Origin of the sequence: Pseudomonas sp. B21-035 (assembly GCF_024748945.1) — a bacterium.
GTDB lineage: Bacteria > Pseudomonadota > Gammaproteobacteria > Pseudomonadales > Pseudomonadaceae > Aquipseudomonas.
On the sequence record NZ_CP087179.1, the window covers coordinates 808,893 to 862,440 of the forward strand.

Consider the following 53,548-nt stretch of genomic DNA (forward strand, 5'->3'; position numbering starts at 1 on the left):
GGTATTCCCACAGGTCGCGGTTTTCCAGGCTACGGTACTCGGAGAGTTTCTCTTGGTAGGGCACCAGGGCGAACAGGCCCGGGTAGCCGCCCATCAGGCCCTTCCAGGCATAGAGGATGCTGTTGTCGCTGCCTTCGATATAGGCGCCGAAGTTGATCGCGTAGCTGAGCAGGGCGGTTTCGTTGCTCTGCACGTCGGCCTGGTCGATGCGTAGCAGGGTATGGCCGAACATCGACGAGGGGCTGTTGAGGTAGGCGGCCGGGAAGATCATCACCGCACTGTGCGGCGAGACGTCCTTGAACCACTGGGTGTAGTCCTTGCAGTCCGGGCTCGGCAGGTCGTCCAGTTGCAACTGCTCGCGCAGCCAGCGGGTACGTGCCGGGAACACGCACTGGGCATGTTTGTCGCCCAGGCTCGCCGGTGCGTACAGCGCCTTGACGGTGGCGCGCAGCTCCTGGTCGGGGTGATGGGCACCGTCCTGGGCAAGAAAGAAGCGTTGGTCATCGACGTAACTGCGCCAGCCGCCCAGCTTGGCCGTCTCGTAATGGCCGAGGGCGATCCAGTAGCGGTCGGCCGCCAGTTGTTTAAGGCGTGCTTCATCGAATGAAGGGGCAGCATGCAGCGGGGCGCAGGCACAGAGCGCCAGGTAGGCAAGGCGTTTGAGCATGTCGGGCAACTAAGTCTGAATGATGCCGATAGAGGCGGACAACAACCCGCCCCGGTGAAGGGGCGGGTGGGCCGAGCTTAAGCCTGGGTGACGTACTTGGCCAGACGTGGATCGCTTTTCAGTACCGCGAGGGTGTTGCTGTGTACATCTTCAGCCGTGACATCGGCGGTTTTGAAGATGTCCTGGAAGTGTTGATGGGTAACCGCGGCGAAGTGCGCGCGATCTTCCGGTGCGACACCGAGCACCACGGCATAGGTGGTCAGTGCTTCACCTTGACCCTTGGCCATGTCTTCGGAGAGTTCGTTCATCATGCCGTTCATGGCGAACCATGATTTACCGCCATAGGTCAGCGCAGCGTTGGTCGAGCAGCCGTTGGTGCCCGAGGTCATGCCGAAAGTGGCGTTGCCGGAGGTGCCGTTGGTGGTGGATGCAAGGAAGTGGGCCGGTGTGCCGCGTTGGCCCTCGAACAGCATGTTGCCCCAGCCGCAATCCGGTCCGCCAGGGGCCTGGGCCATGGCATTGAGGGAGACCGCGGTGAACAGAGTACCCAGAAGAATCCGTTTCATAGCATTGTTCTCTTTCTAGAATTACATACCAAAGGTCAGGGTTGTCTGGCATATCTGTAGGACCAGTTGCCAGGGCGGGTCGGTTATTTACCCAGCCGCGCAGTTTGGAGTTTAGGCACGATCTAAGGGTTCCGTGATTTATTGCGAAAGATTGCCTGAAAATATTGACGTAGATCGGCTTTTCGCCCCTGCGACAATTAGCAGCGATGAGCCTTGCAACGTGCACGCGCACGGCGCCAGAATGCTGACATCCGCCCCGCCGAAGTAAGGAAGCCCGATGCCCGATCCTGTCGCTGCGAGCCTGCGTCTTGCGCCCGAAGCCCTGACCCGGCCGTTTTCCGCTGAACAGTTCGCTTTTTCCACCACCAATGATCTGGAGCCTTTTCGCGGTGTGCTTGGCCAGGAGCGTGCAGTCGAAGCCTTGCAGTTCGGCGTCGCCATGCCGCGTCCCGGGTATAACGTCTTCGTCATGGGCGAGCCCGGCACTGGCCGTTTCTCGTTCGTCAAACGCTACCTCAAGGCCGAAGGCAAGCGCCTGCAAACGCCGTCGGACTGGGTCTATGTCAACAACTACGACGAGCCACGCGAGCCGCGCGCGCTGGAGTTGCCACCGGGCAGCGCCGGGGCGTTCATCAGCGACATCGGTGGCCTGATCGACAACCTGCTGGCAACCTTTCCGGCAGTGTTCGAGCACCCGTCCTACCAGCAGAAGAAAAGCGCCATCGACCGCGCCTTCAACCAGCGATACGACCGTGCCCTGGATGTGATCGAGCGCGCCTCGCTGGAAAAGGACGTGGCCCTGTACCGCGACAGCAGCAACGTTGCCTTCACCCCGATGGCCGACGGCAAGGCGCTGGACGAAGCGGAATTTGCGCAGCTGCCGGAAGCCGAGCGCGAGCGTTTCCACGACGATATCGCCGCGCTGGAAGAACGCCTCAACGAAGAACTGGCGAGCCTGCCGCAATGGAAGCGTGAATCGAGCAACCAGCTGCGTCAGCTCAACGAAGAAACCATCACCCTGGCCTTGCAGCCATTGCTGGCGCCGCTGTCTGAGAAGTACGCCGAGAACGCCGCCGTCTGTGCCTACCTGCAAGCCATGCAGGTCTACCTGCTGCGCACCGTGGTCGAGCAACTGGTTGATGACAGCAAGACCGACGCCCAGGCGCGCAAGCTGCTCGAAGAGCAGTACGCACCGAGCCTGGTGGTCGGCCATCACGCCAGCGGCGGGGCGCCGGTGGTGTTCGAGCCACACCCGACCTACGACAACCTGTTCGGCCGTATCGAATACAGCACCGACCAGGGCGCGTTGTACACCACCTATCGGCAACTGCGCCCGGGGGCCCTGCACCGGGCCAACGGCGGCTTCCTGATTCTGGAAGCCGAGAAGATGCTCAGCGAGCCGTTTGTCTGGGACGCGCTCAAGCGCGCCCTGCAGTCGCGCAAGCTGAAGATGGAATCGCCGTTGGGCGAGTTCGGCCGCCTGGCCACCGTGACCCTCAACCCGCAGATGATCCCGCTGAACATCAAGGTGGTGATCATCGGTGCGCGCCAGCTGTACTACGCCCTGCAGGATCACGATCCGGACTTCCAGGAGATGTTCCGGGTGCTGGTCGACTTCGACGAAGACATCCCCATGGTCGACGAGAGCCTGGAGCAGTTCGCCCAGTTGCTCAAGACCCGCACCAGCGAGGAGGGCATGGCGCCGCTGAGCGCCGACGCGGTGGCGCGCCTGGCGACCTACAGCGCGCGCCTGGCCGAGCACCAGGGGCGTTTGTCGGCGCGTATTGGTGATTTGTTCCAGCTGGTCAGCGAAGCGGACTTCATCCGCCACCTGGCCAATGACGAAATGACCGACGCCGGGCACATCGAACGTGCGCTCAAGGCCAAGGCCACGCGCACCGGCCGGGTGTCGGCGCGGATTCTCGACGACATGCTGGCCGGCATCATCCTCATCGATACCGACGGCGCCGCGGTGGGCAAGTGCAACGGCCTGACCGTACTGGAAGTCGGCGACTCGGCCTTCGGTGTGCCGGCGCGGATCTCCGCCACGGTCTACCCCGGCGGCAGCGGTATCGTCGACATCGAGCGCGAGGTCAACCTCGGCCAGCCGATCCACTCCAAGGGGGTGATGATCCTCACCGGTTACCTGGGCAGCCGTTATGCCCAGGAATTCCCCCTGGCGATCTCCGCGAGTATCGCCCTGGAGCAGTCCTACGGTTATGTCGACGGCGACAGCGCCTCGCTGGGCGAGGCCTGCACGCTGATCTCGGCCTTGTCGAAAACCCCGCTCAAGCAGTGCTTCGCCATCACCGGCTCGATCAACCAGTTCGGTGAAGTGCAGGCGGTCGGTGGGGTCAACGAGAAGATCGAGGGCTTCTTCCGCCTTTGTGAAGCCCGTGGCCTGACTGGCGAGCAGGGCGCGATCATCCCGCGTGCCAACGTTGCCACGCTGATGCTCGACGAGCGGGTGCTGCAGGCGGTACGCGCCGGCATGTTCCACGTCTACGCCGTAAGCCAGGCCGACGAGGCCCTGAGCCTTTTGGTCGGTGAACCTGCCGGTGAGCCGGACGAAGAAGGCCAGTTCCCGGAAGGCAGTGTCAACGCCCGGGTCGTCGAGCGCTTGCGGGTGATTGCCGAGATGATCAGCGAAGAGGACCTCAAGGAGGCAGAAAAGGAGCACGCCGAGCAGGCCCTGGCCCAGGTCAAACCGTCCTGACCTGAGTGGTACGAGTCAAAAAAACGGCGCTAAATGGAACATGACCATTCGGCGCCGGTTTTTCCACGCATGGGCGGAATTCTTCTATTCTTCAGTTCAGGGACAGTGGTAGGTACAGGAAGAGACAGCCTTCACCTGAAGGCTGAACAAGGGTTTACCGAGGACCTCCGCCATGCCGCGCAGCCTCAGCCTCACCCGTCAATGCCTGGGCCTGGTGACCCGCATTGAATGCAGCATCCGCCCATTGGCCGGTGACAACGGCATGTGGACCCTGCTGTTTGCCGCCGGCATGGCTGGCGAGCAGCCCTCTGCGATCAAGGCCCAGGGGCCGTTTCACGGGCCATTCGTGGCCGAATCGGTGCTCAACGCCATTGTCGACAGCCTGACCCTGCACGGTTACCAACTGGCTGACGATCCGCAGATCTGGTGCGTGCACCTGCAAGCGCAACTGCGCCGGATCAACGGCGAACGCGTGCATCACGTCGGCGACTTCCAGTTCCATCCGGAAACCTGAGACGCCTGCGCCGCGCCTGTGGCAGCGTGCCACGGGCTTTTTCTGTCATGGGTGGCTGTTATACTCGCGCTCGCTTTTTTGCCAACCTGACGAGTTTTCAATGGAACGTATTATCGAAAATGCGATGTATGCCTCGCGCTGGCTGCTCGCGCCCATCTACTTTGGTCTGTCGTTGGGCCTGTTGGCGCTGGCACTGAAGTTCTTCCAGGAGATCTTCCACGTCCTGCCCAACGTCTTCGCCCTGGCTGAAGCCGACCTGATCCTGGTGCTGCTGTCGCTGATCGACATGGCCCTGGTCGGCGGCCTGCTGGTGATGGTGATGATTTCCGGTTACGAGAACTTCGTCTCGCAGCTGGATATCGACGAAGACAAGGAAAAACTCAGCTGGCTGGGCAAGATGGACTCGTCTTCGCTGAAGATGAAAGTCGCAGCCTCGATCGTGGCGATTTCCTCGATCCACCTGCTGCGGGTGTTCATGGACGCGCGCAACATCGAACCCCAGTACCTGATGTGGTACGTGATCATTCACATGACCTTCGTGGTCTCGGCCTTTGCCATGGGTTACCTGGACAAGGTCACCAAGCACTGATCAGGCGTTGTGCCAGTCAAATACCGCCCGTCCGTTGCAAAACGGACGGGCGGTTGCGTTTTTGCCTTGTGCTTTGCCTGCCGCTGTACAAAAAATGAACGGTCACTCGAAGTTCCAGTAACGAGGTATCGCAATGAACCTTCAACAACTGAACACCGAGGCCAGGGCCGGTCATGTCGATGAGTTCAACCTGATTGCCCTCGAAGGCGGTGAGTTCGTTATCGAGGCCCGGGTAAGAGGCCATGCCCATCCGCTGGTTGATAAGCACGGCAAGCGTGTGCAAGTGCATTCGGTGGTCGACGCGCAGCGCCTGCTCGACGGTTTGCCCGCTGTGCCGCTGCACCTGGTGCACTGGTCGATGGACGACGAGATGTGCGGTGGCGCCGACGCCGGTGATGGCGACCTGAAAATCCCGATGCCACGACGTTCGGCCTGGTAGCTGATCTGCGCAAGCGCAGTGTGCTAGGCTGCTCGCCCTTTTCATAAAGGGCGCGGCTGTCGTGCGCCCTGCAGCGGAGCAAGCAAATGTCCGAACTCAACCTGTCTACCGACGAAACTCGCGTCAGCTACGGCATCGGCCGTCAGCTGGGTGGCCAACTGCGTGACAACCCGCCACCAGGTGTGAACCTGGACGCCATCCTGGCCGGCCTGACCGACGCCTTCAACGGCCAGGACAGCCGCGTCAGCGAAGCCGACCTGTCGGCCAGCTTCAAGGTTATCCGCGAAATCATGCAAGCCGAAGCTGCGGCCAAGGCCGAAGCTGCCGCTGGCGAAGGCAAGGCTTTCCTGGCTGAAAACGCCAAGCGTGACGGCATCACCACCCTGGCTTCGGGCCTGCAGTTCGAAGTACTGACTGCTGGCGAAGGCGCCAAGCCAAGCCGCGACGACAGCGTGCGTACCCACTACCACGGCACCCTGATCGACGGCACCGTGTTCGACAGCTCCTACGAGCGCGGCCAGCCAGCAGAGTTCCCGGTCAGCGGTGTGATCGCCGGCTGGACCGAAGCCCTGCAACTGATGAACGCCGGCAGCAAATGGCGCCTGTACGTGCCGAGCGAGCTGGCTTACGGCGCTCAGGGCGTTGGCAGCATCCCGCCGCACAGCGTGCTGGTGTTCGACGTCGAGCTGCTGGACGTTCTGTAAGACCTATCGCGGGGCAAGCCCGCTCCTACACAATTCGGGTAGGAGCGGGCTTGCCCCGCGATGCTGTTCAGTTCCAATCGGTTCCACCGCCAGGGCGCAACGCCCGGGCATAGCAAAACAGGAACAGGTTCCTCACCAGCTCCTTGAGCACACTTGGCTCACTTGAATTCAAACCATTGAGATCCAGGTCGCCCTGGTCGCGCAGTTCGTCCAGTGCTTCTTCTTCAAGCACGGCACACACCTCGCCGGTTTCCCGGTGCAGGATGCGCAGGTAAGGATGGGGGCGGTCAAGCCAGGCGTCTATCAGATAAGTCATGGCTATTCTCCTTGAAAGCGTTCAATGAGAATAATTCTTATTATCAAAATAGCAAGTGCCTATTGGCGGTTTTTTCCCGCCGGTGGGTTGTCGAGGCCGCAGCGCGACCCCGAAACCCGGCAGAATCAGACCTTGCGGACGAATTCCGATTTCAGCTTCATCGGGCCGATGCCGTCGATCTTGCAGTCGATGTCGTGGTCGCCATCGCACAGGCGGATGTTCTTGACCTTGGTGCCGACCTTGACCACCAGCGAGGTGCCCTTGACCTTGAGGTCCTTGATCACGGTGATGGTGTCGCCGTCCTGCAGGACGTTGCCCACTGCATCCTTTTTCACCGCTTCGTCGCTGGCCGCTTCGGCTTCACCGGCAGCCGACCACTCGTGGGCGCACTCGGGGCAGATCAGCTGGGCGCCGTCTTCGTAGGTGTATTCGGAGTTGCATTTGGGGCAGGGTGGCAAAGTGCTCACTAAGGTTCCTCAAGACGTACAGGTACAAAACCTACATTGTATAGGGTTTTGTTGTCGTGGGGCGAATGCAATCGCGGGGCAAGTCGAGGCGTCGCACGGCCGCTCCCACCGTGTGGGAGCGGGCTTGCCCCGCGACTAGGGAGGTGGCGAATCAGTGTGTGCGGGCGACGGCGAATTCGCTGAGTTCGACCAGTGCATCGCGGTATTCGCTGGCCGGCAGCACGTCCAGGCAGGCGATGGCGCGGGCCACGTAGTCGCGGGCCAGCTTGGCGGTGTAGTCCAGCGAGCCCGAGGCTTCAACGGCCGCGCGGATGCTCTCGAGGTCTTCGATGCCGCCTTTCTGGATGGCCTGGCGGACCAGCGCAGCCTGTTCGGCGGTGCCTTCGCGCATGGTGTAGATCAGCGGCAGGGTCGGCTTGCCTTCGGCCAGGTCGTCACCGACGTTCTTGCCCAGGGTTTGCGCATCGCCCTTGTAGTCGAGCAGGTCGTCGACCAGCTGGAAGGCCACGCCCAGGTGGTCGCCGAAGGTGCGCAGGGCTTCGCTCTGCTCCTCGGTGGCCTGGGCCAGGGCTGCGGCGCTGTGGGTCGAGGCCTCGAACAGCATCGCGGTCTTGCCGCGGATGACGTCCATGTAGACTTCTTCGGTGGTGCTGGCGTCGCGCACTTTGGACAACTGCAGGACTTCGCCTTCGGCAATGACCCGGGTGGCCTTGGAGAGGATCTGCATGACCGGCATCGAGCCCAGTTCGACCATCATCTCGAACGAGCGCGAGTACAGGAAGTCACCGACCAGCACGCTCGGCGCGTTGCCCCACAGGGCGTTGGCGGTGGAGCGGCCACGGCGCATGCCGGACATGTCGACGACGTCGTCATGCAGCAGGGTGGCGGTGTGCAGGAACTCGATGGTGGCGGCCAGCAGGCGCAGGTCGTCGCCTTCGCGGCCCAGGGCCTTGCCGCACAGCAGCACCAGCAGCGGGCGCAGGCGCTTGCCGCCGGCCGAGGTAATGTAGTCGCCGATTTTCGATACCAGCGGTACACGCGAAGTCAGCTGTTTCTTGATAATCTCGTCAACGGCGCTGAAGTCGTCCGCTACCGCACGGTAGAAAGCTTGGGGTTGCATCGGCCACAGGTGCTCCATAAAGGTTGCGCGGCATGCTAGGTCGCGGGTCCCGGCGTGTCAAGGCGCGCTGCCCGCGGGCCGGGGGTGGGACTTGCAAGCAAAGCGGGGCTTGCGTACAATCGCGCACCCTGAACTTCCTGGGCAGCACCTGCCTTACGCAATTGCACTGGGCCGTTCCAGCCCTATGCAGCCATGCCAGCCAATACTCTTCCTATAAAGAGCTGGGTGAGCAGGATTATCGGAGAAATACCCATGTACGCAGTAATTGTTACCGGTGGCAAGCAGTACAAAGTCGCCGAAGGTGAATACCTGAAAATCGAAAAACTGGAAATCGCCACTGGCGAATCCGTGACTTTCGACCGCGTTCTGTTGGTTGCCAATGGCGACGACGTGAACATCGGCGCTCCAGTCGTTGCTGGTGCCAAGGTTGTTGCTGAAGTGATCTCCCAAGGTCGTCACGACAAAGTGCGCATCATCAAGTTCCGCCGCCGTAAGCACCACATGAAGCGTATGGGCCACCGCCAGTGGTTCACCGAAATCAAGATCACCGGTATTTCGGCTTAATCGCCTGAATCCATTTCTGGAGAATTTGAACCATGGCACACAAAAAAGCTGGTGGTAGTACCCGTAACGGTCGCGACTCAGAAGCCAAACGCCTTGGCGTGAAGATGTATGGCGGCCAGGCTATCATCCCTGGCAACATCATCGTGCGTCAGCGCGGCACCCAATTCCACGCTGGCTACGGCGTTGGCATGGGTAAAGATCACACCCTGTTCGCCAAGATCGCGGGTAAGATCAAGTTCGAAGTTAAAGGCGCCTTCGGTCGTCGTTACGTGAGCGTTGTCGCCGAGTAATCGCGCGAACGCTGGAAAAGCCCTGTCTCGCGACGGGGCTTTTTCGTTTGTGGGGTGAGTCTCTTGCAAAGCTGTTTGTATGGGCTGCCGGCGTGGGTTGTTACTGTCGTGACGGGGCCGCCGCGCTCACTTTTGCAAGAGCCTTATGTCTTTGTGTCACTCAGCTCGTCCAGCTGACGAGAGGCGGTTTTTATGAAGTTTGTTGACGAAGTATCGATCCGGGTCAAAGCCGGTGACGGCGGTAACGGTTGCATGAGCTTCCGCCGCGAAAAATTCATCGAGAACGGTGGTCCCAACGGCGGTGACGGTGGCGACGGCGGCTCGGTATACATGGTTGCCGACGATAACCTCAACACCCTGGTCGACTACCGTTACACCCGTCACTTCGAAGCCCAGCGCGGCTCCAACGGCGGCAGCACCGACTGCACCGGCAAGAAGGGCGACGACCTGATCCTGCGCGTGCCGGTCGGCACCACGGTGATCGACTCGGCCACCCAGGAAGTCATCGGCGACCTGGTCAAGCCAGGCCAGAAGCTGATGGTGGTCCAGGGCGGCTGGCACGGCCTGGGCAACACCCGTTTCAAATCCAGTACCAACCGAGCGCCACGCCAGACCACTCCGGGCAAGCCGGGTGAGCAGCGTGACCTGAAACTGGAAATGAAAGTACTGGCCGACGTCGGCCTGCTGGGCCTGCCGAACGCCGGCAAGAGTACCTTCATCCGCTCGGTATCGGCCGCCAAGCCGAAAGTCGCCGACTACCCGTTCACCACCCTGGTGCCGAACCTGGGCGTGGTCAGCGTCGACCGCTGGAAGAGCTTTGTCATCGCCGACATCCCCGGTCTGATCGAAGGTGCCTCCGACGGTGCCGGCCTGGGTATCCGCTTCCTCAAGCACCTGGCGCGTACCCGCCTGCTGCTGCACCTCGTTGACCTCGCGCCGCTGGATGAAAGCAGCAGCGCCGATGCCGCCGAAGTCATCGTCAACGAGCTGACCCGCTTCAGCCCGTCGCTGGCCGAGCGTGATCGCTGGCTGGTGCTGAACAAGACCGACATGCTGATGGACGACGAGCGTGACGAGCGGGTCAAGGAAGTGGTCGAGCGCCTGCAGTGGGAAGGCCCGGTCTATGTGATCTCGGCCATCTCCAAGCAGGGCACCGAGCAGCTCAGCCGCGACATCATGCGCTACCTCGAAGACCGCGCCGACCGTCTGGCCAACGACCCGGCCTACGCCGAAGAGCTGACCGAGCTCGACCAGCGCATCGAAGACGAAGCCCGTGCCCAGTTGCAGGCCCTGGACGACGCTCGCGCCCTGCGCCGCAGCGGGGTCAAGAGCGTGCACGACATCGGCGACGACGATGACGATGATTGGGACGAGGACGACGAAGACGGCCCGGAAATCATTTACGTGCGCGACTGATTCGTTGCAGTACACTAAACGCCGCTCTCAGGAGCGGCGTTTTGGTATCTAAAGATCTGAATAGGTTGGAAGAAGATGCGGAGCAAGGTGACGGGTGCGCAGCGCTGGGTCGTGAAAATCGGCAGTGCCCTGCTGACAGCAGATGGCAAGGGCCTGGATCGCGCGGCCATGGGTGTCTGGGTCGAGCAGATGGTGGCTTTGCATGAGGCAGGTGTCGAGTTGGTGCTGGTGTCGTCCGGGGCGGTTGCCGCCGGGATGAGCCGATTGGGCTGGGCCAAGCGACCGAGTGCGATGAACGAGCTGCAGGCGGCGGCCTCGATCGGCCAGATGGGCCTGGTGCAGGCCTGGGAGTCGAGCTTTGCCGAGCATGGCCGGCATACCGCGCAGATCCTCCTGACCCACGACGACCTGTCGGACCGCAAGCGTTACCTCAATGCCCGCAGCACCCTGCGCACCCTGGTGGAGCTGGGCGTGGTGCCGGTGATCAACGAAAACGACACCGTGGTCACCGACGAGATCCGCTTCGGCGACAACGACACCCTGGCGGCGCTGGTGGCCAACCTGGTCGAAGCCGACCTGCTGGTGATCCTCACCGACCGCGACGGCATGTTCGACGCCGACCCGCGCAACAACCCTGATGCGCAGCTGATTTACGAAGCCCGTGCCGACGATCCGAGCCTCGACGCCGTGGCCGGCGGCACCGGCGGCGCCCTGGGCCGTGGCGGCATGCAGACCAAGCTGCGTGCCGCGCGCCTGGCGGCGCGTTCCGGTGCCCACACGATCATCGTCGGTGGGCGCCTTGAGCGCGTGCTCGACCGCCTCAAGGCGGGCGAGCGCCTGGGCACCTTGCTGTCGCCTGAGCGCGGCATGCTCGCCGCGCGCAAGCAGTGGCTGGCCGGGCACCTGCAGACTCGCGGCACCCTGGTGCTCGACGAGGGCGCGGCGAAGGCTTTGCGCAAGGACAACAAGAGCCTGCTGCCGGTCGGTGTGAAGACCGTGCAGGGCAGCTTCCGCCGTGGCGAGATGGTGGTTTGCGTCGGCCCGGATGGCCTTGAGGTCGCCCGCGGCCTGGCCAACTACAGCGCCCTGGAAGCACAGAAAATCATTGGCCAGCCGTCTGACGCGATCGAGGGCCTGCTGGGCTACATCGCCGAGCCGGAGCTGGTGCACCGCGACAACCTGATTCTGGTCTGAGGAACTACCTGTGTTCAAAGGGATGATTGCAGCGGCGCTGCTGGCGTTGCCGGTAATGGCATCGGCCGAGGAGATTGGCCAGGTATCGACGGTGTTCAAGATCGTCGGGCCGAATGACCGCATCGTTGTCGAGGCGTTTGATGACCCCAAGGTCGAGGGCGTGACCTGCTATCTGTCACGGGCCAAGACTGGCGGACTGAAAGGTGGCCTGGGCCTGGCTGAAGACCGCGCCGAAGCGTCGATCGCCTGCCGTCAGGTCGGGCCGATTCGCTTCAAGGAGCAGCTCAAGGACGGTGACGAGGTGTTCAAGGAGCGCACCTCGCTGGTGTTCAAGACCATGCAGGTGGTGCGTTTCCTCGACAAGAAGCGCAATACCCTGGTCTACCTGGTGTACTCCGACCGGATCATCGAAGGCAGCCCGCAGAATGCGGTGACGGCGATTCCGATCCTGCCGTGGGCCCAGCAGTAACACCGGGTTGAGTTCATCGCGGGGCAAGTCGGGTCGCCGCACCGCCGCTCCCACTGGACCGGTGGGAGCGGCGGTGCGGCGACCCGACTTGCCCCGCGATTAGTTTCAGGCTGAAGCTTCTTCCTCTTCTTCTTTGCGCACTACCGCCTTCTCCACATCCCGGCGGCTGATGTACTTCCAGTCTGCCTCGTCGATATAGATGCCGTTCGGCCCGCTGCCGCCTTCCAGGTCGATGGCGACATGCGCCGAAACCTGCGGCTTGACGCTCGCCAGAATCGGTACGAAGCCCAGCTGCAAGCTGGTTTCCAGCAGCGCTGCCTGGTTGCGTTCGTCGATGTCGGCCGCTTCGTCCAGGTAGTACGGCAGGCGCACGCGACCGGCCAGGTCGCGGTCCATCAGGTGCAGCAACAAGTACATGTTGGTCAGCGCCTTGATGGTCATGGTGGTGCCGTTGGACGCCGCACCGTCGATGTCGGTGTGGATCACCGGCTGGCCACCGACCTTGGTGATCTCGAAGGCCAGTTCGAACAGGTCCTTGAGGCCCAGCTGGTTGTGGTTGGCCGCGACCAGGCGCGCCAGGTATTCCTTGGCCTCTTCGTTCTTGTTGTCCTGCTCGGCGCTGGCGCTGAGGTCGAACACCGACAGGGTCTCGCCTTCCTCGTACTGGCCGGCGCTGTGGATGATCTGGTCGATGTGCTTGAGCGCTTCCTTGTTTGGTGCCAAAACGATGCGGAAGCTCTGCAGGTTGGAGACCTGGCGCTTGTTGATCTCGCGGTTGAACAGCGCCAGCTGGTGCTCGAGGCTGTCGTAGTCGCTGCGGATGTTGCGCAGGGTCCGGGCGATGTCGGTGACTGCAGCGCGGCGCGCCTTGCCCAGGGTCAGGGCTTCTTCGGTGCGGTGCGAGTAGGCGTTGATCAGCAGTTGCAGGCGGCGCTCCATGTCGTCTTCGCTGTCGAACTTGGCTACGCCCTTGAGGCGGACTTGGGCGTACAGCGCCTCGATCTGGCCATCGACCCGCAGCAGGCCCTGCCAGCTGTCCTGGTAGTCGTTGAGCAGCGGCAGCAAGTTGTCCATGCTGTCGTCGACCGGTTCCATGAACGGCGTGCCGAACGGCAGGTCGGCGGGTAGCAGCTGGCGGCGACGCAGGGCGTCGTCGAGGGTGCGCTGCTTGGCTTCCATGTCGGCGATCTGCCGGCCGACCAGTTGCAGCTTGGCCGACAGCTGCTGGACGCGTTCGGTGAAGGCGTCGCTGGAGCGCTTGAGCTCGTCCTGGGCCGCTTCCATCTGCGCCAGTTGCTCGAGCTTGTCGCCTTCCTCGGCGGACAGTGTCTCGCTGCGGCGGAAGTCTTCCAGGGCCTTTTGTGCATCCAGCACCTGTTGGTACAGGGCTTCGGTCTGGGTCTTGCTCGCGGCGCGGTCGGCGGCTACCGCCTGCTGGGTCTTGAGCTGCTTGAGTTCTTTTTCCAGGCGTTCTTTCTGGTCGCGCAGGGCGGCGCGGTCGGCCAGGGCCTGCAGGGCAGGCGGCTCGATGTGCGAGAGGTCGATGGACAGCCCCGGGGCTTCGAAGCGTTCGCCCTTGAAGCCGTCGAGTACCGCTTCCAGGGATTTGACCCAGACATCGCTGTCGTCCAGCTCGATGCCGCGCTCGCCCAGCGGCAGGCTGAACAGCGCACCATTGAACAGGCGCATCAGGCGCTCGACGTCCTGCTGCGAGAACTCTTCGCGCAGGCGCGCGTAGCTGTTGTTGTCGGCGTGGTCGAGCTGCTGTTTGACTGACTTCAGGCGTTTTTCCAGCTCGCGCAGACGCTCTTCGAGGTCTTCGGCGCTGAACTGGCGCGACTGCGCCAGGGCACCGGCCAGTTCGTCGTGGGCGTCCTTGGCGGCCAGCAGTTGCTGTTCCAGGACCTTGACGTCATCGACCAGGGCGAAGCGATGCTTGAGCACCGACAACTCGCCGAGCCAGCGCTGCACGCCAGTGATCTCGCGCTCCAGGCGCATCAGTTCCTGGGTGCCGCCACGCTGGTCGTTCTGCAGGCTGTCCTGTTCGTTCTTGTAGTGCTCGGCCTGGATCACCAGCTCTTCTTTGCGCGCGCTGGCGTAGTCCTGCCAGGTGCCGAGCAGCGAGTCGAGCAGTGGCGACAGGCGATGCAGCTTGCCGCGCAGGACGTCGCGCTGGGCTACGCCATTGGCCAGGGCCTCGACCAGCGGGCCGGCGGCGACCAGCGAGTTGTAGTCCTGCTCCATGCGCCGTACGTCGCGGAAGGCTTCTTCGCAGGCGGCGATGTAGTCGACGCTGCCCGAACGCAGGCTGTGCTCGAAGGCGTCGAGGAACAGCTGCTTGAGCTTGGCCGCGGTGATCTCGCGCATGTGCAGCAGGTTGATGAACAGTGCGCGGAAGGTCTTCAGGCTCTGCTCGCTGGTGGAGCGCAGCGGGATCAGAGTCAGGTCCAGCGGGATCGAGGTGTGGCCGCCGACCAGCAGGCGGCGCAGCTCGTCAGGCTTGAGCTCGTAGGCTTTGAGGCCGTTGCGCTCAAGGTTGCTGAACAGCTCTTTCTGGCGCAGGCAGGTGTCGTTCTTCTGGTAGTGGGCCAGGTCCAGTTCGCCGGCATAGGCGAAGAACTGGTGACCGAAACCGCCACCCGGGCCGCGGCCGACCACGCCGATCACGTGCGGGCCGTGGGGCAGGTTGACTTCGCAGAGGATGTAGCTGGTGTCGGTGGCAAAGTAGAAGCGGCGCGACTGCTCGAGGCTGTACTTGCCGAAGCTCATGTCCGACATGCGTGCCAGGATCGGGAACTGCAAGGCGTTGATCGAGGCACTCTTGCCCAGGTTGTTGGCACCGTAGACCGACAGCGGGTGTTCCAGGGGGAACAGGCCGAGGCTGTAGCCGGCGGTGTTGAGCAGTGCGAAGCGGCGAATGCCGTAGCGTTCCTGGCTCATGCGTCAATCTCCTGTTGCTCTTGCGCTATGGCTCGGGCCAGGGCGTCTTCTTCGCTTTCTTCGAACGGGCTGAGGTCCAGCGGGTCGTCGGTACGGTTGAGTTCTTCCGGGCTCTCTTCCTCGACCAGCACCGGCGTTGGCAGCGGCAGGGCGCTGTGCAGGCTGGCAGCCAGGTCGCGGTCCTGCTGGACCGACAGGCAGACGTCGAGGAAACGGTGCATCGGCGGCAGGAAGCGGTAGATGCCGTTCTCTTCGTGGGCAAAGCCGAGCTGGGTCATGCGGCGCATGATCTTCTCTTCCAGCTCGTCGGGGGTCTGTACTTCGGCCTGGATGAACAGGTCGCGGTATTTTTCCAGCAGCGAAGGCAGCTCGTCGCGGCCCAGGCTGCCGCCGTCGAGCACCGACATCGGGTCGCGGCCCTGGTCAGCCAGGTGCTCGACCAGGATGAAGGTGAACAGCGACAGGCGCTGGGCAGTCTTGTTGACCTGGGCGGCGGCCAGGTCCGGGACGAAGTAGTAGAAGCCGCGGGTGTCGCACACCAGTTCAAAGCCCAGGGCCTTGAACAGGCCGCGGTACTGGTCCTGGAAATTCGACAGTTGGGCGTACAGCTCCGGGTCGCGGCGGCTGATGTGAAAGCCCTTGAACAGCTCGCGGAAGATCGGTGCGAGCTGGGACAGTTCGGAAAGATCAAGATGCATGGGCAGGGCTCGCAGTTGGCTCAGGCGATGGTTCGCGGCTCGATGTCAGAGCGAAGGAACGCAGGCTGACCAGGTGTTCGCGGGTGGTGTATTCGCGGCGCTCGAGGCGCGCGCGGGTAAAGCGTTTTTCCCGCGACAGGCGCGAGAACCAGTACAGCAGCTCGTCGGTGGCGCCTTCGGGCTCCTGGTCGAGCAGCCAGACCATCAGGTCCGGCAGCGGCAGGGCGTCTTCGCAGCGCTCGAGCATTTCCTTGACCGTACGCGGCGCACGCGGGGCATCGCCCTTGTGGCTCTTGTGGGCCTTGGGAAACTGCGCAGGCTTGGGCTCGAAGCGGGCCAGGGCATAGACGTAGGCTTCGACCTGGCTGGCGCTGCCGAGGAAGGTGCTCTGCGGGCGGGTGAACAGCGGCATGGCCGCCTGCGGCACGGCGTCCAGGCCTTTGCGGCGGATCACCGACAGGGCCAGGGCGGCGCCACGGGTCACGGCGTTGTGCCGGCGCGCTTCTTCACGCAGCGGCAGCAGCAGTTCACGAGCGTGGCGCAGGGTCAGCTGGGCGCTGGTCTGCATCTCGAGGATGCGCGCGTGGGTGCGCAGGAGCATGTCGTCGTCGACCAGGTGGCCCAGACGGGCCTGCTCGCCGAGCAAGCGCAGCAGCACGGTCTCGACCTTGCGCACGCCTTGCTCGAAGGCGCCATCGGCGTTGACCAGCTGGATCATCGGCTCGACATATTCGTCCCAAGTCGCCAGGACTTCGGCGTAACGCTGGCGCAGGGGGATTTGCCGGTCACTGGTCTTAGCGCGTTCGGCCACGGCGACCAGCGCCTGTTCGTCGTTGTCGAGCTTCTTCAGTACGTCACGCACGCGCATGTCGAGCAGGCGCAGCTGGCGCGCCAGGTCATTGCCGTCGCGAATCTCGAAGGCGTCCTGGATGTGCCCGGCCAGGCGCTCGAGGTGGCGCAGGTAGGCTTCGATCTCCAGGCACAGGCCCAGGCGGTGCTCGCGGCGCAGGTAAGCGAGGAAGTCGTGGATCTGGGCGTTGAGCTCGAAACGGTTCGGGCTTTTTGCCACCGGCACCAGGATATCCAGGCGGATCCACACGTCGAGCAGGCTGGTGATGTCCTGGGGCGTGCTCTCCAGCTGCTGGGTGGCCAGTTGCTGGCGCAGTTCGGCCAGGCTCAGGGTGCCCCCGTCGAAGCGCTCGCACAACGGCTCGAGCAGGGCCCAGTGTTCGGCTAGGGCGCGCAGGACGCGCTTGGGTTCGATCATTGGCGGGTCGACTCGTTGCCAAATAAAAGCGCCGATTGTACTGCATCAGACGCCTGTCGATTCACCCCCTTGATCGCTTCAAGCTGCTGTCGGGCGGTTTTCTGCCGATCAACAGCGGCGCCGAGCGGCGAACAACGTTAGAATATCGGCCCTGACTTATCCACAGATGGCCGATCCTTCTTGTTAATCGAGTCCCGCCGCCGCGCTTATCTCAACGCCATGCAAGTGGTGCACTGGCTGCCGCGTGCCGAACTGCCGTTCGCCGCGCCGTCGCGCCCGCAGCTGTTGTTGCCGGTGGCGGCACTCGAGGAACCGGCGTTCGAGCCGCAGGAGCAGGCACCTGCCCCCGCCAGCGTTGCGCCGAGCGCGCCGCTGGTGCGTTCTGGCGAGCGCCCGAAGATCGAGATCCCGCGCCCAGGCAGCACGCCGAAAGTGACGGCCAAGGCGGTGGACGAAGCCGAAAAGCCCGTGGTTGCCAGGCCTGCGCCGGTACCACCGCCACGCTTTGCCCTGCAACTGCTGCGTGCCGGCAACTGCCTGCTGCTGGTCGAGCTTGCCACCGGCGAGCCGCTCCAGAGCCGCGACCCGTCCTACCTGCTGCTCAAGGACATGCTGCGCGCCGCCGGCCTGCCGGACAGCCCGCAGATCATCGGCGAGCCGGTGCGCTGGCCGTTGCTGGTGCGCGGCAACCTTGACCAGGGCCCGCAGGCCGCGACCGATTTCGTCCAGGGCTTTATTCAGGCCCGGCTTGAAGAGGCGCCGTGCGTCTGTCTGTGGCTGATTGGCCTGCCTGCCGTGCGCTTTGCCGGTGAGGCCGACGCCGAAGCTTATTACCGCGAGTTGCCGGTTGAAGGCCTGGGTGCTGCCTGGGCCTTGCCGGGGCTCGAACTGTTGATGGACGAGCCGCAGCGCAAGGCGCACGTCTGGCAAGCCATGCGCCGGCTGATGGCGCGCTGGAAACCAAGCAATGAGTGACACAATCAGCTTTCGCCGGATGACCGAGGCGGATCTGGATGCCGTACTGAAGATCGAATACGCCGCCTTCAGCCACCCCTGGACCCGCGGGATTTTCCTCGACGGGCTCAAGTCCTATGAAATCTGGCTGATGTTCGAAGGCGAGCAACAGGTCGGCCACGGCGTGATCAACGTGATCATCGACGAGGCGCACCTGCTCAACATTACCGTCAAGCCGGAAAGCCAGGGCAGGGGCCTGGGCCTGCGCCTGCTGGAAGAGCTGATGAAGCGCGCCTACGCGAGCAACGGTCGCGAGTGCTTCCTCGAAGTGCGCGCCAGCAACCAGTCGGCCTACCGCCTGTACGAGCGCTACGGCTTCAATGAAATCGGCCGCCGGCGTGACTACTACCCGGTTGCCGGCGGTCGCGAAGACGCCCTGGTCATGGCCTGCACCCTGTTCGAGTAACGGCTCAGGGTTCGCGCTTGCCGTCCAGCGGATCGCGCCGGGCCAGTTCCGCTTCATCCAGGCCGTTGCCGCCGCCGATGTCATCTTCGTCGACTACGCTCAAATCCCAGTCTGCCGGGTGATCCGCACCGGCTTCGCCGGGCGAGCGGGCGCCGTCTTCAGGGATCAGGGTTTCTGGCTCGAGGTCGTCGTCGGTTGGGTCGAAACCGGCATCGACATTGGGGGTATCCTTGTCAAAGTGCAGTTCTTCAACCGAGCCCATGCGGTCTTCGTCGGTGTCGATCGGGGCGGGTTGCGGGGCGTGCAGCGGGCGGTGTTCCTGGCTCATGGTCGATCCTCCTGCGGGTGGGCGTATGCGGTGGACCTGACGGTTGGCCGAAGATTCAAAGGCGTGACCTGAACGGGCCGGCGCCTGTCACAAGATGCGCACCAACCATGAGGCTTGAACATGCACGATCTACAAGAACTGATTGATAACAACGCGCGCTGGGCCGATGCGATCAAGCAGGAAGATCCGGATTTCTTCGCCAAACTCGCGCGTCAGCAGACTCCGGAATTCCTCTGGATCGGCTGCTCGGACGCCCGGGTTCCGGCCAACGAGATCGTCGGCATGTTGCCGGGCGATCTGTTCGTTCATCGCAATGTCGCCAACGTGGTGCTGCACACCGACCTCAACTGCCTGTCGGTGATCCAGTACGCGGTGGACGTGCTCAAGGTCAAGCATATCCTGGTCACCGGCCACTACGGTTGCGGCGGGGTACGGGCCTCGATGCAGGATCGCCAATTGGGCCTGATCGACGGCTGGCTGCGTTCGATTCGCGACCTGTACTACGAGAACCGCGTGGAGCTGGCCAAGCTTGCGACCGAGGAAGAGCGGGTGGACCGCCTGTGCGAGCTGAACGTGATCCAGCAGGTGGCCAATGTCGGCCATACCACCATCGTCCAGAATGCCTGGCACCGTGGCCAGAGCCTGTCGGTGCATGGTTGCATCTATGGCATCAAGGATGGCCGCTGGAAGAGCCTGAACGCGACCATCAGCGGCCTCGACCAGTTGCCGCCGCAGTACCGCTTGCGTCCGCAGGACTGAGCCAATCGCGGGGCAAGTCGGGTCGCCGCGATTGGCTTCACCTCAAGACTTCTGCAAATCACGCAACGTCCGCGTCACCGCCCCGGTATTGCACTTGGCCCCAGCCTGCTCCGGGGTCATGTTGCGAATGCTGCGAAAATACAGCTCGCAGGTCTGCTTCTTCGCCGTCACCTGCCACTTCTGGGTACAGGCCCCCAGCGTTGCCTTGGCATCCGCCGCCGGGTTGCGGCCCATGCCCGCCTGCCAGCAGGCAGCGCTCAAATCCTGGCCCATCATCTTCAGGCCGGCCTGATCGGCCTTGTCCTGGTCGCCGCCATAGTTGGTTTTATCTGCCGCATACCAGATTGCGCTCGGGTGATTGGCGCCCAGCACCGGCACCTTTTGCCCAGGCGTCGGGCTGATGCTGGCCAGGCCCAGTACATAGAGCCTGGGTCCGTACTGCTGCTCGATCCAGCTGCGCACCGGCGAGCCGAAGGCAACCATCGGCAAGGCGGCGCCGTTGCCGGTTCGGGTCATCTCTTTGACCATCTGCAGCTGATAATCCTTGAAGTAGCCATACACGCCCTCCAGGTCTTTGCCGGCGCTGGCTGGCGCGGCGATCGGGGCGATGTCGACGATGGTCTGGTAGGCCGGGGTCTGCTCGGCAGGAATGCCGTTGAAGGTCAGCAGCGTGGCCCAGCGGTCGGTGGTGTTGGAGCGCAGGTAGTCCTGGGCCTGGGTCAGCGAGTAGTCCGGTGGAAAATGCAGCAGCTCGATGCTGCGGCGCTTTTCCAGGGCCATGCCCAGGGGCAGGAACAGGTTCCAGTTGTAGGCCCACTTGCCTTCGCGGTTGAGCCGGGTGGCGCCCTGGTAGGCCAGCTCGCCGGTGTCGAGCAGCGCTTGCAGGGGCTTGCTGTAGTCGCTCGGTACGCCCTGGATGTCGGCATGTAGTGTGTCGTTGTCGCGCTTGACCTTTACCGTCGCCGCGGCGTAACCGTCGCGTTGCACGCTCTGGGTCAGGTAGTGCTCCACGGTTTGCTCAAGGGTCCAGTTGCGAAAGCAGATGACGTTGCAGTTGTTGGGGTAGGCAAACAGCCGGGTCACCCGTTCCTGGCTGCCCAGGTCGATGCGGGCATCAGCCAGGGCGGCGCTGCTCAGGGTCATGGCGGCCAGGGCGAAGGTCAGTGGAGCAGTCGTGTGCATGCTTAACTCCTTGTTAGTTCCTCCCCGCAGTCGGGAGGGTTGCCATACTGGAGGAATTTCCCGGGGGTTGGGAAGGGGGAGCAGGCTGATGAAAACGTGGTGCAAGGCCGGGATCGGTGCAGGACTTTTACTGACAGCGCTCGCTGCCCGGCAGGCGCAGGCTGACGAGCGTGACCTGTACCTGTTTGCTCAGTGGGCGGGCGATCATCAGACCCGGCCCTTTCGTGAAATGCTGGTGGATGCACGCCTGTATGGCGTGGTGCCTATCCACCAATTGCTGCGCTCGGCCAGTGACTGGCGTTTGTGCAAGGCCGAGCCGTTTGCGCTTGCGCCCGCGGCGCAGTGGCCGGCAGTACGTTCGACCCTACTGCTGCTCAAGACCCTGGGCGAGCAGGGCGTGCTCAAGCGCTATGAAGTGGTTTCGGCCTACCGCGACCCGGTGCTCAACCGCTGCGCCGGTGGCGCCGTGGCCAGCGCCCATACCCGCGCCTTTGCGGTCGACCTGCTGCTACCTGCCTGGGCCGACCCGAACCCGCTGTGCAGCTTCTGGCAGGCCCATGGCAAGGACTGGAACATGGGCCTGGGGCGTTACCCGTCGGGGCGCATTCACATCGACACGGCGGGCTACCGCACCTGGGGTGGCGACTTCAGTGCCGGCTCCTCCTTCTGTGCGCCGGCTACCGCCAGCAAGGCTCAGTCAAGGTGAGCGAGGCAGGCCTGTGACTGGCCGATCACCCACTCGGCGAAGCAGCGGCTTTTGTCGTCGTCGAGCAGCGTCTGGGGGCTGAGCAGGTAGTAGGCCGACTGGTCCTGGATAAAGCCGCGCGGCGCCTGCAACTGGCCGCTGTCGATTTCATCCTGGACCATCAGGCGCGAGGCCATGGCCACGCCCAGCCCGGCTGCCGCCGCCTGAATGCACAGGTAGAAGTGCTCGTAGTCAGCGCGGCTACTGCCCTTGGCCGACTCCCCGCTATGACGCAACCAGGTAGCCCAGGCGTTGGGGCGCGAAGCGCTGTGCAGCAGGCGTTGTCCGGCCAGGCCGTGTTCGGGAAAGTTATGGGTGGCACTGCACACCGGGCCAACCCATTCGTCGCAGATCTTCAGTGCGTGCAGATTGGCGTCCCAGCGAAAGTCATCGCGGCGCAGGGCCAGATCGACGCCGTTGCGGGCAAAATCGATCGGCCCGCCAGCCGCCACCAGGTGCAGGTGAATGTCCGGGTGGGCGGCATGAAAGGCCGGCAGCCGTGGGATCAGCCAGCGCATGGCGATGGTTGGCTCGCACGACAGCACCAGCACGTTCTCCCGCGCCTGTTGCTGCAGGCGGTACACCGCGCCTTCCAGTTGCTCGAACACCGACAGCGTGGTGCCGTGCAGGGCGCGGCCGGCGGCGGTGAGAAAGATCGCCCGGTTGCGCCGCTCGAACAGTTGCACGCCCAGCGTTTCTTCCAGCAGGCGCACCTGTCGGCTCACCGCACCGTGGGTGACATTGAGCAGCTCGGCGGCGCGCACAAAGCTCTGGGTTTGCGCGGCAACATCGAAATAGCGAAAGGCGGACAGCGCAGGCAGTTTCATATCTGTGAGAAAAACTAGCGGATTTGCCTCACTATAAATCGCTTTTGGCCTTACCCGAAGCTTTCGATAATGGCGGCGTGCAGAGCTATCTGTGCATTGTCCTAGCAGATCGAGGAGCTTTACGTGAATGAACTCATAGCCGTTGCCCTGTTTACCGTGCTGGCGGTGATCAGCCCGGGCGCCGACTTTGCCATGGTGACCCGCAGCAGCTACGCCTTTGGCCGCCGCGCCGGCCTGGCGGCGGCAATGGGCATCGCCCTGGGGGTGCAGGTGCATGTGCTGTACACGGTGCTGGGCATCGCGGTGATCATCAGCCAGAGCCCGGCGCTGTTTTTGGCGATGAAGGTGCTGGGGGCGGGGTACCTGATTTACCTGGGTTACAAGTCGCTGACCAACACTACGCGGATTTCCCTGGATGGCACCAGCGCCAGTCAGCTCGGCGTGCTGGCGGCATTTCGTTCGGGCTTTCTGACCAACGCCCTGAACCCCAAGACCATGCTCTTTGTGGTCAGTGCCTATACCCAGGTGGTGCAGCCGGGCAGTTCGCTGGCGGTCAACTTCGGCTATGGCGCGTTCATGTCGCTCGCCCACTGGTTGTGGTTCAGCCTGGTGGCGGTGTTTTTCTCAAGCGTGGTGTTGCGCCGGGCCATGCTCGAGCGCCAGCGTCTGGTTGACCGGGTGATTGGTGTGGCCTTGATCGGCTTGGGGCTGGCGGTAGTGTTCGCCAATGTGCGCTAAGCGGGCAGGGTAAAAATCGCAGGCAAGAAAAAAGGGCTTACCTTGCGGTAAGCCCTTTTTAGTACTTGGTGGCTACACAGGGACTTGAACCCCGGACCCCAGCATTATGAATGCTATGCTCTAACCAACTGAGCTATGTAGCCAAGTGGCGCGCATTATTCGCCTGAAACGGATTTGTGTCAACACTCTTTTTCAAAAAAATTAACGCGCGATCAACCGCTTAGCCGTAAACCGGCTCAGAAGTCGTATTTGAACGTGGTCATCAGGTTACGCGGCGCCCCGTAGTTGCCGTACGACGACGCCATCGAGTAGTACTCGCGGTCGAAGACGTTGTTGAGGTTGACCGTGGCGCTGAGGTTTTCGCTGATGTTGTAGCGCGCCATCAGGTTGACCAGCGCGTAGCTGCCCTGGTCGAAGCTGTGCAGGTCGGTGCCGACCTTGCTTTGCCAGTTGACCCCGCCACCCACGGTGACTTTGTCGAGCATGCCCGGCAGGCGGTAGCTGGTGAAGGTCTTGAGGCTGTGGCGCGGATACACGGTGGCAATGCGCTCATCCTGGTTGTCGGTGGTCAGGGTGTAGGTGTAGCCCGCCGACGCCTGCCAGCCTTCGGCCAGCTCGCCATTGAGCTCCATTTCCAGGCCTTTGGAGGTGGTGTCCTGCTTGGCGTCGTAGACGTTGTCGTGCACCCAGATCGCCAGGTTGTCCTGTTCGAGCTTGAACAGCGCCAGGCTGGAGTTCAGCTTGCCGTCGAAATGGCTGCCCTTGACGCCCAGCTCGTAGCCGACGCCTTGCATCGGGTCGAGCGGCTTGTTGTTCTCGTCGGTGACCCAGGAGGCTTGCGGGTTGAAGATTTTGGTGTAGCTGGCGTACAGCGCCCAGGTTTCATCAAGGTCGTAGACCACCCCGGCATAAGGGATGAACACACCGGTCTCTTTACGGTTGACCTCGGTCTTCTCACCGCCGTACGGGCGGTCCTCGGTGTCACGCTTCCAGTCGATGACCCGGCTGCCGAGAATCAGGTTGAGGTCGTCGGTCAGGTGCAGGCGCGAGGTGAGGTAGGCGGCATACTGGGTTTCTTCCATTGACGATTTGCCACTGATGCTCCAGTCCGGCTTGGGCTGCTTGCCGTCCCAGTCGAAGATGTTCTCCACCGACGCACCTGGCGTTGCGTTGTAGTCGTAGCGCCAGCCGCCCCAGCTCGGTACGTTTTCGTTGTACTTGGACAGGGTTACGCCGCCGATCAGTTCGTGTTCGCGGCCGAACAGGCTGAACGGGCCGGTCAGGTACAGGTCCAGGTTGTCCTGGCGCGGGGTGCCGGAAAAGCGCACCGGCAACTGGCTCAGGCCGCTGCCGTCGGGCTGCAGCTCGCCCATGAGAAAGCCGAACACTTCGTCGAACTTGTTTTCGGAATGGCTGTACTCGATCTTGCCGCTCCAGCCGTTGCCCAGTTGCTGCTCCACCGAGGCGAAATAGCTGGTCTGTTCGTGGTCGTTGTACGACCAGTCCGGAGCCATGTTGATCGAGCGCTTGAGATTGCTGCGCTCACCCGTGCTGAAGCGGGTTGGCAGGCCGGTGCGCAGCGGCGAGTCGACGTCGGTGCGCTGGTAGCTGAAGCCCATGGTCAGCAGGGTATCTTCGCTCAGGTCGAACTCGGTGATGCCATACAGCAGCTGGCTCTCCAGCTTGTAACGGTCGACCCAGGCGCCTTCAGTCTTGTAGTCGGCAACCAGGCGGCCGCGCACATTGCCGCTTTCGGTCAGCGGCCCGGAAACATCGAAGCCGGTGCCATAGCGGTCCCAGGTGCCGGCCGAGCCGGTGACGCTGGCCTGGCCCTCGGCGGTCGGACGCTTGCGGATCAGGTTGATGGTCGCCGACGGGTTGCCCATGCCGCTGATCAGGCCGCTGGCGCCGCGGACGATCTCGATGCGGTCGTACATCGCCATGCTCTGGGTGTAGTTGTCCATCCGCGTGACGGTCGGCACGCCGTCGATCTCGTAGTTCTGGATGACGAAGCCGCGCGAGTAGTAGCTGTCGGTCTCGGCGCCCAGGCCGTCGCGCACGACGATCACCCCGGGGGTCGCTTCGAGGGCATCGCTGAGATTGGTCAGGCGCTGGTCATCCAGGCGCTGGCGAGTCATGACGGTCAGCGACTGCGGGGTTTCCTGGGGTGTCAGGTTCAAGCGCGTCGAGCTGCTGGACGAGTAGGTGGTGTAAAGCCCGGTGCCTTCGGTGGTCGAGCCCGGTGCCTTGCCGGAAATGCTCATGGCATCCAGTTGCAGGGCGCTGCCCAGTTCCATCGGTAAATCGATGACAAAGCTGCTGGCGTTGGGTTGGCTCAGGCGTGCGCTGCTGCCGGCAGTCAGGGCCTGCAGTGCCTGGGTCGGGCTCATGCGGCCCTTGACCCCCGGCGACGAGCGCCCGGCCAGCTGGTTGGCGTCGTAGATCACCTGCAGCCCGCTTTGGGCGCTGAACTGGTCCAGGGCATCGGCCAAGGCTTGCGCGGGGATGTTGAAATCTAGCGCCTGGGCCTGGGTCTGGGCAGACTCGGCGGCCTGCAGCGGCAGGCCCAGGGTTGTGGAAAACAGGCTGGCGGCAAGGATGGCGCGGGCCAGTGGCTGACGGCTGAATCCGAAATCGCGTGGGTACTGCATGTGTCCTCCCCCAGAGAATACAAACGATAATGCTTCTTATGTGGAGGTGTGACGCAGCAGCAAAGACAATTACCGAATGCCTGGGAAATATATTTTCACCGGCTTAGCGGACGATGATCCATTGCCCGGCCAGGTTGCTCACGTTGAGGTTCTGAGTGCGCGCCAGGGCATCGATGGCAGTGGCGGCCTGGTCGAGGTTAAAGCTGCCACTGACCGGGCGCCGGCCGACCTGTTCATCGATGTACAGCAGGCGGCTGCCCTGGTACTCGGCAAGCTGTTCGAGCACCCGGCGCAAGGGCACCTCACGCACCCGCAACTGCCCCTCGCGCCAGGCCAGCAGGCGTTCGGCATCGACCTTCTCGACCTGGTCCAGGCGGCTGGCGCTGAGCGTCACACGTTCACCAGGGGCGAGCATGCGTTTGTCGCCGGCGCTGCTGACCTCGACCTTGCCTTTGAGCAGCACCACTTCATCGTGATCGCGGCCGCGGCTGACCGAGAAGCGCGTACCCAGCACCTGTACCTGGGCCTCGTCGACATCGACCACGAAGGGCCGGCCATCGTGGGTCACTTCAATGAACATCTGCCCTTGCACCAGGCGCAGCGTGCGCACCGGCCCGCGCAGGTCGATATCGACGGCGCTGGCGCTGTCGAGGGTCAGCCGTGAGCCATCGGCCAGCTGGATCTGCCGGCGTTCGCCAACCGCGGTGGCGACATCGCTGTTCAAGCGCTGCAGCAATGGCAACTGCAACATCACCAGGCCGCTGATCAGCAGGATGCTCGCCGCCACCGCCCAGCCCCCCCAGGAGCGTGGGGCCGTACCCCGTTTGACCTTGTGCAGGCGACGCGCGGGCATCTCCAGTTGTTGCCAGAACAGCTCGACCTCGGCAAAGGTGCGGGCATTCTCGGGGTCCAGGCGCCAGCGTTCAAAGGCCTGGCGTTCCTCCCGCGGAACATCGTGGGCGCGCAGCCGGGTAAACCAGTCCAGGGCTTGCTGTTCGCGGTCGCCAGGCTCGTTCGGATGGGCAGAATTTGGCGATGGGTTCATGGCTGGTCAGTCTTGTTTCGGTTATGCAGGGCAGCCGCGGCGCAATGGCTCAGGGCTTTGTTCAAATGACGCTCGACCGCACGAGGGTCGAGTCCCAGGCGCGCGCCGATGTCCTTGTAGCTCAATTGCTCGACCCGGGCGAGTAAAAATACCTCGCGGGTCGGCGAGGGCAGGCCGTCGATCAGGCGTTCAAGATGGTCAAGGGTATTTCCGGCCACGGCACTGCGCTCGGGTGAGGTTTCGTTGAGCAGATGCTCCAGCGCCTGCTCGTCATTGACCCCACGTACCTGGCTGCGCCGAGCATGGTCGATGCTCAGGTTGTTGGCGATGCGGTACAAAAAGGCCCGCAGGTTGCCAACCTCGCCCCGCTCGCTGTGCATCAGCCGCACAAAGGCATCCTGGAGCAGGTCGCGGGCGGTTTCCTGGCAGCGCACGCGGCGGGTCAGGAAGGCCAGCAGTTCACTGCGGTGATGCTGATAGAGCAGCGACAAGCTGCGGTTGTCCTGGTCGTCGGACATGGCGTATGCGGGCCTCGAATAGGCAGGCAGTGGAGTCTGTAAAAACGCAGCCGATGCTAACGTTATTGAGAATTATTAACAAGTACGTCAAAAGCACGTTGGTCGAAAAGAATAGTGCGCTTGCTAACGATTTCTGGATAATTGGATCCCGCCCCCCGGATGGAAGCTTTTGTCATGGCTGTGAGCACTGCCTCGTCAACGTCACCCGCCAGCACCGCAACTGCCCAGAGCAGCCCGCTGGTGATGCGTATCATCGCCGCCTGTGCCCTGGCGCACCTGATCAACGACCTGATCCAGGCCGTGCTGCCGTCGATCTATCCGCTGCTCAAGGCCAACTACGGCCTGACCTTTACCCAGATCGGGCTGATCACCCTGACCTTCCAGATCACTGCGTCGCTGCTGCAGCCCTGGGTCGGCTTTTACACCGACCGCAAGCCGATGCCGAACCTGTTGCCGCTGGGCACCCTGTGCACCCTGGTGGGGATCGTCATGCTTGCGTATGTCGGCAGTTTCCCGATGATTCTGCTGGCGGCGGCGCTGGTGGGTATCGGTTCGTCGACCTTCCACCCGGAAACCTCGCGTATCGCCCGGCTGGCCTCCGGTGGGCGCTTTGGCCTGGCGCAGTCGACCTTCCAGGTCGGCGGCAACGCCGGCTCCGCTTTCGGCCCGTTACTGGCGGCGGCGATCATCATTCCCTTCGGCCAGGGCAATGTGGCCTGGTTCGGCCTGTTCGCGGTCTGCGCCGTGCTGGTCACCTACGGCCTGAGCCGCTGGTACAAGGAACACCTCAACCTGTTCAAGGCCAAGCAGGGCCAGCGCGCCACCCATGGCCTTTCCCGCCAGCGGGTGATCGGCGCCCTGGTGGTGCTGGGGCTGCTGGTGTTTTCCAAGTACTTCTACATGTCCAGCCTCACCAGCTACTTCACCTTCTACCTGATCGAGAAGTTCGACCTGTCGGTGGCCAGCTCGCAGCTGTACCTGTTCCTGTTCCTCGGCGCGGTAGCGGCCGGGACCTTCTTTGGCGGCCCGATCGGTGACCGCATCGGGCGCAAGGCGGTGATCTGGTTCTCGATCCTCGGCGTTGCGCCGTTCACCCTGATGCTGCCTTATGCCGACCTGTTCTGGACCAGCGTGCTCAGCGTGATCATCGGCTTCATTCTCGCCTCGGCATTCTCGGCCATCGTCGTCTACGCCCAGGAGCTGGTGCCGGGTAACGTCGGCATGATCGCCGGGATCTTCTTCGGCCTGATGTTCGGTTTTGGCGGCATCGGCGCGGCGGCGCTGGGTTATCTGGCCGACCTCAAGGGCATCGAGTACGTCTACAGCCTGTGCTCGTTCCTGCCGCTGTTCGGCCTGCTGGCGATCCTGCTGCCGTCCACCGGCAAGCGCTGAAGGCTCAAGGACGGGCTATTGACGGGTGGCACGGGTTCTCCTAGAGTGCCGCCCATCCTTTACGGTGTAACCGACGTATGAGCCGCTTCAGCCACACATTCGCGCATCGCCAGCCGGTCGTCCTGACCCGCTGCTGCGACTGGCCGAGCGATACCGTCCTCAAGCGTCGGCGCAGTGTGCTGTTCGCCTTTACCTTCTCGCCTCACCGCCCCACCTCCTGACCTGGCAGCTGCATGCCCGGCGTTCTGCCGTGGCTGGCGCGCCTGTATGCAAATCTTATTACGGTCATGTATGCGCCTGCGCAGGTGCGATGTGGTGCTTTGCGCCGGTGAGTTCGGAGTGGTGATGAATACGCGTTTGTTGCTGGGCTTGTTGTTTGCGGTTTCGGTAGTCGGTTTCAGCCTCGGGGCGAGTTTGCCATTGGTGTCGCTGCGTTTGCTCGACGCAGGTGCCAGTACCTTGCAGATCGGTATCGTCTCGGCCATTCCGGCGGCGGGGATGATGCTCTCGGCGTTCATGGTCGATGCCTGCTGCCGGCACCTGACCCGGCGCACCATCTACCTGCTGTGTTTCGGCCTGTGCACCTTGAGCATCGGCCTGCTCGAATGGGGCTTCTCCTCGCTCTACCTGCTTGCCCTGTTGCGCCTGGCGCTGGGGATCGGCATGGGCATTGCCATCATTCTCGGCGAGTCGTGGGTCAACGAGCTGAGCCCGGAACACAACCGCGGCAAGATCATGGCCCTGTACGCCACCGCCTTTACCGGCTTCCAGATGCTCGGCCCGGCGATGCTGGCGCTGCTCGGCGCGCAGAGCACCTGGGTGACCACGGTGGTGACAGGTTGCTATGGCCTGGCGCTGCTGTGCATCGTGCTGACGGTGCCCAATGACCACGTCGAGCATGGCGAGGAGGGCGGCAAGAGCTTTTCCCTGGCGGGCTTTTTCCGCGTGGCGCCGGCCTTGTGCATGGGCGTGCTGTTCTTCTCGTTCTTCGACGCGGTGATCCTTTCGCTGCTGCCGGTGTATGCCACCAACCATGCCTACGCCGTGGGCGTAGCAGCGTTGATGGTGACGGTGATTCTTACCGGCGACATGCTCTTCCAGTTGCCGATCGGCTGGTTGGCCGACCGCTGCGAGCGCACCACCGTACACCTGGTGTGCGGTGTGGTGGCGATGCTGATCGGCCTGGCGCTGCCATGGCTGATCGGTATGCAATGGCTGCTGTGGCCGGCCTTGGTGGTGCTCGGCGCGGTGGCTGGCGGGGTCTACACCCTGGCGCTGGTGCTGATCGGCCAGCAGTTCAAGGGCCAGGACCTGGTCACTGCCAACGCCAGCGTCGGCCTGCTCTGGGGCGTCGGCAGCCTGCTCGGGCCGCTGCTCAGTGGTGCGGCCATGGACGTCGCTCCCCATGGCCTGCCGATGGCGCTGACGGCCATGGCCGCGCTGTTCGTGGTATTCGCCCGCAGCGCCCGGCGCCGGGCCTTCCGCGCCCAGCGTGCCGGGCAGGGCGCTGCCTAGCACGCTTGGCGCTTCAGAAGCGCTCTGGCACCATGCGCGAGGTGTAGCGGGTGCTTTTGTAGCGGCCGATCTTGCCGCGCTTAGGCAGCTCGATCTTCTGTTTGTGGGTGATGTCCTCGTAGGGCACCTGCTTGAGAAAGTGGCTGATGATGTTCAGGCGCACCCGCCGCTTGTCTTCGGAAACCGCCACATACCAGGGGGCCCAGGAGGTGTCGGAGGCGGCGAACATGTCATCCCGTGCGCGGGTGTAGTCGTCCCAACGGGTGAAGGACTTGAGGTCCATCGGCGTCAGCTTCCAGATCTTGCGGCCATCGGTGATGCGCTCCTTAAGGCGCCGCTCCTGCTCTTGAGGGCTGACTTCCAGCCAGTACTTGACCAGCACGATGCCGGACTCGACCAGCATCTTCTCGAACGATGGCACCACTGACAGGAACTTGCTGGACTGCTCTTCGGTACAAAAGCCCATCACCCGCTCGACGCCGGCGCGGTTGTACCAGCTGCGGTCGAAGATCACCACTTCGCCGGCCGAGGGCATGTGCTGTATGTAGCGCTGGGCGTACATCTGGCTTTTTTCCCGTTCGGTCGGTGCTGGCAGCGCCACCACGCGAAACACCCGCGGGCTGACGCGCTCGGTGATGGCCTTGATGGTGCCGCCCTTGCCGGCGCCGTCGCGGCCTTCGAAGACAATACAGACCTTCAAACCCTTGGCCACCACCCACTGCTGCAACTTGACCAGCTCGATGTGCAGGGCCTTGAGGGCTTGCTCGTATTCTTTACGGGGGAGGCGTTCGCTGCTGTCTTGCTTTTCCTTTTTCTTAGCCATGCGCCGATACCTGATCTGTGGACAAGAGCCGTTTGAATGCGGCTTTGAGTATAGATCCAGGTATTGGCCCGCGTTTGCTCATGGCGCAGGCAAAGAAAAACCCCTTGAGGCATGACCTCAAGGGGTTTCGGGCTGCTGGCAGCGGGTCAGACGTTGAAGCGGAAGTGCATCACGTCACCGTCCTTGACGATGTAGTCCTTGCCTTCCAGACGCCATTTACCGGCTTCTTTCGCGCCGCTTTCACCCTTGTACTGGATGAAGTCGTCGTAGGCGACCACTTCGGCACGGATGAAGCCTTTCTCGAAGTCGGTGTGGATCACGCCGGCCGCCTGCGGGGCGGTGGCGCCGACGCGCACGGTCCAGGCGCGGACTTCCTGCACGCCGGCAGTGAAGTAGGTCTGCAGGTTGAGCAGCGAGTAACCGGCGCGGATCACGCGGTTCAGGCCTGGCTCTTCGAGGCCCAGGGCTTCGAGGAACATGTCCTTCTCTTCACCGTCGTCGAGCTCGGCGATCTCGGCTTCGATCTTGTTGCACACCGGCACCACGATCGCACCTTCTTCTTCGGCAATGGCCTTGACCACGTCCAGGTGCGGGTTGTTGTCGAAACCGTCTTCGGCAACGTTGGCGATGTACATCACAGGCTTGCTGGTCAGCAGGTGGAAGCCGCGGATCAGGGCCTTCTCGTCGTCTGCCATGTTCTTCATCAGGCTGCGCGCAGGCTTGCCTTCGGTGAAGTGCGGGATCAGTTTTTCGAGGATGGCTTTCTGCGCCAGGGCGTCCTTGTCACCACCCTTGGCGTTGCGCGCAACCTTCTGCAGTTGCTTCTCGCAGCTGTCGAGGTCGGCGAAGATCAGTTCCAGGTCGATGATCTCGATGTCGCGCTTGGGGTTGACGCTGTTGGAGACGTGAATCACGTTCTCGTCTTCGAAGCAGCGCACCACGTGGGCGATGGCGTCGGTCTCGCGGATGTTGGCGAGGAACTTGTTGCCCAGGCCTTCACCTTTCGAGGCACCGGCAACCAGGCCGGCGATGTCGACGAATTCCATGGTGGTCGGCAGCACGCGGTTCGGCTTGACGATGGCCGCCAGCGCGTCCAGGCGTGCATCGGGCATCGGCACGATGCCGCTGTTCGGCTCGATGGTGCAGAACGGGAAGTTCTCGGCGGCGATGCCGGATTTGGTCAGGGCGTTGAACAGGGTGGACTTGCCGACGTTGGGCAGGCCGACGATGCCGCAATTGAAACCCATGGTGAATCCCTCTTCGTGGAGTCAGGCCTTTTGGCTGTGCAGCTCTCTCATCGCACGCGTCCAGTCGCCGGCGAGGATGTCCGGCAGCACGCCGAGGGCAAAATCGATACTGGCGTCCAGCTTCTCCTGCTCGGCGCGTGGCGCCTTGCCGAGGACGAAACCGGAGACCCTGCTGCTGTCACCCGGGTGGCCGATGCCAAGCCGCAGACGGTGAAAGTCATTCTGGTTGCCGAGCTGGGCGATGATGTCGCGCAGCCCGTTGTGCCCGCCATGGCCGCCGCCCTTTTTGAGCTTGGCGACGCCGGGAGGCAGGTCGAGTTCGTCGTGGGCCACCAGGATGGCATCTGGCGGGATGCGGAAAAAGTTCGCCAGTGCAGCAACGGCCTGGCCGCTGCGGTTCATGTAGGTGGTCGGGATCAGCAGACGAACGTCGTTGCCCTGATGGCTGAATTTAGCCGTCAGGCCGAAATACTTGCGGTCAGCGGTCAGGTTGACGCGCTGGGCGCTGGCAATGCGTTCTACGAAAAGAGCCCCTGCGTTATGCCGGGTCTGTTCGTATTCGGGGCCGGGGTTTCCCAGGCCGACGATCAGTTGGATGGCGGTCACGTCAGGGGCTCTTCCTTGGAGTTGTGGGTTACAGTGCGGGGCACTGTAACCCGGTCAACGCCGGCGTGCTGAGTAGATTACTCGGCAGCGCCTTCTGCAGCTTCAGGCGCTACACGCGGAGCGTGAACGTTGGCAACAGCCAGGTCGTTACCGTGAGCCAGAGCGACGAACTCGACGCCTTTCGGAGCTTTGAGGTCCGACAGGTGGATGATCGCGCCGACTTCGGCGTTGGCCAGGTCGACTTCGATGAACTCAGGCAGGTCTTTGGCTTCGCAGGAAACTTCGATCTCGTTGACAACGTGGGAGATCTCGCCGCCTTTCTTGACCGGAGCTTCTTCGTTGACGAAGTGCACAGGTACTTTGGCGGTCAGTTTCTGGCCAGCAACAACGCGGACGAAGTCAGCGTGCAGGATGAACTGCTTGGCTGGGTGACGCTGCATCGCTTTGACAACGACGTTTTCTTTCTTGCCGTCGATGTTCAGCTCGATAACGTGGCTGTAGGCAGCTTCGTTTTCGAACAGTTTGGCGATTTCCTTGGCCACGATGGTCAGGGATTGAGCTTCTTTGTCACCACCGTAAACAACGGCAGGGATCTGGGCGGCGAGACGACGCAGGCGGCGGCTCGCACCTTTCCCCAGGTCGGTACGCGCTTGGGCGTTCAGAGTGAAATCAGTCATTTTGTATCTCCAAAATAGCCATCTCCCGCAGGCGTTTGCGACCAGCGCCAAACGGGGTGGGCAAAAAAGCCCCGCCCCAACAACAGGTGTTGGGGCGGGGCGCTTTTCGTCAACGAGAGGTTCGCGAGGGAAAACCCTCAGCGGAACATCGCGCTGATCGATTCTTCATTGCTGATGCGGCGAACCGCCTCGGCAACAACCGGTGCAATATCCAGTTGACGGATACGGTCACAGGCTTGTGCTGCAGCGGACAGCGGGATGGTGTTGGTCACCACCAGTGCGTCCAGCACGGAGTTCTCGATATTCTCGATCGCCCGACCCGAGAGGACAGGGTGCGTGCAGTAGGCGTAAACCTTGGCAGCGCCGTGTTCTTTCAGGGCCTTGGCCGCGTGGCACAGGGTGCCGGCGGTGTCGACCATGTCGTCGACGAGAATACAGGTACGTCCTTCGACGTCGCCGATGATATGCATCACTTCGGAGTGATTGGCCTTTTCACGGCGTTTGTCGATGATACCCAGATCGACACCCAGGGACTTGGCAACAGCACGTGCACGCACGACGCCGCCGATGTCCGGTGACACGATCATGAGGTTCTCGAAACGCTGGTCTTCGATGTCATCCACCAGAACGGGGGAGCCGTAGATGTTATCTACCGGAATATCGAAGAAACCCTGGATCTGGTCAGCGTGCAGGTCGACAGTGAGAACACGGTCGATACCGACGACGGTGAGCATGTCAGCGACGACTTTGGCGCTGATAGCAACACGCGCCGAACGCGGACGGCGATCCTGGCGGGCATATCCGAAGTAAGGAATCACGGCAGTGATTCGGGAAGCTGAGGAGCGGCGGAAGGCATCGGCCATCACTACCAGTTCCATCAGGTTATCGTTGGTTGGCGCGCAAGTCGGCTGAATGATGAAAACGTCCTTACCACGAACATTTTCATTAATCTCAGTGCTGATTTCGCCGTCGGAGAATTTGCCGACAGAAACATCACCCAGTGGGATATGCAGCTGACGTACGACACGCCGAGCCAGATCGGGGTTAGCGTTCCCCGTAAAGACCATCATCTTGGACACGCGCAGTACCTGAAGGCTGAGGGTATACCTGGATGAGTATAAGGAAAATGGCAGGGGCGGCTGGATTCGAACCAACGCATGGCAGGATCAAAACCTGCTGCCTTACCGCTTGGCGACGCCCCTGTATCTGTTGCTGCGAGCACCTGGTGCTCGATTCCTAGAGCAGACTCTGCAGCGTGCGATGCAACATCGAAACGTTGCTTCCCTTAGCTACAAACCCTGTTTGGGTCTCTGCAAGAAGGGCCAAAACTTTATCAGCTTCAGCTTTGTTTGGGAAGGCCCCAAACACACAACTTCCAGTTCCGGTAAGCCGAGCCTCAGTGAATTCGTTTAACAAATTCAATGAATTGCGTACCTCTGGGTAACGCTGCTCTACCACCGGTTGGCAGTCATTTCGACTGTTTCCCTTGGGAACGGGGCGCATCTTAAGGGGCAAGGAATCACGTGTCAACAGCGGATCTGAAAAAATTTCTGCTGTGCTAACAAATACTTGCGGGACCAGCACGACATACCAGGGCTCTTCGGGGTCGACCGGGGTCAGCTTCTCGCCCACGCCCTCGGCGAACGCCGCATGGCCGCGGACGAAAACCGGCACGTCGGCGCCCAGGCTCAGGCCCAGTTCAGCCAGCTGGTCTTCGCTCAAGCCCAGTTGCCATAAATGGTTGAGGCCGAGCAGGGTAGTGGCGGCGTCGGAGCTGCCGCCGCCAATGCCGCCGCCCATGGGCAGGATTTTTTTCAGCCAGATATCCACGCCCTTGTCGCAGCCGGTCAGGGCCTTGAGCTTGCGCGCGGCCTTGACGATCAGGTTGCTTTCATGGGGGACGTTGTCGATCTCGCTGTGCAGGCGCACTTCACCGTCTTCGCGCAGGGCGAAAGACAGCTCGTCGGCATGCTCGAGAAACTGGAACAGGGTTTCCAGCTCATGGTAGCCATCGGCGCGGCGGCCAAGAATGTGCAGCATCAGGTTGAGCTTGGCCGGGGCCGGCAGGGTCAGGGTTGCAGTGTTCATTGATCAGTGGCCCAGTTGCCGTGGTTGCCAGTCTTTGACCACCAGGGTCACGTCGAGGTTTTGCCCGTGCAGCTTGATCCGCTCGGGCAGCCAGTAGCCGTTCTGTTCGGCGTAGCTCAGGTATTGCACGTCCCAGCCGTCCTGCTTGAGGCTGGCCAGGCGGCTGTCGCCGTCGAGGGTCAGCTGGCTCTTGCTGTCGGGGGCGGGCAGGCCGCGAATCCACCAGACCAGGTGCGACACCGGCAGCTCCCAGCCCAGTTGTTCGGCCAGCAGGGCTTCCGGGCTTTGCGCCTCGAAGCGGCCCTGGTTGGCGACCTCGAGGGTGACGCCGCCGGGGCGCCCGGTCAGGCGTGCAGCGCCGCGGCCGAGCGGGCCGGACAGGCGGATGTCGTAGTAGTCCTGGCGCTGCAGCCAGAACAGCGTGCCGCTGCCGGAGTCTTTCGGCGCGCGGATGCCGACCTTGCCGTTGATCTGCCAGCCATCGAGGGTGCTCAGCTGTTGCTTGTGCTCGCGCCACAGCTGGGGGTTGCCTTCGCCCCGCAGGGCCTCACGGGAGCCGAAGCCGGCACAACCGGCAAGCAGGGCAATCAGGCAGAAGGTGATGCAGTGGCGCAAAAACATAGGCTTATAGAGTCTCGGATCCGGTCAGGCGCAGGACGGTCTTGCGCAGGATAGGGCTGTCGGGCTGGGCTTCGAAACCTTTGGCCCAGACCTGGCGGGCTTCGCGGCGCTTGCCGTTGGCCCAGAGCACTTCACCCAGGTGGGCAGCGACTTCGTGATCGGGGAAACGCTCGATGGCCTGGCGCAGCAGGCGCTCGGCTTCGTCGAGGTTGCCCATGCGGTAGTTGACCCAGCCGAGGCTGTCGAGCACCGCCGGATCGTCCGGGGTGATCTGGTGCGCCTTGTCGATCAGGGTCTTGGCTTCGGCATAACGGCTGGTGCGGTCAGCCAGGGTGTAGCCCAGGGCGTTGAGGGCCATGGCGTTTTCCGGCTCGCGGCTGATGATGCTGCGCAGGTCTTTTTCCATCTGCGCCAGGTCGTTGCGCTTTTCCGCAAGCATGGCCCGGGTGTACAGCAGGTTGAGGTCGTCCGGGTACTGCTTGATCGCTTGCTGCAGCACCTGCTCGGCCTGGGCGTCCTTGTCGTTGTTGCCCAGGGCTTCGGCTTCGATCAGGTACAGCTGGATCGCGTAGTCGGGCTGGGCTTCGCGGGCTGCGGCCAGGCGCCGCGAGGCCTCGGCGCTGCGGCCGTTGGCAATGAGGATGTCGGCCTGGCGCAGTTGCGCTGGCAGATAGTCGTTGCCGGGGCCGACCAGGGCGTACTCGTTGAGGGCGCTTTCGGGGTCGTTGCGTTCTTCATGGATGCGCCCCAGGTTCAGGTGCGCGGCATCGACATGGCTGTCGCGGGCGATCAGCTCTTCGAGGTAGCCGGCGCCTTCGTCCCAGTCCTTGGTTTCCAGGCTGACCAGGGCCAGCGAGTAACGCAGTTCATCGTCGTCCGGGTATTGCTGGACCAGGCTGACAAACTCGGCCTTGGCATCGGCCAGGCGATCCTGCTCGACCAGCATGCGCGCGTAGGTCAGGCGCAGGCGTTTGTCGTCCGGGTACTGGCGAATGGTTTTCTGCAGCAGCGGCAGGGCCTCTTTGCCGCGGTCCAGGCCTTGCAGCAGGCGCGCGCGCAGCAGCACCGGGGCAATCTCGCCGGCTTCGGGCGGGTGTTCTTCGAGCAGGTCGAGGGCCGCCTGGGCCTTGCCATCCTGTTGCAGCAGCAGGGCCTTGCCGAACACCAGCTGACCGTTGTCAGGATACTTCACCAACAGACGATCGAAACTGTTTTGCAGGCCGGCGCGGGTGTCCGGGTCGGTTTCCAGTGCCGACAGGGCGAGGAAGTCGAAGTGGGTGTCGCCCTGGCCCTGAAGGACCTTTTCCATGTAGACCATGGACTCGTCATAGCGACCGCTGCGAGCCAGCTGGATGGCGGCGGCGCGCTGGGAGTCGAGGTTGCCGGGGTCGTTTTTCGCCCAGATCAGCGAGGTGTCGAGCGCGGCCTGGTCGGCGCCCAGGTATTCGGCGATGCGGTAGGCGCGTTCGGAAATACCCGGGTCCTGAGTCTTGATTGCCTGGCTGACGTAATTGTCCAGGGCGATATCGAAACGATCGCGCTGGCCGGCAAGTTCTGCGGTCAGCAGGCTGTACACGGTGTCCTGGCTGAACGATCCGTAGACGGTGGGCTTGGCCGGTTGCACCGGGGCGGCATCTGCAGGCGCCTTGGCATCCGGGGAATCCGGAGCCAGGGTCTGGCAGCCCTGGAGCAAGGCAAGGGCAAGGAGCAACGCGTAGGATCTATTCATAATCGGGATTTGGGCGGCTTACCAGCGGTCGGATCATCATGACACAAGCGCCGGGGCAAACCCATAAGCGAAGGTCTCGGTAGGGGTAGACTATAGAGACAATAGCGAGCGGTGGTTGTTCTGCGCTCTGCGAAGTAGGACAATTATCGGCTTCTCGTCACAATCAGCGACCTTGCATGGCCTTTCTTGCCCTCGGTATCAACCATAAGACTGCCTCGGTAGACGTACGCGAGCGCGTGGCGTTTACCCCTGAGCAGCTGGTGGACGCCTTGCAGCAGCTCTGCCGACTGACCGCCAGCCGCGAAGCCGCGATCCTTTCGACCTGCAACCGCAGCGAGCTTTATATAGAGCAGGACCACCTGGCTGCGGAGAGCATCCTGCGCTGGCTGGCCGAATATCATCAACTGAGCCTGGATGAACTGCGCGCCAGCGCCTACATCCATGAAGATCACGATGCCGTGCGGCACATGATGCGGGTGGCCTCCGGGCTCGACTCGCTGGTGCTGGGCGAGCCGCAGATCCTCGGCCAGATGAAGTCGGCCTATGCCGTGGCGCGCGAAGCCGGAACCATCGGCCCGCTGCTCGGGCGGCTGTTCCAGGCAACCTTCAGCGCTGCCAAGCAGGTGCGCACCGATACCGCCATCGGCGAAAACCCGGTGTCGGTGGCCTTTGCCGCCGTGAGCCTGGCCAAGCAGATCTTCAGCGACCTGGGCCGCAGCCAGGCGCTACTGATCGGCGCCGGTGAAACCATCACCCTGGTCGCCCGCCATCTGCACGAGCAGGGCGTGCGGCGCATCGTCGTCGCCAACCGCACCCTGGAGCGTGCCAGCACCCTGGCCGAGCAGTTCGGCGCCCATGCGGTGCTGCTGGCCGACATTCCCCAGGAGCTGGTCAACAGCGATATCGTCATCAGCTCCACCGCCAGCCAGTTGCCGATCCTCGGCAAGGGTGCGGTGGAAAGCGCCCTGAAGCAGCGCCGGCACAAGCCGATCTTCATGGTCGACATCGCCGTGCCGCGCGATATCGAGCCACAGGTGGGCGAGCTCGATGACGTTTACCTGTACACCGTCGATGACCTGCACGAAGTGGTCGCCGAGAACCTCAAGAGCCGCCAGGGTGCTGCCCAGGCCGCTGAAGAGCTGGTCTCGGTGGGCGCCGAAGATTTCATGCTGCGCCTGCGCGAGTTGGCCGCGGTGGATGTACTCAAGGCTTACCGTCAGCAGAGCGAGCGCCTGCGCGACGAAGAGCTGCAAAAGGCCCAGCGCCTGCTGGCCAATGGCGCCAGTGCCGATGAGGTGCTGGTGCAACTGGCCCGTGGCCTGACCAACAAGCTGTTGCATGCGCCCAGCGTGCAACTGAAAAAGCTCTCTGCCGAAGGCCGCCTCGATGCGCTGGCCATGGCCCAGGAACTCTTTGCCCTCTCCGAGGGTTCGACGGATAAAACCCCGCAATGAAAGCGTCGCTGCTGAATAAACTGGACACGCTCCAGGACCGTTTCGAGGAACTGACCGCCCTGCTGGGCGATGCCGAGGTCATTTGCGACCAGACGCGCTTTCGCGCCTATTCCCGTGAATACGCTGAAGTCGAGCCGGTCGCCGTCGCCTACGCCCAGTGGCGCAAGGTCCAGGATGATCTGGCCGGCGCCCAGGCGCTGCTCAAGGACAGCGACCCGGACCTGCGCGAAATGGCCGTGGAAGAAGTGCGCGAAGCCAAGGAGCAACTGGCGCAGCTGGAAAACCAGCTGCAGCGCATGTTGCTGCCCAAGGACCCCAACGACGGGCGCAACGTGTTCCTGGAAATCCGCGCCGGTACCGGTGGTGACGAGGCGGCGATCTTTTCCGGCGACCTGTTCCGCATGTATTCGCGCTATGCCGAAAAGCGCGGCTGGCGCCTGGAAATTCTCTCGGAGAACGAGGGCGAACACGGCGGCTACAAGGAAATCATTGCCCGGGTCGAAGGCGACAGCGTCTACGGCAAGTTGAAATTCGAGTCCGGTGCCCACCGCGTCCAGCGTGTACCCGAGACCGAATCCCAGGGCCGCATTCACACCTCGGCCTGCACCGTGGCGGTGCTGCCGGAGCCGGACGAGCAGGTGGCGATCGAGATCAACCCGGCGGACCTGCGTGTCGACACCTACCGTGCCTCCGGTGCCGGTGGTCAGCACATCAACAAGACTGACTCGGCAATCCGCATCACCCACTTGCCCACCGGCATTGTCGTCGAGTGCCAGGAAGAACGTTCCCAGCACAAGAACCGTGCCCGGGCGATGTCCTGGCTGTCGGCCAAGCTCAACGACATCCAGACCAGCGCGGCGCAGAATGCCATGGCCAGCGAGCGCAAGCTGCTGGTCGGCTCGGGTGACCGTTCCGAACGAATTCGTACCTACAACTATCCACAGGGGCGGGTGACCGATCACCGCATCAACCTGACCCTGTATTCCCTGGATGACGTTCTGGCCGGTGGGGTCGACGCGGTAATCGAGCCGTTGCTGGCCGAGTACCAGGCGGATCAACTGGCGGCACTGGGTGAGTAAATGACGATTATTGCCAGCTTGCTCCGCGGTGCGGAGCTGCCGGATTCGCCGACCGCGCGTCTGGATATCGAACTGCTGTTGGCGGCGGCCATCGGCAAGTCGCGCAGCTACCTGCACACCTGGCCGGAGCGGATTGTCAGCAGCGAAGCGGCGTTGACCTTTGCCGACTTCCTGCAGCGCCGCCGCGCCGGTGAGCCGGTGGCCTACATTCTGGGTCAGCAGGGGTTCTGGAACCTCGACCTGGAAGTGGCCCCGCATACCTTGATCCCGCGTCCGGAAACCGAGCTGCTGGTGGAAACCGCCCTGCAGTTGCTGCCGGGTAGTGCGGTCAAGCTGCTCGACCTGGGCACCGGCACCGGGGCGATTGCCCTGGCCCTGGCCAGTGAGCGCCCGTTGTGGCAGGTCACCGCGGTCGACCGCGTGCTCGAAGCCGTGGCCCTGGCCGAGCGCAACCGCCAGCGCCTGCAACTGAACAACGTCAACGTGCGCAGCAGCCACTGGTTCGATGCCCTGGCCGGCGAGCGCTTTGACCTGATCATCAGCAACCCGCCGTACATTGCCGCCGCCGACCCGCACCTGGTGGCCGGTGACGTGCGCTTTGAGCCCAGCAGCGCGCTGGTCTCCGGCGAAGACGGCCTGGACGACCTGCGCTGCATCGTCAGCCAGGCGCCGGCGCACCTGCTGCCGGCTGGCTGGCTGCTGCTCGAACACGGTTACGACCAGGCCGCCGCCGTGCGCGAGCTGCTGGCCAGGCATGATTTCGAGCAGATCGAAAGCCGCCTCGACCTCAACGGCCACGAGCGCATCACCCTGGGGCGGCTGTCGTGCTGAGCGACCAGGAGCTGTTGCGCTACAGCCGGCAGATCCTCCTGGCGCAGGTGGATATCGACGGTCAGCTGCGGCTGAAAAACAGCAAGGCGCTGATCGTCGGCCTCGGCGGTCTCGGCTCGCCAGTGGCGCTGTACCTGGCGGCCGCCGGGGTTGGCGAATTGCACCTGGCCGACTTCGATACGGTGGATGTCACCAACCTGCAGCGCCAGGTCTTGCACGACAGTGCGTCGGTAGGCCTGAGCAAGGTTGATTCGGCGCTTGCCCGGCTCACCGCGATCAACCCGCAAATCACCCTCAAAGCGCATCGCCGCGCGCTGGATGAGGACTCCCTGGCTGAAGCGGTCAAGGCCGTGGACCTGGTGCTCGATTGCTCGGACAACTTCACTACCCGCGAAGCGGTCAATGCTGCCTGCGTCGCCCACGGCAAACCGCTGGTCAGCGGCGCGGCGATTCGCCTGGAAGGGCAGTTGTCGGTGTTCGACCCGCGTAACCCGCTAAGCCCCTGCTACCACTGCCTGTACGGGCACGGCAGCGAAGCCGAACTGACCTGCAGCGAAGCCGGCGTGTTGGGCCCGCTGGTGGGGCTGGTTGGCAGCCTGCAAGCACTTGAGGCGCTGAAGCTGCTGGCCGGTTTCGGCGAGCCGCTGGTGGGGCGCTTGCTGTTGATCGACGCCCTTGGCAGCCGCTTCCGTGAGCTGCGGGTCAAGCGCGACCCGGGCTGCAGCGTGTGTGGCGAGCATCATGGCTGACGCTGCGGCGGCGCCGGTCGGCGTTTTCGATTCCGGAGTCGGCGGCCTGTCGGTACTGGCCGAGATCCAGCGCCTGCTGCCCGACGAGTCGCTGCTGTACGTCGGCGACTGCGGCTACATCCCCTATGGCGAGAAGTCGCCGGCGTTCATCCGCCAGCGCTGTCGCATGGTCGCCGAGTTCTTCCGCGAGCAAGGCGCCAAGGCCATGGTCCTGGCTTGCAACACCGCCACCGTGGCGGCGGTGGCAGATTTACGCGAACAGTATCCGCACTGGCCGATCGTCGGGATGGAGCCTGCGGTCAAACCCGCCGCTGCCGCGACCCGCAGCGGTGTGGTCGGCGTGCTGGCCACCACCGGCACCCTGCAAAGCGCCAAGTTCGTTGCCTTGCTCGATCGCTTTGCCAACGACATTCGCGTGATCACCCAGCCTTGCCCGGGCCTGGTGGAGTGCATCGAGGCTGGCGACCTGAGTAGCCCGGTGGTGCGTGAGATGCTCCAGGGGTATGTAAAGCCCTTGCTCGACGCCGGCTGCGATACCCTGATCCTGGGCTGCACCCATTACCCCTTCCTCAAGCCTCTGCTGGCGCAAATGATCCCCGCCTCGGTGGCGATCATCGATACCGGCGCCGCCGTTGCCCGGCAATTGCAGCGCCTGTTGGGCGAGGGTGAATTGCTGGCTGCAGGACCGGCGCGCGATGCGCAATTCTGGACCAGTGCCAGCCCTGAACATTTGCGAAAGATCCTTCCAATGTTGTGGAATAAATCTGACAGTGTGCGAAGCTTTCCAATGTAAAAAAAGTGTGAAAAGCACTCAACATTGACTGAACTAACGCAACGCTGCCGATTTCTATTTATTGTCTGGTGAGACAGAAAAACCAACAACAGCATTAGGAAAAAGGACGTTTCTCATGAAGAAACTGCTTTGCTTGGCTGCTCTTGCAGCCGTTACCCTGGGGCAATCTTTCACAACTCAAGCAGCGGACGTGTCGTTCTCGGTCGGGCAGACCGGCGACTCGACCATGACCTATCGCCTCGGCCTGCAATCGAACTGGGATGTCAGTTGGTGGCAAACCAGCGTAGGCCGTATCACCGGCTATTGGGACGGTGCCTACACCTATTGGGATGGCGACGAGAAGTCGAGTAACCACAGCCTGTCGTTTGCGCCGGTGTTCGTTTACGAGTTCGCCGGTGAGTCGGTCAAACCCTATATCGAAGCCGGTATTGGTGTGGCCGCATTCTCCAGTACCGAAGTTGAAAGCAACAAACTCGGCTCTTCGTTCCAGTTCGAAGATCGCATCGGCTTTGGTTTGCGCTTTGCCGGCGGGCATGAAGTCGGCGTGCGGGCGATCCACTACTCCAACGCCGGGCTGCAAACGCCCAACGATGGGGTAGAAAGTTACGCGTTGCACTACCGCATGCCGCTCTGACCTGAAAGAGCACAGCCCTGTGTTTTACACAGGGCTTGCAGGTAGTTCGGGCAGTGGCCAGAGGCTGTTGAGGTTGAGGGCTTCGAGCAGTAGCTCGGGGGCGCGCTCTGGCAAACGCTGGATGATCACATCGGCAGCAGTTTCCGGCGTCCATTGTTCAGGTCGGACCTGAACCGCCAGCAGTGGCGTTTTCAACGCCTGCGGTGCGACCACGGTCAAGGCGATGCCTTTGCTCTCGAGCTTCTGACGCTCAGCGCGAAACACTTGTGTCAGGTTGTTGTCCGGGGTTGCCGGCTGGCTGGGCTCGTAGAGTTGCAGCGCCGAATAGCGGCTGAGCACAGCCAGCACCTGTGGCGCCTGGCCTTTTTCCAGCAGCGGCACTGCCACGTTCAAGCAATGAACCGAAGCGCTCAGGTTGCTGCTGGCGATGGCTTCGAAAATGGCCGTCGGCGGCAGGCCAGGGTCCAGGTAATCGCAGGTGCCGGCATTCACCAGCAGGCAATCGAGGGCGCCCCAGTGGGCCTGGAGTTGCTGGCCTGCGTGTGCGGCCTGCGTGCCATCATCGAGATTGCCGTCAAGCAAAAGCAACTGCTCGGGGTTGAGCTGCGAAAGGCCCTTGAGCTCGGGCGAAGGACGTCCGCTGGCAGCGACTTTCCAGCCCTGCTCAAGCAGTTGTTGCACCAGCGCCAGGCCCAGGCCGCTGCTTGCGCCGGTGACCCACACCTTGCGCGCGATGGGTTCGCTCACATGACTGCCCTCTCTTCCTGCCGCGTGGGTAAATTCCTGAATGCATTCAACGCACGTTGGCGACTGCTACCGAGGTCCACAATAGGCTGTGGATAATGATTAGTAGCAAAAAGATCGCCAGCTGGCACTGGATTGTGGATTTTTTTTTCATCCAGGTCGGCAAGCTCAGGCAGCCATTGCCGAATGAAATGCCCTGCGCTATCGAAACGCTGAGACTGGCTCACAGGGTTGAAAATGCGGAAATAGGGCGCTGCGTCGGTGCCGGTCGAAGCACTCCACTGCCAGCCGCCGTTGTTGGCGGCCAGGTCGCCATCAATCAGGTGGCGCATGAAAAAGCGCTCGCCCTCGCGCCAGTCGATCAGCAGGTTCTTGGTCAGGAACATGGCAACGATCATGCGCAGGCGGTTGTGCATCCAGCCGGTGGCAAGCAATTGGCGCATGGCCGCATCGATGATCGGGATGCCGGTCTGTCCTTGCTGCCAGGCCTTGAGTTCCTCCGGTGCATGGCGCCAGGGCAGGGCCTCGGTTTCCGGGCGGAAGGCACGGTGCATCGAGACCCGTGGATAGCCCACCAGGATGTGTTTGTAGAACTCGCGCCAGAGCAGCTCGTTGATCCAGGTCACCAGGCCGCGGTTGCCACTGTCGAACTCGCCGAAGTTGTGGTTCAGCGCGGCATGCAGGCACTGACGCGGCGATATCACCCCGGCGGCCAGATAGGCTGACAGCTGGCTGGTGCCGGCGACGGCGGGGAGGTCGCGCTGATTCTGGTAGTCCTCGGCGCATTCGTCGATAAAGCGTTGCAGACGCTGCTGTGCTTCTTCTTCACCGGCAGGCCAGAGCTCGCGCAAGGCCTGCGCAGGGTGTGGGAAACCGGCTACCTCAACGGGAACCGGATCGCTGGCAACAGCCGTCGGCGCTTGCGCCCTGATTGGGTTGACCAAGGGTGGCACGCCCAGGTGCAGGCGTTCGTAACAAACTTTGCGAAACTGGCTGAAGACCTGAAAGTAGCTGGCGCTGCGGGTCAGGATGCTGCCTGGGCGGAACAGTAACTGGTCAAGATAGCCGTGCGCGGCAATACCGTGCTCGCCCAGGGCAGCCTGCACCGCCTGGTCGCGGGCGCTTTCATTAACGCCATATTCCTCGTTGAAGTGCAGCGCCTGCACCTGATGCTCCTGGCACAGCTGCAGCAAGACCTGCGGTGCCTGCTGCCAGGTGTCGGCGTAGCGGATCAGCAGGGGGATGTTCAACTGCGCCAGTGCCGCACGCAGGCTTTGCAGATTGCGCAACCAGAAGTCGACCTTGCACGGCGCATCGTCATGGGCCTGCCACTGCCCAGGGCTGAGCAGCCATACTGCCAGGGTCGGGCCGCGTTCGCAGGCTGCTGCCAGTGCAGTGTTGTCAATTACGCGCAGGTCGCTGCGCAGCCAGATCAGTTGCATGCTGTTTGGTTACCCTTGAAGGTGAAATTCAGGCTGTTCGCCCCTGAGTTGGCGCAGGCACTGAAGCGCCGCCTGGGGCGAATCGAGGACAAACAGCGTCTCGTCCGTCCAGGCTTGCAGGGCATGCTTATGAATGCTGACTGCGCGGCCGCACAGGAGTTTCGGAATTTCGACGTCGGCCAGGTTTCTTTGTAAGCGGGCGATGTCCAGCGACTTGTCGATGCTCAGCAGCAACGCCCATGGCCGCAACTGGGCGACCGCCAGGCTCAGCTCGTTGCCCGGTGGTGGCCAGTCGAAGACCTGCACCGGGTAACCGGCATTGCTGGCCAGCCAGGCCGTCAGCCACAGCCGTGGGTCGAAGGCCAGGTCAGAGCCGTTTACCAGCAGCAAGGGGGCGCCGCCGAGCTGATGGTTGTTGTGATAGAGCCGTGCCCCGAGCTTGCTGCGTAGCCACGAGAAAAAGAACACCTGCTCAAGGCCAGTGGCGAATTGGCCCTGCCAGCGCAGTTCGAGGTCGGCAAGCAGCGGCATCAACAGCTGTTCACAGAGGGTTGCCGCCGGGTACAGGGCCATGGCCTGGTTCACCTGCTGCTCAAGCCGGCGCTCGGCGAGGGCGGCGATGGCTTCCTTGAGTTGCTCGCGCAGGGCCTGCCAGTCGCTGCCGGCCGGCGACGGTGACTCCCCCGGGCTGGCTTGCAGCAAGGCTTTGACCTGGCTGACCGCCGCGCCCCGGTCAAGCCAGGTGAGGATCTGCTGGATACGCTGGACGTCTTCCTGGCTGTAGAGGCGATGCCCCTTGCCGGTGCGTTGCGGCACGATCAAGCCGTAACGACGCTCCCACGCACGCAGGGTGACCGGGTTGATACCGGTCAGGCGCGTCACCTCGCGGATCGGCAACAAGGCTTCAGATGGCATTGCGCAGGCTCAGGTTTTCCGGGTGCGGTTGCAAGTACACCTGCTGCGCCAGGTAGGGGTCGGGATGCTTGCGCAAATGATGCTTGAGCAGGGTCAGCGGCACCACCAGCGGCACCACGCCGGCATGGTACTGGCTGATCAGTTGCTGGATTTCCTGCTTGTCGGCGCGGCTCAAGGCATCGCGCAGGTAACCGCTCAGGTGCAACAGTACATTGCTGTGGGTGCCACGGCTGGCGCAGCGGCTCAGGGCCTGGATCAACTGGCTGAAGTAACGCGGGGCGAGCAACTCGGGATCGTCGTCGCGGCCCATGCTGCCCAACAGCTTGCCCAGGACTTTGTACTGCTGCGGGTTGTGCGCCATCAGCTGGTACTTGTAGCGGGAATGAAACGCGATCAGGGCGCCGCGGCTGACGCCAGCGGCGATCAGCTGCTGCCAGTCGGCGTAGGCATATACCCGGGTGATGAAGTTCTCGCGCAGCACCGGATCACAGAGCCTGCCATCTTCTTCCACCGGTAAATCGGGACGCTGCTCACAGAAGGCGGCGGCGAACAACCCGCGGCCGCCCTCGGGCGCTGGATAGCCATTGGCCTGATAGACCTTGACTCGCTCCAGGCCGCAGGAGGGGGATTTGTGCATGAAGATGTAGCCGCAAATATCGTCGAGATCCTTGGCCATCTGCTGCCCGTAAGCGCGCAACGGGCCGGACAGATCCAGGCCGGGGTCGCGGCTGCACACGGCCTGCGGGTCGGCAGGATCACCTACCAGGCGGATGGGTGCACGTGGCACGCCCAGGCCGATGGCGACTTCTGGGCAAACCGGGACCAAATCGAAGTGTTCGCTGAGGACCTCGTTGCACAGGCGCGAGGCTTTGTGGCCGCCGTTGAAACGCACTTCCTGGCCGATCAGGCAGGCGCTGACAGCAATGCGGGGCTTGCGCGGCAGGTCACGAGCGTTCATGAACAGATCCTGAAAAATATTGTACAAATAAAGTTTTATGTACAGGTAAATCCCATCATAGGGGCAAACCTGTGCAAGTCAAACCACTTGTACAACTTTTGTGCAGGATGTCGAAAATGTCAGGCGGGGCTGAACAGGAGCAGCCCCGGCAGCTGTTACTCCAGATGCTCAAGCAGCCGACGGGCCGCTTCCTGGCCGCTGAGCCAAGCGCCTTCGACCCGGCCCGACAGGCACCAGTCGCCACAGGCATACAGGCCCAGGTCAGCGTCGGCCAGGGCGCCCCATTCGTGATTGCTGGCCGGGCGGGCATACAGCCAGCGGTGGGCGAGGGAGAAGTTCGGGGCGGGCACCACGCAGCCGACCAGCTCGGCGAAATCGCCCCACAGTTGCTCGATCACCGCCTCCTTGGGCAGGTCGATGTGCTGCTTGCTCCAGCTGGAAGTGGCATGCAACACCCAGGTGTCCATGTGTTCGTCGCGCCCGGGTTTGCTCCGGTTGCGCGCCAGCCAGTCGAGGGCGCTGCCTTGTACGAAGCAGCCTTGCATCGGGGTGTCGAGCGGGGTGTCGAACGCCAGGGCGATGGCCCAGGTCGGGTCCATCTGCACGCCGGCGGCAGTGGCGGCCAGCTTGGGCGCAGCACTGAGCAACTGGGTGGCCTGAGGCGCCGGCACGGCGACTACCACCCGGCTGAACGGCCCGTGGCTGCAGCCGTCGGTGTCCTGCAGGTGCCAGTACTTCTGGCCGCGATAGACTTCGGCAATACGGCAGCTGAAGTTTACCGTGACATCCTTGAGCAGGCCGCGGGTGATGGCGCTCATGCGCGGCACGCCAACCCAGCGCGTCTGCTCGTCGGGGGAGGGGCTCAGTACGCCATCCTGATAGTGATACAGCTGCGGCTTCCATTCGGCCGCCCAACCGGCCGCTACCCATTGCTGCAACTGGTCGACAAAGCGCCGGTCGCGGGCCGTGAAGTACTGGGCGCCGAGATCAAGGGCGCCGGCATCGCTGCGTTTGCTGGCCATGCGTCCGCCGCTGCCGTGGCCCTTGTCGAACAAATGAACGGTCTGCCCGGCCTTTTGCAACGCCTGGGCGGCGGACAGGCCGGCGATACCGGCCCCGATGATGGCAATAGGTACAGTCATGATGGCCTCTTCGAACCTAATGGTTGCAGACTACGCTGCCCGGCAAACCTGTACAATGCACGAATCCTGTATAAGATGATTCCGCTCGTTACCACAGGTTGGCCTATGTTTATCCGAGAGCGATCGGTCAAAAAAGTGCCTTGTTGTTAAAAATAGACCACTGGCGCGCCATGCGAGGACACAGCCATGCATATATTGCTGACCGGCGGTACCGGGTTGATCGGCCAACACCTGTGTCAGCACTGGCTGGCCCAGGGACATCGGCTGACGGTATGGAGTCGGCGCCCTGAACAGGTGGGCAAGTTGTGTGGCTCCGGGGTGCGTGGCATAGCCCGGCTCGATGAGCTGGCCGATGACGACGGCGTGGACGCGGTGATCAATCTGGCCGGCGCACCGATTGCCGACCGGCCCTGGAGCTCCAGCCGTCGCGCCTTGCTCTGGGCCAGTCGTATCACTTTGACCGAGCAATTGCTGGCCTGGTTGGAGAAGCGTCAGCAGCGCCCCGAGGTACTGATCTCGGGTTCGGCGGTAGGCTGGTATGGCGATGGTGGCGAGCGCGAACTCACCGAGGCTTCGCAGCCGGTCAAGGAGGATTTCGCCAGCCAGCTGTGCATCGCCTGGGAAGAAACCGCCATGGCCGCACAACCGCTGGGGATTCGCGTGGTGCTGGTGCGTACCGGGCTGGTGCTGGCGAGCGAGGGCGGCTTTTTGTCGCGCCTGCGCCTGCCGTTCAAACTCGGGCTGGGCGGGCCTATCGGCGACGGTCGGCAGTGGATGCCGTGGATCCATATACACGACCAGATCGCCCTGATTGATTTTCTCTTGCAGCACAAGGATGCCAGCGGTCCTTATAATGCCTGCGCCCCGGAGCCGGTGCGCAACCGCGAGTTCGCCAGGCGTCTGGGCCGGGCCCTGCACCGCCCGGCATTGATGCCGATGCCGGCGCTGCTGCTCAAGGCCGGGCTGGGCGAATTGTCGACCTTGCTACTGGGCGGGCAACGGGCGCGGCCGGTACGTTTGCTGGCGGCCGGTTTTACCTTCCGCTTCAATGATCTGCAATCGGCCCTGGATGAACTGTCCAGGCGCCTCTGAAATAGGACGTTGCATGACCGATCACGCTTTGCTGCTGGTCAACCTGGGTTCACCGGCCTCCACTTCTGTCGCCGACGTGCGCCGGTACCTCAATCAGTTTCTCATGGACCCCTATGTCATCGACCTGCCGTGGCCGGTGCGGCGGCTGCTGGTGTCGCTGATCCTGATCAAGCGCCCGGAGCAATCGGCCCATGCCTATGCCTCGATCTGGTGGGACGAGGGTTCGCCGCTGGTGGTGCTGACCCGCCGCCTGCAGGCCGCAATGCGCGAGCAGTGGAGCCACGGCCCGGTGGAAATCGCCATGCGCTACGGCGAGCCTTCGTTGCCAACGGTGCTGACGCGCCTGGCCAGCCAGGGCGTGAAGAAGGTCACCTTGGCGCCGCTGTACCCGCAGTTTGCCGACAGCACCGTGACCACGGTCATCGAGCAGGCGAAACAGGTGATTGGCGAGCACAAGCTGCCGCTCGAGATGGCGATTCTGCAGCCGTTCTACGACAAGCCGGAATACATCGACGCCCTGGTAGCCAGCGCGCAGCCATACTTGCAGGAGGATTACGATCACCTGCTGCTCAGCTTCCATGGCCTGCCCGAGCGACACCTGAAAAAACTCGACCCCACCGGCAAGCATTGTTTCCAGGACGCCGATTGCTGCCGCACCGCTTCGCCCGAGGTGCTTGCGGTCTGCTATCGCGGCCAGTGCCTGCGCACCGCCCAGGCGTTCGCGCAGAAGATGGGCATCCCCGACGGCAAGTGGTCGGTGTCGTTCCAGTCAAGGCTGGGGCGGGCGAAGTGGATCGAGCCGTACACCGAAACGCGGTTGGACGAGCTGGGCAAGTCAGGGGTGAAAAAGCTGCTGGTAATGTGCCCGGCGTTTGTCGCCGATTGCATCGAGACCCTGGAAGAGATCGGTGACCGCGGGCGCGAGCAGTTTGTCGAGGCCGGCGGCGAAGAGCTGGTGCTGGTGCCGTGCCTGAATGATCACCCGCAGTGGGTGCAGGCGTTGAAGGGGATGTGCGAAGAGGCTTGAGGGCCTCATCGCGGGTCTAGCCCGCTCCCACAGACTGCTTGGGAGGGGGCTAGACCTTCAGATCAAGGCAACTGATCGTCCAGCGCCTTGTTCTTCCAGCTGTCGTTACCCGGCAGCAGCAGGTTCAAGGCAATAGCCACCACCGCGCACAGGGCGATGCCCTTCAGGCCCCAGTCATCGGGGCCTGTGCCGCTACCGATCAGCACGCCGCCGATACCGAACACCAGGGTTACCGACACGATCACCAGGTTGCGCGCTTCGCTGAGATCGATCTTGTGGCGGATCATGGTGTTCATGCCCACCGCCGCGATCGAGCCGAACAGCAGGCAGAGGATGCCGCCCATTACCGGCACCGGAATGCTCTGCAGCAGCGCGCCGAACTTGCCGATGAAGGCCAGGGTGATGGCAAAGATTGCCGCCCAGGTCATGATCTTCGGGTTGTAGTTCTTGGTCAGCATCACCGCGCCGGTCACTTCGGCGTAGGTGGTGTTGGGCGGCCCGCCGAACAGGCCGGCAGTGGTGGTGGCGATGCCGTCACCGAGCAGGGTGCGGTGCAGGCCAGGCTTTTTCAGGTAGTCGCGGCCGGTCACGCTGCCCACCGCAATCACCCCGCCGATGTGCTCGATCGCCGGCGCCAGGGCCACCGGTACGATGAACAGGATCGCCTGCCAGTTGAACGCTGGCGCGGTGAAGTGCGGCAGCGCCAGCCAGGGCGCGGCGGCGATCTTGGCGGTGTCGACCACGCCAAAGTAGAACGACAGGGCAAAGCCCACCAGCACCCCGGCAATGATCGGCACCAGGCGGAAGATACCCTTGCCGAACACCGCGACGATCAGGGTGGTCAGCAGCGCCGGCATGGAGATCATCATCGCTGTGCCGTACGGCAGCAGCTCGGCGCCGTCACCGGCCTTGCCCATGGCCATGTTGGCGGCAATCGGCGCCATTGCCAGGCCGATCGAGATGATCACCGGGCCGATCACCACCGGTGGCAGCAGGCGGTCGATAAAGCCGGTGCCTTTGATTTTTACCGCAAGGCCGAGGAAGGTGTAGACGAAGCCCGCCGCCATGACCCCGCCCATGGTCTCGGCCAGGCCGAACTGGCCCTTGGCGAGGATGATCGGAGTGATGAAAGCGAAACTCGAGGCCAGGAATACCGGCACCTGACGGCCGGTCACTATCTGAAACAGCAGAGTTCCCAAACCCGCCGTGAACAGCGCGACGTTGGGGTCGAGGCCGGTAATCAGCGGCATCAATACCAGCGCGCCAAAGGCGACGAAGAGCATCTGCGCGCCGGAGACGACCTGGCGCCAGAGCGGGTCGTTGAACTCATCCTGCATGTTCAGGCGTCCTTCTGCTTGGTACCGAAGATCTTGTCACCGGCATCGCCCAGGCCCGGGATGATGTAGCCGTGCTCGTTCAGGCACTGGTCGATCGAGGCAGTGTAGATCTGCACATCCGGGTGGGCTTTCTCGACCACGGCGATGCCTTCGGGGGCGGCAACCAGGACCATCGCGCGGATGTCCTTGCAGCCGGCCTTTTTCAGCAGGTCGATGGTGGCGACCATCGAGGCGCCGGTGGCCAGCATCGGGTCGATGATCAGCGCCAGGCGCTCGTTGATCTCCGGGGCGAGTTTTTCCAGGTAGGTGTGCGCTTCGAGGGTCTCCTCGTTGCGGGCCACGCCCACGGCGCTGACCTTGGCGCCCGGGATCAGGCTGAGCACGCCGTCGAGCATGCCGATGCCGGCGCGCAGGATCGGTACTACAGTAATCTTCTTGCCGGCGATCTTCTCGACCTGGACCTTGCCGCACCAGCCGTCGATTTCGTAGCTTTCCAGCGGCAGGTCTTTGGTTGCTTCGTAGGTCAGGAGCGTGCCGACTTCCTGGGCGAGCTCGCGAAAGTTCTTGGTGCTGATGTCGGCGCGGCGCATCAGGCCGAGCTTGTGGCGGATCAGCGGATGGCGGATCTCACGGGTAGGCATAGGGAAAAGCTCCGGGGGGCGGGCAAAAAAACCGCGCTAGATTAATCTATTCAGCCATGCATGTCCTCAGACTTACTGGACGTTAGTCCAGAAATGCTTGATCTGATGCGACGGGATGCGTACCTTTGCCCGCTTTTCTCAATTGCCGCCCCTTGGAGAGCGCCATGTCCGCCGATCTCGAGCACATCCGTCAAGTCATGCGCGAGGCTGACTGCCTGCACACCGAAGCCGAAGTCGAGGCCGCCATCGCCCGCGTGGGCGCGCAAATCACCGAGGTGCTGGCCGACAGCAACCCGGTAGTGTTCTGTGTGATGAACGGCGGCCTGATCTTCGCCGGCAAACTGCTGACCCATCTGCAATTCCCGCTGGAATCGTCCTACCTGCACGCCACCCGCTACCGCAACCAGACCAGCGGTGGCGACCTGTTCTGGAAGGCCAAGCCGGAAGTCTCGTTTATCGATCGTGACGTGCTGATCATCGACGACATTCTTGACGAAGGTCATACCCTCAGCGCAATCATCGATTTCTGCAAGCATGCCGGTGCCCGCGCCGTGCACACTGCCGTGCTGATCGACAAGGACCACGACCGCAAGGCCAGCGCCGACCTCAAGGCCGACTTCTGCGGCTTGAGCTGTGTTGACCGCTATGTGTTCGGTTATGGCATGGACTACAAAGGCTACTGGCGCAACGCTAACGGTATCTACGCTGTAAAGGGTCTCTGAGGTCCACAGGCGGGGCCGGTCGACCCGGCTTGCCCCGTTTGCCTTACCCCATGCTAGAGTGCCAGGCTGCCCCCAAGGAGCCTGACATGCGTGCGATTTTCCCCCTGCTGTTCCTGCTGAGCATGCCGCTGGCCGCGGCGC

At 63.0% G+C, this 53,548-nt stretch carries 56 protein-coding genes and 2 tRNA genes (2 of these 58 only partly in view); 27 read left to right on the plus strand and 31 right to left on the minus strand.

Annotated features, from left to right (window positions below; all coding sequences use genetic code 11):
• Positions 1–667: the beginning of a DUF4105 domain-containing protein gene (locus LOY22_RS03550; protein ID WP_093387887.1), read on the minus strand. It extends 1,187 nt beyond the left edge of the window; the window shows 667 of its 1,854 coding nt (coding positions 1–667); the start codon lies at positions 665–667; its stop codon lies off the left edge, out of view.
• Between the two features lie 77 nt (positions 668–744).
• Positions 745–1,233, minus strand: coding sequence for a DUF3015 domain-containing protein (locus LOY22_RS03555; protein ID WP_093387889.1), 489 nt, complete (start codon positions 1,231–1,233; stop codon positions 745–747).
• Between the two features lie 277 nt (positions 1,234–1,510).
• On the opposite strand from LOY22_RS03555, the gene LOY22_RS03560 reads away from it, so the two are divergent.
• The 5 genes from LOY22_RS03560 (at position 1,511) to LOY22_RS03580 (ending at position 6,195) form a co-directional block, all read left to right on the plus strand.
• Positions 1,511–3,949 (plus strand): Lon protease family protein, encoded by a 2,439-nt coding sequence (locus LOY22_RS03560; RefSeq protein WP_045195935.1) that lies wholly within the window; start codon positions 1,511–1,513, stop codon positions 3,947–3,949.
• A 172-nt stretch (positions 3,950–4,121) separates the two neighbouring features.
• On the plus strand, positions 4,122–4,463 hold the full coding sequence (locus tag LOY22_RS03565) for a hypothetical protein (protein WP_010226382.1): 342 nt from the start codon (positions 4,122–4,124) through the stop codon (positions 4,461–4,463).
• Between the two features lie 100 nt (positions 4,464–4,563).
• Positions 4,564–5,052: a TIGR00645 family protein gene (locus tag LOY22_RS03570; RefSeq protein WP_010226381.1), complete on the plus strand. Its 489-nt coding sequence runs from the start codon at positions 4,564–4,566 to the stop codon at positions 5,050–5,052.
• A 133-nt stretch (positions 5,053–5,185) separates the two neighbouring features.
• On the plus strand, positions 5,186–5,491 hold the full coding sequence (locus tag LOY22_RS03575) for a DUF6482 family protein (RefSeq protein ID WP_045195937.1): 306 nt from the start codon (positions 5,186–5,188) through the stop codon (positions 5,489–5,491).
• Positions 5,492–5,577: 86 nt separating this feature from the next.
• On the plus strand, positions 5,578–6,195 hold the full coding sequence (locus LOY22_RS03580; RefSeq protein ID WP_045195939.1) for an FKBP-type peptidyl-prolyl cis-trans isomerase: 618 nt from the start codon (positions 5,578–5,580) through the stop codon (positions 6,193–6,195).
• Between the two features lie 67 nt (positions 6,196–6,262).
• On the opposite strand, the gene LOY22_RS03585 is transcribed toward LOY22_RS03580, so the two are convergent.
• The 3 genes from LOY22_RS03585 to LOY22_RS03595 all read right to left on the minus strand — a co-directional run bounded on the left by LOY22_RS03585 (position 6,263) and on the right by LOY22_RS03595 (position 8,098).
• Positions 6,263–6,511, minus strand: a complete 249-nt coding sequence (locus LOY22_RS03585; protein ID WP_038997219.1) for a hypothetical protein — start codon at positions 6,509–6,511, stop codon at positions 6,263–6,265.
• 125 nt (positions 6,512–6,636) lie between these two features.
• The gene (locus LOY22_RS03590) at positions 6,637–6,978 is read right to left on the minus strand and encodes a zinc ribbon domain-containing protein YjdM (protein WP_045195941.1); all 342 of its coding nucleotides are present in this window, start codon (positions 6,976–6,978) and stop codon (positions 6,637–6,639) included.
• Between the two features lie 151 nt (positions 6,979–7,129).
• Positions 7,130–8,098, minus strand: coding sequence for a polyprenyl synthetase family protein (locus tag LOY22_RS03595; protein WP_038997216.1), 969 nt, complete (start codon positions 8,096–8,098; stop codon positions 7,130–7,132).
• 252 nt (positions 8,099–8,350) lie between these two features.
• Here LOY22_RS03595 and rplU point away from each other — a divergent pair, with 252 nt between their 5' ends.
• The 5 genes from rplU to LOY22_RS03620 all read left to right on the plus strand — a co-directional run bounded on the left by rplU (position 8,351) and on the right by LOY22_RS03620 (position 12,031).
• Positions 8,351–8,662: a 50S ribosomal protein L21 gene (gene rplU, locus LOY22_RS03600; RefSeq protein ID WP_010225695.1), complete on the plus strand. Its 312-nt coding sequence runs from the start codon at positions 8,351–8,353 to the stop codon at positions 8,660–8,662.
• A 32-nt stretch (positions 8,663–8,694) separates the two neighbouring features.
• Entirely contained in the window at positions 8,695–8,952 is a 258-nt protein-coding gene (gene rpmA, locus LOY22_RS03605; protein WP_010225698.1) for a 50S ribosomal protein L27, read from the plus strand.
• A 192-nt stretch (positions 8,953–9,144) separates the two neighbouring features.
• A complete protein-coding gene (gene cgtA / locus LOY22_RS03610) occupies positions 9,145–10,368 on the plus strand; it encodes an Obg family GTPase CgtA (protein ID WP_093387895.1) in 1,224 nt (407 codons plus the stop codon).
• 75 nt (positions 10,369–10,443) lie between these two features.
• On the plus strand, positions 10,444–11,562 hold the full coding sequence (gene proB, locus LOY22_RS03615) for a glutamate 5-kinase (RefSeq protein ID WP_045195944.1): 1,119 nt from the start codon (positions 10,444–10,446) through the stop codon (positions 11,560–11,562).
• A gap of 22 nt (positions 11,563–11,584) precedes the next feature.
• Entirely contained in the window at positions 11,585–12,031 is a 447-nt protein-coding gene (locus LOY22_RS03620; RefSeq protein WP_093388208.1) for a CreA family protein, read from the plus strand.
• A 105-nt stretch (positions 12,032–12,136) separates the two neighbouring features.
• On the opposite strand, the gene mksF is transcribed toward LOY22_RS03620, so the two are convergent.
• Genes mksF through mksB form a run of 3 tightly spaced genes read right to left on the minus strand, consistent with a single transcriptional unit; the run spans position 12,137 to position 16,936 of the window.
• Complete coding sequence (gene mksF / locus LOY22_RS03625; protein WP_093387898.1) at positions 12,137–14,971, minus strand: Mks condensin complex protein MksF; 2,835 nt, start codon at positions 14,969–14,971, stop codon at positions 12,137–12,139.
• Complete coding sequence (gene mksE, locus LOY22_RS03630; protein ID WP_010225708.1) at positions 14,968–15,669, minus strand: Mks condensin complex protein MksE; 702 nt, start codon at positions 15,667–15,669, stop codon at positions 14,968–14,970. Before mksE ends, mksF begins: the two co-directional genes overlap by 4 nt.
• The gene (gene mksB, locus LOY22_RS03635; RefSeq protein ID WP_045195947.1) at positions 15,659–16,936 is read right to left on the minus strand and encodes an Mks condensin complex protein MksB; all 1,278 of its coding nucleotides are present in this window, start codon (positions 16,934–16,936) and stop codon (positions 15,659–15,661) included. Before mksB ends, mksE begins: the two co-directional genes overlap by 11 nt.
• Positions 16,937–17,116: 180 nt before the next feature.
• Here mksB and LOY22_RS03640 point away from each other — a divergent pair, with 180 nt between their 5' ends.
• Positions 17,117–17,911, plus strand: coding sequence for an energy transducer TonB (locus tag LOY22_RS03640; protein ID WP_258596374.1), 795 nt, complete (start codon positions 17,117–17,119; stop codon positions 17,909–17,911).
• On the plus strand, positions 17,904–18,356 hold the full coding sequence (rimI, locus tag LOY22_RS03645) for a ribosomal protein S18-alanine N-acetyltransferase (RefSeq protein WP_093387901.1): 453 nt from the start codon (positions 17,904–17,906) through the stop codon (positions 18,354–18,356). Before LOY22_RS03640 ends, rimI begins: the two co-directional genes overlap by 8 nt.
• Positions 18,357–18,360: 4 nt before the next feature.
• Here the strand turns inward: rimI and LOY22_RS03650 are convergent, their stop codons facing one another.
• Positions 18,361–18,684 (minus strand): hypothetical protein, encoded by a 324-nt coding sequence (locus LOY22_RS03650; protein ID WP_045195953.1) that lies wholly within the window; start codon positions 18,682–18,684, stop codon positions 18,361–18,363.
• A 120-nt stretch (positions 18,685–18,804) separates the two neighbouring features.
• Here LOY22_RS03650 and can point away from each other — a divergent pair, with 120 nt between their 5' ends.
• Positions 18,805–19,443, plus strand: coding sequence for a carbonate dehydratase (gene can / locus LOY22_RS03655; protein WP_038614773.1), 639 nt, complete (start codon positions 18,805–18,807; stop codon positions 19,441–19,443).
• A gap of 42 nt (positions 19,444–19,485) precedes the next feature.
• Here can and LOY22_RS03660 read toward each other — a convergent pair whose 3' ends face one another.
• Positions 19,486–20,625 carry a hypothetical protein gene (locus tag LOY22_RS03660; RefSeq protein WP_093387904.1) on the minus strand — a complete coding sequence of 380 codons (1,140 nt, stop codon included), beginning with the start codon at positions 20,623–20,625 and terminating at the stop codon, positions 19,486–19,488.
• Between the two features lie 88 nt (positions 20,626–20,713).
• On the opposite strand from LOY22_RS03660, the gene LOY22_RS03665 reads away from it, so the two are divergent.
• Positions 20,714–21,331: a D-Ala-D-Ala carboxypeptidase family metallohydrolase gene (locus LOY22_RS03665; protein ID WP_045195956.1), complete on the plus strand. Its 618-nt coding sequence runs from the start codon at positions 20,714–20,716 to the stop codon at positions 21,329–21,331.
• Here the strand turns inward: LOY22_RS03665 and LOY22_RS03670 are convergent.
• Positions 21,319–22,197 (minus strand): LysR substrate-binding domain-containing protein, encoded by an 879-nt coding sequence (locus tag LOY22_RS03670; RefSeq protein ID WP_045195957.1) that lies wholly within the window; start codon positions 22,195–22,197, stop codon positions 21,319–21,321. The two genes, LOY22_RS03665 and LOY22_RS03670, sit on opposite strands and share 13 nt — an antisense overlap.
• Before the next feature lie 123 nt (positions 22,198–22,320).
• Here LOY22_RS03670 and LOY22_RS03675 point away from each other — a divergent pair, with 123 nt between their 5' ends.
• Positions 22,321–22,935 carry a LysE family translocator gene (locus LOY22_RS03675; protein WP_045195958.1) on the plus strand — a complete coding sequence of 205 codons (615 nt, stop codon included), beginning with the start codon at positions 22,321–22,323 and terminating at the stop codon, positions 22,933–22,935.
• A gap of 66 nt (positions 22,936–23,001) precedes the next feature.
• Here the strand turns inward: LOY22_RS03675 and LOY22_RS03680 are convergent.
• The 4 genes from LOY22_RS03680 to LOY22_RS03695 form a co-directional block, all read right to left on the minus strand.
• Positions 23,002–23,078: transfer RNA gene (locus tag LOY22_RS03680), tRNA-Met, on the minus strand.
• A gap of 93 nt (positions 23,079–23,171) precedes the next feature.
• On the minus strand, positions 23,172–25,586 hold the full coding sequence (locus LOY22_RS03685) for a TonB-dependent siderophore receptor (RefSeq protein WP_258596383.1): 2,415 nt from the start codon (positions 25,584–25,586) through the stop codon (positions 23,172–23,174).
• Positions 25,587–25,689: 103 nt separating this feature from the next.
• Positions 25,690–26,631: a FecR family protein gene (locus LOY22_RS03690; protein WP_258596385.1), complete on the minus strand. Its 942-nt coding sequence runs from the start codon at positions 26,629–26,631 to the stop codon at positions 25,690–25,692.
• Complete coding sequence (locus tag LOY22_RS03695; protein ID WP_258596386.1) at positions 26,628–27,149, minus strand: RNA polymerase sigma factor; 522 nt, start codon at positions 27,147–27,149, stop codon at positions 26,628–26,630. The genes LOY22_RS03690 and LOY22_RS03695 overlap by 4 nt, the downstream gene beginning before the upstream one ends.
• A gap of 174 nt (positions 27,150–27,323) precedes the next feature.
• On the opposite strand from LOY22_RS03695, the gene LOY22_RS03700 reads away from it, so the two are divergent.
• Both LOY22_RS03700 and LOY22_RS03705 read left to right on the plus strand, forming a co-directional pair.
• Positions 27,324–28,541: an MFS transporter gene (locus tag LOY22_RS03700; protein WP_258596387.1), complete on the plus strand. Its 1,218-nt coding sequence runs from the start codon at positions 27,324–27,326 to the stop codon at positions 28,539–28,541.
• Positions 28,542–28,886: 345 nt separating this feature from the next.
• Positions 28,887–30,056, plus strand: coding sequence for an MFS transporter (locus tag LOY22_RS03705; RefSeq protein ID WP_093387925.1), 1,170 nt, complete (start codon positions 28,887–28,889; stop codon positions 30,054–30,056).
• A gap of 13 nt (positions 30,057–30,069) precedes the next feature.
• Here LOY22_RS03705 and ppk2 read toward each other — a convergent pair whose 3' ends face one another.
• The 9 genes from ppk2 to LOY22_RS03750 form a co-directional block, all read right to left on the minus strand.
• Positions 30,070–30,879: a polyphosphate kinase 2 gene (gene ppk2, locus LOY22_RS03710; protein ID WP_045195966.1), complete on the minus strand. Its 810-nt coding sequence runs from the start codon at positions 30,877–30,879 to the stop codon at positions 30,070–30,072.
• A gap of 146 nt (positions 30,880–31,025) precedes the next feature.
• On the minus strand, positions 31,026–32,126 hold the full coding sequence (gene ychF / locus LOY22_RS03715; protein WP_045195968.1) for a redox-regulated ATPase YchF: 1,101 nt from the start codon (positions 32,124–32,126) through the stop codon (positions 31,026–31,028).
• Between the two features lie 21 nt (positions 32,127–32,147).
• A complete protein-coding gene (gene pth / locus LOY22_RS03720; protein WP_038997179.1) occupies positions 32,148–32,732 on the minus strand; it encodes an aminoacyl-tRNA hydrolase in 585 nt (194 codons plus the stop codon).
• 77 nt (positions 32,733–32,809) lie between these two features.
• Entirely contained in the window at positions 32,810–33,409 is a 600-nt protein-coding gene (locus tag LOY22_RS03725; RefSeq protein WP_045195970.1) for a 50S ribosomal protein L25/general stress protein Ctc, read from the minus strand.
• Between the two features lie 137 nt (positions 33,410–33,546).
• Entirely contained in the window at positions 33,547–34,488 is a 942-nt protein-coding gene (locus LOY22_RS03730) for a ribose-phosphate pyrophosphokinase (protein WP_010225730.1), read from the minus strand.
• A 48-nt stretch (positions 34,489–34,536) separates the two neighbouring features.
• Positions 34,537–34,611 (minus strand) — tRNA-Gln (locus LOY22_RS03735).
• A 34-nt stretch (positions 34,612–34,645) separates the two neighbouring features.
• Entirely contained in the window at positions 34,646–35,497 is an 852-nt protein-coding gene (ispE, locus tag LOY22_RS03740; RefSeq protein WP_195885661.1) for a 4-(cytidine 5'-diphospho)-2-C-methyl-D-erythritol kinase, read from the minus strand.
• Positions 35,498–35,500: 3 nt separating this feature from the next.
• On the minus strand, positions 35,501–36,118 hold the full coding sequence (gene lolB, locus LOY22_RS03745) for a lipoprotein insertase outer membrane protein LolB (protein ID WP_045195974.1): 618 nt from the start codon (positions 36,116–36,118) through the stop codon (positions 35,501–35,503).
• A gap of 4 nt (positions 36,119–36,122) precedes the next feature.
• Positions 36,123–37,847, minus strand: a complete 1,725-nt coding sequence (locus LOY22_RS03750) for a tetratricopeptide repeat protein (protein ID WP_045195976.1) — start codon at positions 37,845–37,847, stop codon at positions 36,123–36,125.
• A gap of 176 nt (positions 37,848–38,023) precedes the next feature.
• Between LOY22_RS03750 and hemA the strand changes: the two genes are divergently transcribed.
• From hemA to LOY22_RS03780, 6 genes are all read left to right on the plus strand, one after another.
• Entirely contained in the window at positions 38,024–39,301 is a 1,278-nt protein-coding gene (gene hemA, locus LOY22_RS03755; RefSeq protein ID WP_045195978.1) for a glutamyl-tRNA reductase, read from the plus strand.
• Positions 39,298–40,380 (plus strand): peptide chain release factor 1, encoded by a 1,083-nt coding sequence (gene prfA / locus LOY22_RS03760; protein ID WP_045195980.1) that lies wholly within the window; start codon positions 39,298–39,300, stop codon positions 40,378–40,380. The genes hemA and prfA overlap by 4 nt, the downstream gene beginning before the upstream one ends.
• Positions 40,381–41,211, plus strand: coding sequence for a peptide chain release factor N(5)-glutamine methyltransferase (gene prmC, locus LOY22_RS03765; RefSeq protein ID WP_258596393.1), 831 nt, complete (start codon positions 40,381–40,383; stop codon positions 41,209–41,211).
• A complete protein-coding gene (locus LOY22_RS03770) occupies positions 41,205–41,960 on the plus strand; it encodes a molybdopterin-synthase adenylyltransferase MoeB (protein WP_093387931.1) in 756 nt (251 codons plus the stop codon). The genes prmC and LOY22_RS03770 overlap by 7 nt, the downstream gene beginning before the upstream one ends.
• Positions 41,953–42,753 carry a glutamate racemase gene (murI, locus tag LOY22_RS03775; protein ID WP_045195986.1) on the plus strand — a complete coding sequence of 267 codons (801 nt, stop codon included), beginning with the start codon at positions 41,953–41,955 and terminating at the stop codon, positions 42,751–42,753. Before LOY22_RS03770 ends, murI begins: the two co-directional genes overlap by 8 nt.
• A gap of 115 nt (positions 42,754–42,868) precedes the next feature.
• Positions 42,869–43,387 (plus strand): acyloxyacyl hydrolase, encoded by a 519-nt coding sequence (locus tag LOY22_RS03780; protein WP_093387937.1) that lies wholly within the window; start codon positions 42,869–42,871, stop codon positions 43,385–43,387.
• Positions 43,388–43,411: 24 nt separating this feature from the next.
• On the opposite strand, the gene LOY22_RS03785 is transcribed toward LOY22_RS03780, so the two are convergent.
• The 5 genes from LOY22_RS03785 to LOY22_RS03805 all read right to left on the minus strand — a co-directional run bounded on the left by LOY22_RS03785 (position 43,412) and on the right by LOY22_RS03805 (position 48,588).
• Complete coding sequence (locus LOY22_RS03785) at positions 43,412–44,134, minus strand: SDR family oxidoreductase (RefSeq protein ID WP_045195990.1); 723 nt, start codon at positions 44,132–44,134, stop codon at positions 43,412–43,414.
• The gene (gene phrB / locus LOY22_RS03790; protein ID WP_213602457.1) at positions 44,131–45,573 is read right to left on the minus strand and encodes a deoxyribodipyrimidine photo-lyase; all 1,443 of its coding nucleotides are present in this window, start codon (positions 45,571–45,573) and stop codon (positions 44,131–44,133) included. The genes LOY22_RS03785 and phrB overlap by 4 nt, the downstream gene beginning before the upstream one ends.
• 9 nt (positions 45,574–45,582) lie before the next feature.
• A complete protein-coding gene (locus LOY22_RS03795) occupies positions 45,583–46,488 on the minus strand; it encodes a MerR family transcriptional regulator (RefSeq protein ID WP_258596395.1) in 906 nt (301 codons plus the stop codon).
• The gene (locus LOY22_RS03800) at positions 46,478–47,446 is read right to left on the minus strand and encodes a DUF523 and DUF1722 domain-containing protein (protein ID WP_258596397.1); all 969 of its coding nucleotides are present in this window, start codon (positions 47,444–47,446) and stop codon (positions 46,478–46,480) included. The genes LOY22_RS03795 and LOY22_RS03800 overlap by 11 nt, the downstream gene beginning before the upstream one ends.
• A gap of 155 nt (positions 47,447–47,601) precedes the next feature.
• Positions 47,602–48,588 carry an NAD(P)/FAD-dependent oxidoreductase gene (locus LOY22_RS03805; RefSeq protein ID WP_045195999.1) on the minus strand — a complete coding sequence of 329 codons (987 nt, stop codon included), beginning with the start codon at positions 48,586–48,588 and terminating at the stop codon, positions 47,602–47,604.
• A 186-nt stretch (positions 48,589–48,774) separates the two neighbouring features.
• Here LOY22_RS03805 and LOY22_RS03810 point away from each other — a divergent pair, with 186 nt between their 5' ends.
• Complete coding sequence (locus LOY22_RS03810) at positions 48,775–49,680, plus strand: TIGR01777 family oxidoreductase (protein WP_093387946.1); 906 nt, start codon at positions 48,775–48,777, stop codon at positions 49,678–49,680.
• A gap of 13 nt (positions 49,681–49,693) precedes the next feature.
• Entirely contained in the window at positions 49,694–50,707 is a 1,014-nt protein-coding gene (hemH, locus tag LOY22_RS03815) for a ferrochelatase (RefSeq protein ID WP_045196002.1), read from the plus strand.
• A gap of 62 nt (positions 50,708–50,769) precedes the next feature.
• Here hemH and LOY22_RS03820 read toward each other — a convergent pair whose 3' ends face one another.
• Entirely contained in the window at positions 50,770–52,044 is a 1,275-nt protein-coding gene (locus LOY22_RS03820) for a uracil-xanthine permease family protein (RefSeq protein WP_093387948.1), read from the minus strand.
• A gap of 2 nt (positions 52,045–52,046) precedes the next feature.
• Positions 52,047–52,685, minus strand: coding sequence for a uracil phosphoribosyltransferase (upp, locus tag LOY22_RS03825; RefSeq protein WP_045196006.1), 639 nt, complete (start codon positions 52,683–52,685; stop codon positions 52,047–52,049).
• A 164-nt stretch (positions 52,686–52,849) separates the two neighbouring features.
• Between upp and LOY22_RS03830 the strand changes: the two genes are divergently transcribed.
• Both LOY22_RS03830 and LOY22_RS03835 read left to right on the plus strand, forming a co-directional pair.
• Positions 52,850–53,407 (plus strand): hypoxanthine-guanine phosphoribosyltransferase, encoded by a 558-nt coding sequence (locus LOY22_RS03830; RefSeq protein WP_010225758.1) that lies wholly within the window; start codon positions 52,850–52,852, stop codon positions 53,405–53,407.
• 86 nt (positions 53,408–53,493) lie between these two features.
• Positions 53,494–53,548 carry the 5' portion of a hypothetical protein gene (locus LOY22_RS03835; protein ID WP_045196008.1) on the plus strand. Its footprint extends 413 nt past the window's final position, so the window shows 55 of its 468 coding nt (coding positions 1–55); it begins with the start codon at positions 53,494–53,496; its stop codon lies beyond the right edge, outside the window.

What these genes read in the sequence shown, in the direction of transcription:
- mksE (WP_010225708.1), bottom strand. Translation starts at nt 15,669, where the DNA reads ATGCATCTTGATCTTTCCGAACTGTCCCAGCTCGCACCGATCTTCCGC.
- hemH (WP_045196002.1), top strand. Translation starts at nt 49,694, where the DNA reads ATGACCGATCACGCTTTGCTGCTGGTCAACCTGGGTTCACCGGCCTCC.
- ispE (WP_195885661.1), bottom strand. Translation starts at nt 35,497, where the DNA reads ATGAACACTGCAACCCTGACCCTGCCGGCCCCGGCCAAGCTCAACCTG.
- LOY22_RS03560 (WP_045195935.1), top strand. Translation starts at nt 1,511, where the DNA reads ATGCCCGATCCTGTCGCTGCGAGCCTGCGTCTTGCGCCCGAAGCCCTG.
- phrB (WP_213602457.1), bottom strand. Translation starts at nt 45,573, where the DNA reads ATGCAACTGATCTGGCTGCGCAGCGACCTGCGCGTAATTGACAACACT.
- LOY22_RS03570 (WP_010226381.1), top strand. Translation starts at nt 4,564, where the DNA reads ATGGAACGTATTATCGAAAATGCGATGTATGCCTCGCGCTGGCTGCTC.
- LOY22_RS03695 (WP_258596386.1), bottom strand. Translation starts at nt 27,149, where the DNA reads ATGTCCGACGACCAGGACAACCGCAGCTTGTCGCTGCTCTATCAGCAT.
- LOY22_RS03650 (WP_045195953.1), bottom strand. Translation starts at nt 18,684, where the DNA reads ATGAGCCAGGAACACCGCCCGCTGCACGCCCCGCAACCCGCCCCGATC.
- cgtA (WP_093387895.1), top strand. Translation starts at nt 9,145, where the DNA reads ATGAAGTTTGTTGACGAAGTATCGATCCGGGTCAAAGCCGGTGACGGC.
- LOY22_RS03690 (WP_258596385.1), bottom strand. Translation starts at nt 26,631, where the DNA reads ATGAACCCATCGCCAAATTCTGCCCATCCGAACGAGCCTGGCGACCGC.
- rplU (WP_010225695.1), top strand. Translation starts at nt 8,351, where the DNA reads ATGTACGCAGTAATTGTTACCGGTGGCAAGCAGTACAAAGTCGCCGAA.
- upp (WP_045196006.1), bottom strand. Translation starts at nt 52,685, where the DNA reads ATGCCTACCCGTGAGATCCGCCATCCGCTGATCCGCCACAAGCTCGGC.
- LOY22_RS03750 (WP_045195976.1), bottom strand. Translation starts at nt 37,847, where the DNA reads ATGAATAGATCCTACGCGTTGCTCCTTGCCCTTGCCTTGCTCCAGGGC.
- lolB (WP_045195974.1), bottom strand. Translation starts at nt 36,118, where the DNA reads ATGTTTTTGCGCCACTGCATCACCTTCTGCCTGATTGCCCTGCTTGCC.
- rpmA (WP_010225698.1), top strand. Translation starts at nt 8,695, where the DNA reads ATGGCACACAAAAAAGCTGGTGGTAGTACCCGTAACGGTCGCGACTCA.
- LOY22_RS03810 (WP_093387946.1), top strand. Translation starts at nt 48,775, where the DNA reads ATGCATATATTGCTGACCGGCGGTACCGGGTTGATCGGCCAACACCTG.
- LOY22_RS03805 (WP_045195999.1), bottom strand. Translation starts at nt 48,588, where the DNA reads ATGACTGTACCTATTGCCATCATCGGGGCCGGTATCGCCGGCCTGTCC.
- LOY22_RS03685 (WP_258596383.1), bottom strand. Translation starts at nt 25,586, where the DNA reads ATGCAGTACCCACGCGATTTCGGATTCAGCCGTCAGCCACTGGCCCGC.
- LOY22_RS03620 (WP_093388208.1), top strand. Translation starts at nt 11,585, where the DNA reads ATGATTGCAGCGGCGCTGCTGGCGTTGCCGGTAATGGCATCGGCCGAG.
- LOY22_RS03580 (WP_045195939.1), top strand. Translation starts at nt 5,578, where the DNA reads ATGTCCGAACTCAACCTGTCTACCGACGAAACTCGCGTCAGCTACGGC.
- LOY22_RS03575 (WP_045195937.1), top strand. Translation starts at nt 5,186, where the DNA reads ATGAACCTTCAACAACTGAACACCGAGGCCAGGGCCGGTCATGTCGAT.
- LOY22_RS03555 (WP_093387889.1), bottom strand. Translation starts at nt 1,233, where the DNA reads ATGAAACGGATTCTTCTGGGTACTCTGTTCACCGCGGTCTCCCTCAAT.
- LOY22_RS03800 (WP_258596397.1), bottom strand. Translation starts at nt 47,446, where the DNA reads ATGAACGCTCGTGACCTGCCGCGCAAGCCCCGCATTGCTGTCAGCGCC.
- LOY22_RS03705 (WP_093387925.1), top strand. Translation starts at nt 28,887, where the DNA reads ATGAATACGCGTTTGTTGCTGGGCTTGTTGTTTGCGGTTTCGGTAGTC.
- mksF (WP_093387898.1), bottom strand. Translation starts at nt 14,971, where the DNA reads ATGAGCCAGGAACGCTACGGCATTCGCCGCTTCGCACTGCTCAACACC.
- murI (WP_045195986.1), top strand. Translation starts at nt 41,953, where the DNA reads ATGGCTGACGCTGCGGCGGCGCCGGTCGGCGTTTTCGATTCCGGAGTC.
- LOY22_RS03585 (WP_038997219.1), bottom strand. Translation starts at nt 6,511, where the DNA reads ATGACTTATCTGATAGACGCCTGGCTTGACCGCCCCCATCCTTACCTG.
- ychF (WP_045195968.1), bottom strand. Translation starts at nt 32,126, where the DNA reads ATGGGTTTCAATTGCGGCATCGTCGGCCTGCCCAACGTCGGCAAGTCC.
- prfA (WP_045195980.1), top strand. Translation starts at nt 39,298, where the DNA reads ATGAAAGCGTCGCTGCTGAATAAACTGGACACGCTCCAGGACCGTTTC.
- LOY22_RS03780 (WP_093387937.1), top strand. Translation starts at nt 42,869, where the DNA reads ATGAAGAAACTGCTTTGCTTGGCTGCTCTTGCAGCCGTTACCCTGGGG.
- hemA (WP_045195978.1), top strand. Translation starts at nt 38,024, where the DNA reads ATGGCCTTTCTTGCCCTCGGTATCAACCATAAGACTGCCTCGGTAGAC.
- proB (WP_045195944.1), top strand. Translation starts at nt 10,444, where the DNA reads ATGCGGAGCAAGGTGACGGGTGCGCAGCGCTGGGTCGTGAAAATCGGC.
- LOY22_RS03820 (WP_093387948.1), bottom strand. Translation starts at nt 52,044, where the DNA reads ATGCAGGATGAGTTCAACGACCCGCTCTGGCGCCAGGTCGTCTCCGGC.
- LOY22_RS03670 (WP_045195957.1), bottom strand. Translation starts at nt 22,197, where the DNA reads ATGAAACTGCCTGCGCTGTCCGCCTTTCGCTATTTCGATGTTGCCGCG.
- mksB (WP_045195947.1), bottom strand. Translation starts at nt 16,936, where the DNA reads ATGATCGAACCCAAGCGCGTCCTGCGCGCCCTAGCCGAACACTGGGCC.
- LOY22_RS03565 (WP_010226382.1), top strand. Translation starts at nt 4,122, where the DNA reads ATGCCGCGCAGCCTCAGCCTCACCCGTCAATGCCTGGGCCTGGTGACC.
- LOY22_RS03595 (WP_038997216.1), bottom strand. Translation starts at nt 8,098, where the DNA reads ATGCAACCCCAAGCTTTCTACCGTGCGGTAGCGGACGACTTCAGCGCC.
- LOY22_RS03700 (WP_258596387.1), top strand. Translation starts at nt 27,324, where the DNA reads ATGGCTGTGAGCACTGCCTCGTCAACGTCACCCGCCAGCACCGCAACT.
- LOY22_RS03725 (WP_045195970.1), bottom strand. Translation starts at nt 33,409, where the DNA reads ATGACTGATTTCACTCTGAACGCCCAAGCGCGTACCGACCTGGGGAAA.
- can (WP_038614773.1), top strand. Translation starts at nt 18,805, where the DNA reads ATGCACGATCTACAAGAACTGATTGATAACAACGCGCGCTGGGCCGAT.
- prmC (WP_258596393.1), top strand. Translation starts at nt 40,381, where the DNA reads ATGACGATTATTGCCAGCTTGCTCCGCGGTGCGGAGCTGCCGGATTCG.
- rimI (WP_093387901.1), top strand. Translation starts at nt 17,904, where the DNA reads ATGAGTGACACAATCAGCTTTCGCCGGATGACCGAGGCGGATCTGGAT.
- LOY22_RS03830 (WP_010225758.1), top strand. Translation starts at nt 52,850, where the DNA reads ATGTCCGCCGATCTCGAGCACATCCGTCAAGTCATGCGCGAGGCTGAC.
- LOY22_RS03795 (WP_258596395.1), bottom strand. Translation starts at nt 46,488, where the DNA reads ATGCCATCTGAAGCCTTGTTGCCGATCCGCGAGGTGACGCGCCTGACC.
- LOY22_RS03665 (WP_045195956.1), top strand. Translation starts at nt 20,714, where the DNA reads ATGAAAACGTGGTGCAAGGCCGGGATCGGTGCAGGACTTTTACTGACA.
- LOY22_RS03660 (WP_093387904.1), bottom strand. Translation starts at nt 20,625, where the DNA reads ATGCACACGACTGCTCCACTGACCTTCGCCCTGGCCGCCATGACCCTG.
- ppk2 (WP_045195966.1), bottom strand. Translation starts at nt 30,879, where the DNA reads ATGGCTAAGAAAAAGGAAAAGCAAGACAGCAGCGAACGCCTCCCCCGT.